Origin of the sequence: Pseudomonas sp. PDM21 (assembly GCF_014852505.2) — a bacterium.
Lineage (GTDB): Bacteria > Pseudomonadota > Gammaproteobacteria > Pseudomonadales > Pseudomonadaceae > Pseudomonas.
In genome coordinates this window covers 5,896,389-5,953,153 of the sequence record NZ_CM181223.1, presented here as the reverse complement: position 1 = coordinate 5,953,153, position 56,765 = coordinate 5,896,389, and the positions used below count along the sequence as shown (strand labels likewise).

51 protein-coding genes, 2 tRNA genes and 1 pseudogene (2 of these 54 cut by a window edge) are annotated in these 56,765 nt (G+C 65.3%); 42 read left to right on the top strand and 12 right to left on the bottom strand.

The features are described 5' to 3' along the window. A protein-coding gene (locus tag IB275_RS27545; protein ID WP_225601724.1) for an HDOD domain-containing protein crosses the window boundary here: on the bottom strand, positions 1-422 show its start. The gene continues 1,102 nt to the left of window position 1, outside the view; only the first 422 of its 1,524 coding nucleotides appear in the window; the start codon lies at positions 420-422; the stop codon falls past the left edge of the window. A gap of 121 nt (positions 423-543) precedes the next feature. Between IB275_RS27545 and motA the strand changes: the two genes are divergently transcribed. Both motA and motB read left to right on the top strand, forming a co-directional pair. Further along, entirely contained in the window at positions 544-1,395 is an 852-nt protein-coding gene (gene motA, locus IB275_RS27540; RefSeq protein ID WP_081515523.1) for a flagellar motor stator protein MotA, read from the top strand. 15 nt (positions 1,396-1,410) lie between these two features. Then, the gene (motB, locus tag IB275_RS27535) at positions 1,411-2,460 is read left to right on the top strand and encodes a flagellar motor protein MotB (protein WP_192292995.1); all 1,050 of its coding nucleotides are present in this window, start codon (positions 1,411-1,413) and stop codon (positions 2,458-2,460) included. Positions 2,461-2,557: 97 nt separating this feature from the next. Here the strand turns inward: motB and rsgA are convergent, their stop codons facing one another. Then, complete coding sequence (gene rsgA / locus IB275_RS27530; RefSeq protein WP_184595179.1) at positions 2,558-3,589, bottom strand: small ribosomal subunit biogenesis GTPase RsgA; 1,032 nt, start codon at positions 3,587-3,589, stop codon at positions 2,558-2,560. A gap of 89 nt (positions 3,590-3,678) precedes the next feature. On the opposite strand from rsgA, the gene orn reads away from it, so the two are divergent. Then, complete coding sequence (gene orn / locus IB275_RS27525) at positions 3,679-4,221, top strand: oligoribonuclease (protein WP_192292993.1); 543 nt, start codon at positions 3,679-3,681, stop codon at positions 4,219-4,221. A gap of 99 nt (positions 4,222-4,320) precedes the next feature. Here the strand turns inward: orn and queG are convergent, their stop codons facing one another. Next, positions 4,321-5,382, bottom strand: coding sequence for a tRNA epoxyqueuosine(34) reductase QueG (gene queG, locus IB275_RS27520; RefSeq protein ID WP_192292991.1), 1,062 nt, complete (start codon positions 5,380-5,382; stop codon positions 4,321-4,323). A gap of 104 nt (positions 5,383-5,486) precedes the next feature. Between queG and IB275_RS27515 the strand changes: the two genes are divergently transcribed. The 14 genes and pseudogenes from IB275_RS27515 to IB275_RS27450 all read left to right on the top strand — a co-directional run bounded on the left by IB275_RS27515 (position 5,487) and on the right by IB275_RS27450 (position 20,583). Further along, complete coding sequence (locus tag IB275_RS27515) at positions 5,487-6,983, top strand: NAD(P)H-hydrate dehydratase (RefSeq protein ID WP_192292989.1); 1,497 nt, start codon at positions 5,487-5,489, stop codon at positions 6,981-6,983. Further along, positions 6,971-7,438, top strand: a complete 468-nt coding sequence (tsaE, locus tag IB275_RS27510; protein WP_081515528.1) for a tRNA (adenosine(37)-N6)-threonylcarbamoyltransferase complex ATPase subunit type 1 TsaE — start codon at positions 6,971-6,973, stop codon at positions 7,436-7,438. Before IB275_RS27515 ends, tsaE begins: the two co-directional genes overlap by 13 nt. A 7-nt stretch (positions 7,439-7,445) precedes the next feature. Next, complete coding sequence (gene amiB / locus IB275_RS27505) at positions 7,446-8,876, top strand: N-acetylmuramoyl-L-alanine amidase AmiB (protein WP_081515529.1); 1,431 nt, start codon at positions 7,446-7,448, stop codon at positions 8,874-8,876. Further along, a complete protein-coding gene (gene mutL / locus IB275_RS27500) occupies positions 8,873-10,774 on the top strand; it encodes a DNA mismatch repair endonuclease MutL (RefSeq protein ID WP_192292987.1) in 1,902 nt (633 codons plus the stop codon). The genes amiB and mutL overlap by 4 nt, the downstream gene beginning before the upstream one ends. 95 nt (positions 10,775-10,869) lie before the next feature. Then, a complete protein-coding gene (miaA, locus tag IB275_RS27495) occupies positions 10,870-11,832 on the top strand; it encodes a tRNA (adenosine(37)-N6)-dimethylallyltransferase MiaA (RefSeq protein ID WP_192292985.1) in 963 nt (320 codons plus the stop codon). Positions 11,833-11,938: 106 nt separating this feature from the next. After that, a complete protein-coding gene (gene hfq / locus IB275_RS27490) occupies positions 11,939-12,187 on the top strand; it encodes an RNA chaperone Hfq (protein ID WP_017520393.1) in 249 nt (82 codons plus the stop codon). A gap of 12 nt (positions 12,188-12,199) precedes the next feature. Continuing rightward, a complete protein-coding gene (gene hflX, locus IB275_RS27485) occupies positions 12,200-13,501 on the top strand; it encodes a ribosome rescue GTPase HflX (protein ID WP_081515532.1) in 1,302 nt (433 codons plus the stop codon). A gap of 95 nt (positions 13,502-13,596) precedes the next feature. Beyond that, entirely contained in the window at positions 13,597-14,769 is a 1,173-nt protein-coding gene (gene hflK, locus IB275_RS27480) for an FtsH protease activity modulator HflK (protein ID WP_192292983.1), read from the top strand. After that, positions 14,769-15,638: a protease modulator HflC gene (gene hflC / locus IB275_RS27475; RefSeq protein ID WP_081515534.1), complete on the top strand. Its 870-nt coding sequence runs from the start codon at positions 14,769-14,771 to the stop codon at positions 15,636-15,638. Before hflK ends, hflC begins: the two co-directional genes overlap by 1 nt. A gap of 107 nt (positions 15,639-15,745) precedes the next feature. Continuing rightward, complete coding sequence (locus IB275_RS27470; RefSeq protein WP_037012084.1) at positions 15,746-15,931, top strand: DUF2065 domain-containing protein; 186 nt, start codon at positions 15,746-15,748, stop codon at positions 15,929-15,931. 34 nt (positions 15,932-15,965) lie between these two features. After that, positions 15,966-17,144: an ATP phosphoribosyltransferase regulatory subunit gene (locus tag IB275_RS27465; protein ID WP_138214041.1), complete on the top strand. Its 1,179-nt coding sequence runs from the start codon at positions 15,966-15,968 to the stop codon at positions 17,142-17,144. 63 nt (positions 17,145-17,207) lie between these two features. Next, entirely contained in the window at positions 17,208-18,503 is a 1,296-nt protein-coding gene (locus IB275_RS27460; protein ID WP_138214042.1) for an adenylosuccinate synthase, read from the top strand. 517 nt (positions 18,504-19,020) lie between these two features. Next, a pseudogene (locus IB275_RS27455) lies at positions 19,021-19,677 on the top strand (methyl-accepting chemotaxis protein); the annotation flags it as partial. Positions 19,678-19,698: 21 nt separating this feature from the next. Then, entirely contained in the window at positions 19,699-20,583 is an 885-nt protein-coding gene (locus tag IB275_RS27450) for a methyl-accepting chemotaxis protein (protein ID WP_405307448.1), read from the top strand. 98 nt (positions 20,584-20,681) lie between these two features. Here the strand turns inward: IB275_RS27450 and IB275_RS27445 are convergent. After that, positions 20,682-20,768, bottom strand: a tRNA-Leu gene (locus tag IB275_RS27445). A gap of 146 nt (positions 20,769-20,914) precedes the next feature. Further along, positions 20,915-21,001: transfer RNA gene (locus tag IB275_RS27440), tRNA-Leu, on the bottom strand. A gap of 205 nt (positions 21,002-21,206) precedes the next feature. On the opposite strand from IB275_RS27440, the gene rnr reads away from it, so the two are divergent. From rnr to alr, 8 genes are all read left to right on the top strand, one after another. Then, on the top strand, positions 21,207-23,936 hold the full coding sequence (gene rnr / locus IB275_RS27435) for a ribonuclease R (protein WP_192292979.1): 2,730 nt from the start codon (positions 21,207-21,209) through the stop codon (positions 23,934-23,936). After that, on the top strand, positions 23,933-24,685 hold the full coding sequence (gene rlmB, locus IB275_RS27430) for a 23S rRNA (guanosine(2251)-2'-O)-methyltransferase RlmB (protein ID WP_192292977.1): 753 nt from the start codon (positions 23,933-23,935) through the stop codon (positions 24,683-24,685). The genes rnr and rlmB overlap by 4 nt, the downstream gene beginning before the upstream one ends. A gap of 203 nt (positions 24,686-24,888) precedes the next feature. After that, a complete protein-coding gene (rpsF, locus tag IB275_RS27425) occupies positions 24,889-25,305 on the top strand; it encodes a 30S ribosomal protein S6 (protein ID WP_015479136.1) in 417 nt (138 codons plus the stop codon). Between the two features lie 29 nt (positions 25,306-25,334). Beyond that, the gene (gene rpsR, locus IB275_RS27420) at positions 25,335-25,565 is read left to right on the top strand and encodes a 30S ribosomal protein S18 (RefSeq protein WP_003095634.1); all 231 of its coding nucleotides are present in this window, start codon (positions 25,335-25,337) and stop codon (positions 25,563-25,565) included. 34 nt (positions 25,566-25,599) lie between these two features. Further along, positions 25,600-26,469: a hypothetical protein gene (locus tag IB275_RS27415; protein ID WP_192292975.1), complete on the top strand. Its 870-nt coding sequence runs from the start codon at positions 25,600-25,602 to the stop codon at positions 26,467-26,469. A gap of 21 nt (positions 26,470-26,490) precedes the next feature. Continuing rightward, positions 26,491-26,937 (top strand): 50S ribosomal protein L9, encoded by a 447-nt coding sequence (rplI, locus tag IB275_RS27410; RefSeq protein WP_015479134.1) that lies wholly within the window; start codon positions 26,491-26,493, stop codon positions 26,935-26,937. Between the two features lie 126 nt (positions 26,938-27,063). Continuing rightward, the gene (gene dnaB, locus IB275_RS27405; protein ID WP_081515541.1) at positions 27,064-28,458 is read left to right on the top strand and encodes a replicative DNA helicase; all 1,395 of its coding nucleotides are present in this window, start codon (positions 27,064-27,066) and stop codon (positions 28,456-28,458) included. Positions 28,459-28,526: 68 nt separating this feature from the next. Further along, positions 28,527-29,603 carry an alanine racemase gene (gene alr / locus IB275_RS27400; protein ID WP_192292973.1) on the top strand — a complete coding sequence of 359 codons (1,077 nt, stop codon included), beginning with the start codon at positions 28,527-28,529 and terminating at the stop codon, positions 29,601-29,603. Here the strand turns inward: alr and IB275_RS27395 are convergent, their stop codons facing one another. Next, on the bottom strand, positions 29,604-31,481 hold the full coding sequence (locus IB275_RS27395; protein ID WP_192292971.1) for a diguanylate cyclase domain-containing protein: 1,878 nt from the start codon (positions 31,479-31,481) through the stop codon (positions 29,604-29,606). It lies immediately after the preceding gene. A gap of 210 nt (positions 31,482-31,691) precedes the next feature. Here IB275_RS27395 and IB275_RS27390 point away from each other — a divergent pair, with 210 nt between their 5' ends. Then, positions 31,692-33,941 carry a YgiQ family radical SAM protein gene (locus tag IB275_RS27390; RefSeq protein ID WP_192292961.1) on the top strand — a complete coding sequence of 750 codons (2,250 nt, stop codon included), beginning with the start codon at positions 31,692-31,694 and terminating at the stop codon, positions 33,939-33,941. A 35-nt stretch (positions 33,942-33,976) separates the two neighbouring features. Here the strand turns inward: IB275_RS27390 and IB275_RS27385 are convergent, their stop codons facing one another. Next, positions 33,977-34,387 (bottom strand): bacteriohemerythrin, encoded by a 411-nt coding sequence (locus tag IB275_RS27385; protein WP_192292959.1) that lies wholly within the window; start codon positions 34,385-34,387, stop codon positions 33,977-33,979. A gap of 177 nt (positions 34,388-34,564) precedes the next feature. Between IB275_RS27385 and IB275_RS27380 the strand changes: the two genes are divergently transcribed. The 8 genes from IB275_RS27380 to IB275_RS27345 all read left to right on the top strand — a co-directional run bounded on the left by IB275_RS27380 (position 34,565) and on the right by IB275_RS27345 (position 43,683). Continuing rightward, a complete protein-coding gene (locus IB275_RS27380) occupies positions 34,565-35,812 on the top strand; it encodes a parallel beta-helix domain-containing protein (RefSeq protein WP_192292957.1) in 1,248 nt (415 codons plus the stop codon). Next, positions 35,809-36,933, top strand: a complete 1,125-nt coding sequence (locus IB275_RS27375) for an SO2930 family diheme c-type cytochrome (protein WP_412548190.1) — start codon at positions 35,809-35,811, stop codon at positions 36,931-36,933. The genes IB275_RS27380 and IB275_RS27375 overlap by 4 nt, the downstream gene beginning before the upstream one ends. 110 nt (positions 36,934-37,043) lie before the next feature. Next, a complete protein-coding gene (locus IB275_RS27370; RefSeq protein ID WP_081515548.1) occupies positions 37,044-37,895 on the top strand; it encodes a mechanosensitive ion channel family protein in 852 nt (283 codons plus the stop codon). Positions 37,896-38,145: 250 nt separating this feature from the next. Then, positions 38,146-38,619: a type IV pilus modification protein PilV gene (pilV, locus tag IB275_RS27365; protein ID WP_192292955.1), complete on the top strand. Its 474-nt coding sequence runs from the start codon at positions 38,146-38,148 to the stop codon at positions 38,617-38,619. A gap of 1 nt (position 38,620) precedes the next feature. Further along, entirely contained in the window at positions 38,621-39,559 is a 939-nt protein-coding gene (locus IB275_RS27360) for a PilW family protein (RefSeq protein ID WP_192292953.1), read from the top strand. Positions 39,560-39,573: 14 nt separating this feature from the next. Then, complete coding sequence (locus tag IB275_RS27355; protein ID WP_192292951.1) at positions 39,574-40,029, top strand: pilus assembly PilX family protein; 456 nt, start codon at positions 39,574-39,576, stop codon at positions 40,027-40,029. Positions 40,030-40,076: 47 nt separating this feature from the next. After that, entirely contained in the window at positions 40,077-43,280 is a 3,204-nt protein-coding gene (locus IB275_RS27350; protein WP_192292949.1) for a pilus assembly protein, read from the top strand. Position 43,281: 1 nt separating this feature from the next. Continuing rightward, positions 43,282-43,683 carry a type IV pilin protein gene (locus tag IB275_RS27345; protein ID WP_192292947.1) on the top strand — a complete coding sequence of 134 codons (402 nt, stop codon included), beginning with the start codon at positions 43,282-43,284 and terminating at the stop codon, positions 43,681-43,683. Between the two features lie 7 nt (positions 43,684-43,690). On the opposite strand, the gene IB275_RS27340 is transcribed toward IB275_RS27345, so the two are convergent. After that, positions 43,691-44,278, bottom strand: coding sequence for a cytokinin riboside 5'-monophosphate phosphoribohydrolase (locus tag IB275_RS27340; RefSeq protein ID WP_192292945.1), 588 nt, complete (start codon positions 44,276-44,278; stop codon positions 43,691-43,693). A 381-nt stretch (positions 44,279-44,659) separates the two neighbouring features. Between IB275_RS27340 and azu the strand changes: the two genes are divergently transcribed. Beyond that, positions 44,660-45,106 (top strand): azurin, encoded by a 447-nt coding sequence (gene azu / locus IB275_RS27335; RefSeq protein ID WP_081515554.1) that lies wholly within the window; start codon positions 44,660-44,662, stop codon positions 45,104-45,106. 113 nt (positions 45,107-45,219) lie between these two features. Then, positions 45,220-45,846, top strand: a complete 627-nt coding sequence (gene trhA / locus IB275_RS27330) for a PAQR family membrane homeostasis protein TrhA (protein WP_192292943.1) — start codon at positions 45,220-45,222, stop codon at positions 45,844-45,846. 53 nt (positions 45,847-45,899) lie between these two features. Here trhA and nadE read toward each other — a convergent pair whose 3' ends face one another. From nadE to IB275_RS27315, 3 genes are read right to left on the bottom strand one after another with little or no spacing between them, the layout of a single operon-like run. Continuing rightward, positions 45,900-46,727 (bottom strand): NAD(+) synthase, encoded by an 828-nt coding sequence (gene nadE / locus IB275_RS27325; protein ID WP_192292941.1) that lies wholly within the window; start codon positions 46,725-46,727, stop codon positions 45,900-45,902. A 32-nt stretch (positions 46,728-46,759) separates the two neighbouring features. Beyond that, positions 46,760-47,959: a nicotinate phosphoribosyltransferase gene (gene pncB / locus IB275_RS27320; protein ID WP_192292931.1), complete on the bottom strand. Its 1,200-nt coding sequence runs from the start codon at positions 47,957-47,959 to the stop codon at positions 46,760-46,762. 2 nt (positions 47,960-47,961) lie between these two features. Continuing rightward, a complete protein-coding gene (locus IB275_RS27315) occupies positions 47,962-48,609 on the bottom strand; it encodes a nicotinamidase (RefSeq protein ID WP_192292929.1) in 648 nt (215 codons plus the stop codon). 169 nt (positions 48,610-48,778) lie between these two features. Between IB275_RS27315 and IB275_RS27310 the strand changes: the two genes are divergently transcribed. Next, complete coding sequence (locus IB275_RS27310) at positions 48,779-49,471, top strand: NUDIX hydrolase (RefSeq protein WP_192292926.1); 693 nt, start codon at positions 48,779-48,781, stop codon at positions 49,469-49,471. A 155-nt stretch (positions 49,472-49,626) separates the two neighbouring features. Here the strand turns inward: IB275_RS27310 and IB275_RS27305 are convergent, their stop codons facing one another. Next, entirely contained in the window at positions 49,627-50,520 is an 894-nt protein-coding gene (locus tag IB275_RS27305; protein ID WP_192292924.1) for a LysR family transcriptional regulator, read from the bottom strand. Between the two features lie 120 nt (positions 50,521-50,640). Between IB275_RS27305 and amaB the strand changes: the two genes are divergently transcribed. From amaB to livM, 5 genes are all read left to right on the top strand, one after another. Beyond that, a complete protein-coding gene (gene amaB, locus IB275_RS27300) occupies positions 50,641-52,131 on the top strand; it encodes an L-piperidine-6-carboxylate dehydrogenase (protein WP_285887129.1) in 1,491 nt (496 codons plus the stop codon). Positions 52,132-52,293: 162 nt separating this feature from the next. Next, positions 52,294-53,577, top strand: coding sequence for an L-pipecolate oxidase (gene amaA / locus IB275_RS27295; RefSeq protein WP_192292920.1), 1,284 nt, complete (start codon positions 52,294-52,296; stop codon positions 53,575-53,577). A gap of 419 nt (positions 53,578-53,996) precedes the next feature. Further along, positions 53,997-55,130, top strand: coding sequence for a branched-chain amino acid ABC transporter substrate-binding protein (locus tag IB275_RS27290; RefSeq protein WP_192292918.1), 1,134 nt, complete (start codon positions 53,997-53,999; stop codon positions 55,128-55,130). Positions 55,131-55,350: 220 nt separating this feature from the next. Continuing rightward, positions 55,351-56,265, top strand: coding sequence for an ABC transporter permease subunit (locus IB275_RS27285; protein ID WP_081515564.1), 915 nt, complete (start codon positions 55,351-55,353; stop codon positions 56,263-56,265). Positions 56,266-56,267: 2 nt separating this feature from the next. Then, positions 56,268-56,765, top strand: partial view of a high-affinity branched-chain amino acid ABC transporter permease LivM gene (gene livM / locus IB275_RS27280; protein ID WP_405307243.1) — the 5' portion only. 807 nt of this gene lie beyond the right edge of the window; the window shows 498 of its 1,305 coding nt (coding positions 1-498); its start codon is at positions 56,268-56,270; the stop codon falls past the right edge of the window.

The following is a 56,765-nucleotide window of genomic DNA, read 5'->3' as shown; positions in this document are numbered from 1 at the left end:
CAGTGGATTTCCTGCCAGAGCCGCGCCAGGCGGTTGGCGAACAGGCCGCTGGCCTGCTGCATGGCGTGGCGGCTGATCAGCAGCAACTGGTTCAGCGCACGCGGCATCTGCGCCTCGGGCACTGCGGGCAGGCTGTCGAGCAACTGGCTGGCGCGACTCAGGCCCAGGCGGTTGAGCGCGACCTCCAGGCTTTCCGCCGGATTGTCCCGGGCACTCTGCGCGCGGTTGGCTTCGCGCAGGATGGCGAAAGCCAGTGTCGGCGCGTCCTGCAGCAGGTCGGCGATGTCACGGATCGAGCGCCGGCTATCGTTCAACGCACGGCGAATATCGTCGCGCTGCTCCAGCGGAACTGGCAAAGGCAGGTCTTCCAGCTGCGTGAGCCAGGCCTTGAGACGCTCTGGATGAAGCATTTGCTTGGGCATGCGTGAGGCGCCGAACTGGTTTTTAGTGTTTTCGGCCTATAGTCTTGCCCGAAATCTCCGATAACAACAGGGAGGCGGGAAACTTGCCTCCCTTTCTGTTCACCGTTTCAGTCCGGTCCCCATGGCAAAAATCATCGGCATCATCGTTCTCATGGCCAGCGTGCTCGGCGGCTACATGCTCTCCGGCGGCAAGATCGCGGCCATCATCCAGCCGTTCGAGGTGCTGATCATCGGCGGCGCCGCGCTGGGCGCGTTTCTCCAGGCCAACCCTGGCAGCACCTTCATGACCGTGCTGAAGAAGGCGCCGAAGATGTTCGGCAACCGCTTCACCCACACCTTCTACCTGGAAGTGCTGGGCATGCTCTACGAAGTGCTCAACAAGAGCCGTCGCGAAGGCATGATGGCCATTGAGGCCGACGTCGAGGACCCCGCCGCCAGCCCGATCTTCAGCAAGTACCCGGCGGTGCTCAAGGACGAACGCATGACCGCGTACGTCTGCGACTACCTGCGCATCATGTCCTCCGGCAACATGGCCCCCCACGAGCTGGAAGGCCTGTTCGACATGGAACTGGGCAGCCTCAAGGAAGACCTCGAACACCCGGCCCATGCGGTGACCCGCGTGGCCGACGCCCTGCCGGGCTTCGGTATCGTCGCGGCGGTACTGGGCATCGTGATCACCATGGCCTTGCTCGGCCAGGGCAGCCAGGCCGAGATCGGCCACCACGTCGCCGCGGCGCTGGTGGGTACCTTCCTCGGTATTCTCGCCGCCTACGGCTTCGTCGGCCCGCTGGCCAACGCCCTGGAGCACGATGCCAAGGAAGAGCTGAACCTCTACGAATCGATCAAGGCCTGCCTGGTGGCTTCCGCCTCCGGCATGCCGCCGTCGCTGGCCGTCGAATTCGGCCGCAAGGTGCTGCTGCCGGCGCATCGTCCGAGCTTCAGCGAGCTGGAGCAGGCCGTTCGCGGTCGCTGATAGGTCGTCTGACGCATGGATAACAACCAGCCGATCATCGTCAAGCGCATCAAGCGCTACGCCGCCGGCCATCATGGCGGTGGCTGGAAGATCGCCTTCGCCGACTTCGCCACCGCCATGATGGCGTTCTTCCTCGTACTCTGGCTGCTGTCCTCGGCCACGCCGGAGCAGAAGAAGGCCATCTCCGGCTATTTCCAGGACCCCATCGGTTTCACCGAGAGCGCCAGTCCCTACGTCATCGACCTGGGCGGCACGCCGACGCCGGCGCCGGACAAGACCCTGAACCCGCAGATCCAGGCTCAGCCGGACGCCGACGAGACGCGGATCAACCCGGACGAGAACGCCAAGGTCACTGAGCAACAGGCCCAGGACGTCGCCGAGCAGGTCGAGAAGGAGCGCCTGGAGTTGCTGCTGCAGGAGCTGCAGAACAAGGTCGACGAGAACCCGACGCTAAAGCGCTTCAAGGACCAGATCCTCTTCGAAATCACCCAGGACGGCCTGCGCATCCAGATCGTCGACTCGGACAACCGGCCGATGTTCGACCTGGGTAGCGCGCGCCTGCAGCCGTACTTCGAGGACATCCTGCTGGCGCTGGCCGAGACCATCAGGCAGGTGCCGAACAAGATCAGCATCAGCGGCCACACCGACGCCAAGCCTTACGCGGGCAATGGCGATTTCGGCAACTGGGAACTCTCGGCCAATCGCGCCAACGCCGCGCGCCGTGCGCTGGAAGCCGGCGGCTACCCGGAAGACCAGATCGCCCGCGTGGTCGGTTATGCCTCCTCGGCGCTGTTCGATCGCGACAAACCGCTCAACCCGGTGAACCGCCGCATCGACATCATCGTCCTGACCAAGAAGGCCCAGCGTGCCATCGAAGGCCAGGATGGTGGGGCCGACAAGCCTGCCGAGGGCGCCGCTCCGGGTGCGCCGGCACCCAACGGAGCGCCGGCCAAGCCGGCGGCCGGGCAGGGGGATCCGTTGCCGCCGGACCAGCTCAAGCAGAAGCTCAACCTGTTCGACGACGGCGGAACGCTGAAACTCGACGAGCTGAACAAGCAGCAGTGAGAAACCAGAAGGCCAGCTGAAAAGCTGGCCTTCTTCGTTGTGGCTGGATTACGGAGATGCTTGCGCCTGCAGGACAGGGCAAGGGGTTATCCGCCGATCAATACTCGTCTTCCGGCAGGCTCGCGAGGATGTGCCGGTAGCTGGCCATCCGCTGCGGCGAGATGCGCCCGTCTTCCAGCGCCTTGAGCAGCGCGCAGCCCGGTTCGCGGTCGTGCTTGCAGTCGCGGAAGCGGCAGTGGCCGAGCAGGTCGTGGAACTCGATGAAGCCCGCTTCCACATCGTCGCGGCTGACATGGCCGAGGCCGAATTCTCGGATGCCGGGGGAGTCGATCAGGTCGCCGCCGGCGGGGAAGTGGAACAGCCGTGCGGTGGTAGTGGTATGGGTGCCCTTGCCGGTGACTTCCGAGAGGTCGCCGACGCGGGTGTCGACGCCCGGCAGCAGTGCATTCACCAGCGACGACTTGCCCACGCCGGACTGCCCGACGAACACGCTGACGTGTTCGTTCAGCGCGGCGCGCAGGGCGTCCAGCGCCAGGCCATTGGCGGCCGAGACCTCCAGCAGCGGGTAGCCCAGCTCGCGGTAGGTGCCCAGCAGCGAGTCGAGGAAGGGTGCATTTTCCTCGTCGATCAGGTCAGCCTTGTTCAGCAGCAGCAATGGCTTGATGCCCGCGTGCTCGGCAGCCACCAGGTAGCGGTCGATCAGGTTGGCGTGGGGCTCGGGGCGCGGCGCGAAGACAATGACGATGCGATCGACGTTGGCCGCGACTGGCTTGAGCACGCCGCGCATGTCCGGGCGGCGCAGCTCGGAGGTGCGCGGCAGCTGCGCGACGATCACGCCGATGCCCTGATTGCCCGGGCGCCAGACCACCTGGTCGCCTGTCACCAGCGGCGGCAGGTTGGCGCGCAGGTGGCAGCGGAACACCTGGCCGGCGGCGTCGCCGTCCTGGGCCTCGACTTCCACCTGCACACCGAAGTGGGCGATCACCTGGCCGGTCTGTTCCGGGCCGAGGTCGCCGCCTTCCAGTTCTTCCAGGGCGCGCGACTCGCGCTTCGCCGCGCGCGCGGCGCGTTCTTCCTGGACTTTTTCGATCCGCCAGCTCTGCCGGCGGGTGAGGTGACGCTTGGCCATAGGGTATCCACAGGGAAAATCGCGGCGGAGTTTAGCATGCGGCGGCGTGCTTCCCGCTAAACTAGAGGGCTGAGCTGAGGAGCCCCATCATGCAGAACCCGCAGAACCTGATCTGGATCGACCTGGAAATGACCGGGCTGGACCCGGACAAGGACGTCATCATCGAGATGGCGACCATCGTCACCGACAGCGACCTGAACATCCTCGAGGAAGGCCCGGTGATCGCCGTGCACCAGAGCGAGGAGCTGCTCGCCGGCATGGATGAGTGGAACACCCGCCAGCACGGCCAGTCCGGCCTGACCCAGCGCGTGCGCGAAAGCACCATCTCGGCTGCCGAAGCCGAGGCGATGACCATCACCTTCCTGGAAAAGTGGGTGCCCAAGCGCAGCTCGCCGATCTGCGGCAACAGCATCTGCCAGGACCGCCGCTTCCTCTATCGCCACATGCCGAAGCTGGAAGGCTACTTCCACTACCGCAACCTGGACGTCTCCACCCTCAAGGAACTGGCTGCGCGCTGGGCGCCGTCGGTGCGTGACGGTTTCAAGAAAGGCAACACCCACCTGGCCCTGGACGACATCCGCGAGTCCATCGCCGAGCTGCGCTACTACCGCGAGCACTTCATCAAGGTCTGACTGGCGCGAATCTGCTCGTGCAGGAGCGCGCTTGCTCGCGAACAACCTCCGCTGCGGGGCTGCTCGCGAGCAAGCGCGCTCCCGCGAAAGGCCTTCGCGTCAAACGTTGTGCCGGCGCAGCGCCCACTTCACATGCTCGCGCACCAGTTCCGACGGGAACTCCCGCCGCGTGCGCAGCGCTTCGATCACCGGGATGGTCGACGGCGCATTGCCCAGCCCCACGGCCAGGTTGCGCAGCCAGCGCTCGTAACCGGCGCGGCGGAGTGGCGAGCCCTCGGTGCGGCTGAGGAATTCCTCTTCCGTCCACAGGAACAGCTCCGCCAGCGCGGCGTTGTCCAGGCTGTGGCGCGGCTGGAAGTCGCCCTGGTCGGTGGCGCGGGCGAAACGGTTCCACGGGCAGACCATCTGGCAGTCGTCGCAACCGAACACGCGGTTACCGATCAGCGGGCGCAGGTCTTCGGGAATCGGGCCCTTCAATTCGATGGTCAGGTAGGAAATGCAGCGCCGCGCATCCAGCACATAGGGCGCCACGAAGGCGGCGGTGGGGCAGATGTCCATGCAGGCCGAGCAGCGCCCGCAGTGCTCCGTGCCGTGAGGCTGGTCCACCGGCAGCGGAAGGTCGGTGAACAGCTCGCCGAGAAAGAAGTAGCTGCCGGCCTTGCGGTTGAGCACCAGGGTGTTCTTGCCGATCCAGCCCAGGCCCGATTGCTCGGCGATGGCCTTCTCCAGCACAGGCGCGCTGTCGACGAAGGCGCGGAAACCGAACGGCCCGACCCGTTGCTGGATGCGTTCGGCCAGTTGCTGCAGGCGCTTGCGGATCAGCTTGTGGTAGTCGCGGCCCAGCGCGTAGCGCGAGACATAGGCCTTCTGCGGATCACCCAGAACCTGCGCCATGCGTGTGTCGCCGGGCAGATAGTCCATGCGCAGCGACACCACCCGCAGGGTGCCGGGCACCAGTTCGTCGGGCCGCCAGCGCTTGCTGCCGTGGGCGCCCATGTAGTCCATTTCGCCGTGGTAACCCGCCTCCAGCCAGCGCTGCAGGTGTTCGCCGTGGGCCTCGAGATCGAGCCCGCTGATGCCAACCTGCTGGAAGCCGAGTTCGCGCCCCCAGTCCTTGATGGAGAGGGCGAGGTCGGCATAGTCGAGTGTCGAATCGTGCATGGAAGGCGAGAAAGGGAAGTCCGGGTGCGTATAATTCTGCCAGACCTTGCCGGCGTCGGCCCGTCCGTACGCCAAGGCGACACATTCTGCCGCCCGGAACAGCGATGACTGCCCACGACGATCTGCCCCTGAATCTGTACAGCGCCCAGCAGGTGCGTGACCTCGACGCACGCCTGATCGCCGCCGGCACGCCCGGCTTCGAGCTGATGCGTCGCGCCGCCCATGCCGCCTGGCGCGCCCTGCGTCGCCAGTGGCCGGAGGCCGGCGAGATCACCGTGCTGGCCGGCCATGGCAACAACGCCGGCGATGGCTACCTGATCGCCGCACTGGCCCTGCGCGCCGGCTGGCGCGTGCGCGTGCTGGCGGTGGGCGATGCTTCCCGCCTGTCAGGCGATGCCGCCTCGGCCCATGGCGAAGCGCGTTCGGTCGGCGTGGATATCGAAGCCTGGACCGGCCATGCCGAGCTGCGCGGTGTGCTGGTGGACGCGCTGCTGGGCACCGGCCTGGGTGGCGAGGTGCGCGAGCCTTATGCCTCGGCCATCGCTGCGATCAACGCCAGCGGCCTGCCGGTGCTGGCTGTGGACATTCCTTCCGGTCTGAGCGCCGACACCGGGCAAGTGCTGGGTTGTGCGGTGCATGCTGGCCTGACCGTGACATTCATCGGCCTCAAGCTCGGCCTGTTTACCGGCAATGGCCCCGATCAATGCGGTGAACTGGTGTTCGACGGGCTCGATGCCGATCCTGCGCTGATTTCTGCGGATGGCGTGGCACGCCGTCTTGCTCCGGCATCGCTGGCTAGCCTGGCCGCGCGCCCGAAGGCCGCGCACAAGGGCCTGTTCGGCCATGCGCTGGTGGTCGGTGGCGATACCGGCATGGGCGGCGCCGTGCTGCTGGCCGCCGAGAGTGCGCTGCGCTGTGGCGCCGGACTGGTGTCCCTGGCGACCCGTGCCGCCCATGTGTCTGCTGTGCTGGCTCGCCGGCCTGAGCTGATGGCGCGCGGTATCTCTTCTTCTGCCGAACTGCTGCGCCTCGCCGAGCGCGCCGATGTCCTGGTGGTCGGTCCCGGCGTCGGTCGCGAAGCCTGGGGGCGTGTGCTGGTCAGCGCTGCGGCGAGCCTGGAGCGCCGGCAAGTGTGGGACGCCGATGCGCTCAATCTGCTGGCTGAAGGCCTGGTCGCACGGCCGTCCGGCGATTGGGTGATTACGCCTCATCCGGCCGAGGCGGCACGTCTGCTGGGCATTTCCACTGCCGAGGTCCAGGCTGACCGACCAAAAGCCGCGCACGCGCTGGCGCAGCGTTATCAGGCTGTGGTCGTGCTCAAGGGCGTCGGCAGTCTGGTCGCTTCCCCGGATGGCCGACTGGTGCTGTGCAATCACGGGCATCCCGCCATGGCAGGTGCCGGGCTAGGTGATGTGCTGTCCGGCATCCTCGGTGCGCTGCTGGCGCAGGGGCTGCCTGCGTTCGATGCCGCCAGCCTGGCGGTCTGGCTACATGCGCGCGCCGGCGAGTCGCTTGGCGCGCAAGGGCGCGGTCTGGCTGCCGCTGATCTGATTCCTGCCGTTCGTCAGTTGCTCGAGGAGCTGTCCCCATGCCTGAACTGAATCTGTTCGCCGACGGCGAAGAGGCCATGGTCGATCTCGGTCGCCGGATTGCCGAAGCGACCGGCGGGCACGGGGTGATCTACCTGCATGGCGACCTGGGGGCGGGCAAGACCACGCTGTCTCGCGGCATCCTGCGGGGATTGGGCCATGGCGGATCGGTAAAAAGTCCAACCTTTACCCTGGTCGAACCCTACGAAATCGGCGACTTGCGCGCCTTCCACTTCGACCTCTACCGCCTTGCCGACCCGGAGGAACTGGAGTTCCTCGGCATCCGCGACTACTTCGAAGGCGATGCCTTGTGCCTGATCGAATGGGCGGAGCGTGGCAAAGGCATTTTGCCAAAGGCCGACATGGACATTACCATTGTTCCGCATGCGGGCGGACGCATGCTGCGCCTCGACCCGCACGGAACACGGGGCGAAGCCTGGTGTGCCGCCCTGGCCACGGGAGCATAGAAAAAAGATGGGTTGGGGGTTGCGCCTTCGGGCGTTGTTTATCGGGGTGTCCGTTCTGCTGGCATTCTTTGCCGGCGAGGTTTCTGCCGCCACGCAAATCAAGAGCGTGCGCATCTGGCGCGCGCCGGACAACACACGTCTGGTGTTCGATCTGTCCGGCCCCGTGCAGCACAGTCTGTTCACCCTGAGTGCGCCCAACCGCATCGTCGTCGACATCAACGGCGCGCAGATGTCCGCCGCCCTCGACAAGCTCAAGCTGAACAACACGCCGATCACCGCGATGCGCTCTGCCCAGCGCTCGCCCACCGACCTGCGCCTGGTGCTGGACCTGAAAAATGCGGTCACGCCCAAGAGCTTCGTGTTGCCGCCGAACCAGCAGTACGGCAATCGCCTGGTCGTCGACCTGTATGACCAGGGCGCCGATATCGCCCCGGACGTCCCTGCGACCCCGACGCCCAGTGTGCCCGCCACGCCGGTCAGCCCGGCGCAGTCGGTGGCGAAGATCCCCGCGCCCAGCAGCGGCGGCAAGCGCGACGTGGTGATTGCCATCGACGCCGGCCACGGCGGCGAAGACCCCGGCGCTCTCGGCCCGAACGGCCTGCACGAGAAGAACATCACCCTGTCGATCGCCCGCGAACTGCAGCGGCAGATCAACCAGATGAAAGGCTTCCGCGCCGAACTGACGCGGACCGGCGACTACTTCATCCCGCTGCGCAATCGCACCGTGATCGCCCGCAAAAAGGGCGCGGACCTGTTCGTTTCCATCCACGCCGACGCCGCGCCCAGCCGCAGTGCCTTCGGGGCCTCGGTGTTCGCCCTGTCCGACCGAGGCGCCACCTCCGAGACCGCGCGCTGGCTGGCCGACACGGAAAACCGTTCCGACCTCATCGGCGGCGACGGCGGCGTGAACCTCGACGACAAGGACAAGATGCTCGCCGGCGTGCTGCTCGACCTGTCGATGACCGCCACCATGTCCTCCAGCCTGGATGTCGGCCATAAGGTGCTGACCAGCGTCGGTCGTGTCACTCCGCTGCACAAGCGCCGGGTGGAGCAGGCCGGCTTCATGGTGCTGAAGTCCCCGGATATCCCGTCGATCCTGGTGGAAACCGGCTTCATCTCCAACCCGAACGAATCCGCCAAGCTGGCCAGTGGTTCGCACCAGCAGGCGCTGGCGCGCTCCATCGCCGCCGGCGTGCGCCAGTACTTCGTGCAGACCCCGCCGCCGGGCACCTACATCGCCTCGCTGCGTGACGGCGGCCAGCTGGCTTCCGGCCCGCGTGAATACGTGGTGCGCAGTGGCGACAGCCTGGCGATGGTTGCCAGCCGCTTTGACGTCAGTACCGCCTCGATCCGCAGCGCCAACTCGCTCAAGAGCGACGAGCTGAAGATTGGCCAGGTGCTGAAGATTCCGGGCACCTCCCTGGCGTCGCAGCAATGAGTGACGTGCGCCGAATCCAGCTGCTCACCCCGCGGCTGGCGAACCAGATTGCTGCCGGCGAAGTGGTCGAGCGCCCCGCGTCGGTCATCAAGGAACTGCTGGAAAACTGCCTGGACGCCGGTGCCAGGCGCATCGATGTCGAGGTCGAGCAGGGTGGCGTCAAGCTGCTGCGCGTGCGCGACGATGGCAGCGGTATTCCCGCAGATGACCTGCCGTTGGCCCTGGCGCGCCACGCCACCAGCAAGATCCGTGATCTGGAAGACCTGGAGCGGGTGATGAGCCTGGGCTTCCGGGGCGAAGCGCTGGCCTCGATCAGCTCCGTCTCGCGCCTGACCCTGACTTCACGCACCGCCGATGCCGAGCAGGCCTGGCAGGTGGAGGTCGAGGGCCGCGACATGGAATCCACCGTGAAGCCGGCGGCTCACCCGGTGGGCACCAGCATCGAAGTGCGCGACCTGTTCTTCAACACCCCGGCGCGACGCAAGTTCCTGCGCGCCGAGAAGACCGAATTCGATCACCTGCAGGAAGTCATCAAGCGCCTGGCCCTCGCGCGCTTCGACGTGGCTTTCCATTTGCGCCACAACGGCAAGACCATCCTTTCTCTGCACGAGGCCAAGGACGAAGCGTCCCGCGCCCGCCGCGTGGGTGCCGTTTGTAGCACCGGGTTCCTCGAGCAGGCACTGCCTATCGAAGTGGAGCGCAACGGCCTGCACCTGTGGGGCTGGGTCGGCCTGCCGACCTTCTCCCGCAGCCAGCCGGACCTGCAGTACTTCTACGTGAACGGTCGCATGGTGCGCGACAAGCTGGTTGCCCACGCTGTGCGCCAGGCTTACCGCGACGTGCTGTACAACGGCCGTCATCCGACCTTCGTGCTGTTCTTCGAGGTCGACCCGTCGGTGGTGGACGTCAACGTCCACCCGACCAAGCATGAAGTGCGTTTCCGCGACAGCCGCATGGTTCACGACTTCCTCTACGGCACCCTGCATCGGGCGCTGGCGGAAGTGCGTCCGGACGACCAGCTGGCACCACCGGGAGCGACCACCCTGACCGTGCCGCGCCCGACCGGCGCGGAAGCCGGCGAATTCGGCCCGCAGGGTGAGATGCGCCTGTCCGAGACCGTTCTGGAGGCCCCGGCCGCCGCGCGTACTTGGCAGCCGAGCCCGGCTTCCGGCGGTTCCAGTGGAGGTGGCTACAGTTACCAGCCGAATCGCCCGGAAATGCCACCAATTCAGGAGGCGCAGGGCGCCTACAAGGCCTATTTCGCCCCGCTGCCCGACCAGACGCCACAGGCTCTGCCGGAAAGCAGCCAGGACGTGCCTCCGCTGGGTTATGCCCTGGCGCAGCTCAAGGGCATCTACATCCTCTCGGAGAACGCCCACGGCCTGGTTCTGGTGGATATGCACGCCGCCCACGAGCGCATCATGTACGAGCGCCTGAAGACCGCCATGGCCAGCGAAGGCTTGCGTGGCCAGCCGCTGCTGGTGCCCGAATCCATCGCTGTCAGCGAGCGCGAGGCGGATTGCGCGGAAGAACACGGGGCCTGGTTCTCCAGGCTCGGCTTCGAACTGCAGCGCCTTGGCCCGGAAACCCTGGCGATCCGTCAGATTCCGGCGCTGCTCAAGCAGGCCGAGGCCACCCAGCTGGTGCGCGACGTGCTCGCCGACCTGCTGGAGTACGGCACCAGCGACCGCATCCAGGCGCACCTCAACGAGCTACTCGGCACCATGGCCTGCCACGGCGCCGTGCGCGCCAACCGCCGGTTGACTCTGCCGGAGATGAACGGCCTCCTGCGCGACATGGAAGTGACGGAGCGCAGCGGTCAGTGCAACCACGGCCGACCGACCTGGACTCAGCTGGGACTCGACGAACTGGACAAGCTGTTCCTGCGGGGACGTTGATTTTCGTAAGCTTGCGTTCAGGAAAGTGCAGTAAACTGCACGCCAATCGATTCAGCAGCTCGCAATAATCCGCAGTCCGTATTAACGAGTCCCCGATGTCCCTGCCTCCCGCGATATTCCTCATGGGCCCCACCGCCGCCGGCAAGACCGATCTGGCACTGGAGCTGGCGCGTCTGCTGCCGGTGGAACTGGTCAGCGTGGATTCCGCGCTGATCTATCGCGGCATGAATATCGGCACCGCCAAGCCGCCGCGCGAGGTGCTGGAGGAATTCCCGCACCGCCTGATCGACATCCGTGACCCCAGCGAGGCCTATTCGGCGGCGGAATTCCGTGCCGATGCGCTGGCGGCCATGGCCGAGATCACCGCGGCCGGGAAGATCCCACTGCTGGTCGGCGGCACCATGTTGTATTTCAAGGCGTTGCTGGAAGGCCTGGCCGATATGCCCGGCGCCGACGCTGCCGTGCGTGCCGAACTGGAAACCTGGGCCGCCGCCGAAGGCTGGGGCGCCCTGCATGAAGAGCTGGTGCGCATTGACCCGGAGTCGGCTGCGCGCATCCACCCCAATGACCCTCAACGGCTTGTCCGGGCCCTCGAGGTGTACCGCGTGAGCGGTATGTCCATGACTGCACACCGCCTTCGCCAAGCGAGTGAAAATGCGGGTCTTGGCGCGCAAGGCGGTGGACAATTACCGTATACTGTGGCTCATCTGGCGATCGCGCCTCTGCAGCGCCAGGTGTTGCACGAGCGTATTGCGCAACGTTTTGACCAGATGCTGGAACAGGGCTTCATCGCCGAGGTCGAACGCCTTCGCGCAAGGAATGACTTGCACGTGGGGCTGCCGTCCATAAGAGCGGTGGGTTACCGACAGGTATGGGATTACCTCGAGGGCAAACTGTCCTACGCTGAGATGGTGGAGCGCGGCGTCATCGCCACGCGGCAGCTGGCCAAGCGCCAGTTCACCTGGCTCCGCAGCTGGAGCGATCTACACTGGTTGGACAGTCAGGCAAGCGACAATTTGCCGCGTGCCTTGAAATACTTTGAGGCGGTCTCCATATAGGTTCGAGACCTTAATTCCGGCCGTCTATCCTTGGGGTTCAGGACGGCGTTAAGCCAAATTCGACTACTACTAAATCAGTTTTTTACCCTTACAAGGAGTGCGGCATATGTCAAAAGGGCATTCGCTACAAGACCCTTACCTCAATACCCTGCGCAAAGAACGCGTTCCGGTTTCCATCTACCTCGTCAACGGCATCAAGCTGCAGGGTCAGATCGAATCCTTCGACCAGTTCGTCATCCTGCTGAAGAACACTGTCAGCCAGATGGTCTACAAGCACGCTATTTCCACCGTGGTCCCCAGCCGCCCCGTGCGCCTGCCCACCGGTGATCAACCGGCCGAGCCGGGCAACGTTTGACGGGAGTCCGCCTTGTTCTTTGAGCGCCCGGGTGGTGGGGAACGGGCCATTCTGGTCCATCTGGAAGGTCAGGACCCCGAGGCGCGCGAAGACCCGCAGGAATTCCAGGAGCTGGCCCGTTCGGCAGGCGCGGAAGCGGTTGCTTTCGTCAGCATTTCGCGCCATCAGCCCTCAGCCAAGTACCTGATCGGCAGCGGCAAGGTCGAAGAGTTGCACGACCTCGTCCATGCCGAGAAGGTCGAGCTGATCATCTTCAATCACACCCTCACGCCGAGCCAGGAGCGCAACCTCGAGCGAGCGCTCGAATGCCGCGTGCTCGACCGTACGGGTCTGATCCTCGATATCTTCGCCCAGCGCGCCCGTACCCACGAGGGCAAGCTGCAGGTGGAGCTTGCCCAGCTGGAACACATGAGCACGCGTCTGGTACGCGGCTGGACTCACCTTGAGCGCCAGAAAGGCGGTATCGGCCTGCGTGGCCCGGGTGAAACCCAGCTGGAAACCGACCGCCGCCTGCTGCGTGGGCGCATCCGCCAGATCAAGTCACGCCTGGAGAAGGTCCGCAGCCAGCGCGAGCAGGCTCGCCGTGGCCGTCGCCGCGCGGAGATTCCGGCGGTATCCCTGGTGGGCTACACCAACGCCGGCAAGTCCACGCTGTTCAATGCGCTGACCACTTCCGAGGTCTATGCGGCCGACCAGTTGTTCGCCACCCTCGACCCGACCCTGCGCCGCCTGGAGCTGGACGACGTCGGTCCGATCGTGCTGGCTGACACTGTGGGCTTCATTCGCCACCTGCCTCACAAGCTGGTGGAGGCGTTTCGGGCTACCTTGGAAGAATCCAGCAACTCCGATCTGCTGCTGCATGTGATCGACTCCCACGAGCCGGATCGCGATGCACAGATCGAACAGGTGCTGGCGGTGCTGAAGGAAATCGGCGCGAACGAGTTGCCGATGCTCGAGGTGTACAACAAGATCGACCTGCTGCCGGACTTGCAGCCGATGATCCAGCGCGACGAGCTGGGCAAGCCGGTCCGCGTCTGGCTGTCGGCGCGGGAATCGCGCGGGCTGGAGTTGCTGGAGCAGGCGATCTCCGAGCTGCTGGGGGAGGACATGTTCGTTGGAACGCTCTGCCTGCCACAGCGGCTGGGACGACTTCGGGCTCAGTTCTTCGAGCTGGGTGCGGTACAGTCGGAGAATCACGACGAACAAGGACGCGCCGTTTTGCAGGTCCGCCTGCCGCGTGTCGAGTTGAACCGCATGGTGAGCCGCGAAGGCTGGCAGCCGGCGGAGTTCATTGCGCAACACACTTTGCAATAAAGCCCGGCACACTGTTTTTGGCAGCGTAAGGGGCATTCGGTAGCATAGGTGGGCGCGCCGTAGGCGCGTTTTCGCGTTATCAGATGGAGAGCGCTATGGCTTGGAATGAGCCGGGTGACAACTCGAACAAGAACGACCAGGACCCCTGGGGTGGACGCCGTGGTGGTGGTCGCCAGGGCCCGCCTGATCTGGATGAGGCCTTCCGCAAGCTGCAAGACAGCCTGAACGGAATTTTCGGCAAACCCAAGCGCGGCAGTGGTTCGGGCGGTGGCGGCAGTGGCCGGGGCGGTAGCCTCGGTCTGTTCGGTATCGGCCTGGCGATCCTTGCGGTGCTGTGGCTGTACAACGCCATCTACGTCGTGGATGAGCAGGAGCAGGCGGTGATCCTGCGCTTCGGTCAGTACCACGAGACCGTGGGCCCCGGCCTGAATATCTACTTCCCGCCGATCGACAAGAAGTTCCAGGAGAACGTCACCCGCGAGCGTGCCTACAGCAAGCAGGGTCAGATGCTCACCGAGGACGAGAACATCGTCGAGGTTCCGCTGACCGTGCAGTACAAGGTCAGCAACCTGAAGGACTTCGTGCTCAACGTCGACCAGCCGGAAGTGAGCCTGCAGCACGCCACCGAAAGCGCCCTGCGCCACGTGGCCGGCTCCACGACCATGGACAAGATCCTCACCGAGGGCCGTGAACAGATGGCCACCGAGGTGCGTGATCGCCTGCAGCGTTTCCTCGATACCTACAAGACCGGTATCACGGTGACCCAGGTGAACATTCAGAGCGCCGCCGCGCCGCGTGAAGTACAGGAAGCGTTCGACGACGTGATCCGTGCCCGCGAGGACGAGCAGCGTGAGAAGAATCAGGCCGAAGCCTACGCCAACGGCGTGGTGCCTGAGGCCCGTGGCCAGGCCCAGCGCATCATCGAGGAAGCCAACGGCTACCGCGATGAAGTGGTCTCCCGCGCCCAGGGTGAGGCGGATCGCTTCGCCAAGCTGGCCGGCGAGTATCACAAGGCTCCGGACGTCACCCGTCAGCGCCTGTATCTGGACACCATGCAGGACGTCCTGAGTCAGACCAGCAAGGTGCTGGTGACCGGCCAGCAGGGTCAGAACAACCTGATCTACCTGCCGCTGGACAAGATGATGGATGGCCGTGGTTCGGCAGCTCCGAGCTCCACGCCGAGCACGAGCAGCAGCACGCCGGATATCGGTTCGCGGGTCGCCAACGATCTGCAGCAGCGTGACACGCGTACCCGGGAGAGCCGCTGATGAGTAACAAGTCCCTGATCGCCCTCATCGCGGGTGTGGTGGTTGCTGTTGCCGTCTGGAGCAGCGTCTACGTGGTGCAGCAGACCGAGCGCGCCGTCATGCTGCGTTTCGGTCGCGTGGTCGAGCCGGACGTGAAGCCCGGCCTGCACTTCAAGATTCCGTACGTCAACACGGTGCGCAAGTTCGACGGCCGCCTGCTGACCCTGGATTCGCCGACCCAGCGCTTCCTGACGCTGGAGAAGAAAGCGGTGATGGTCGACGCCTACGCCAAGTGGCGCGTCTCCGATGCCGAGCGCTTCTACACCGCGACTTCGGGTATGAAGCAGATCGCCGACGAGCGTCTGTCCCGTCGTCTGGAAGCCGGTCTGCGTGACCAGTTCGGCAAGCGCACCCTGCACGAAGTGGTATCGGGTGAGCGTGATGCGCTGATGGGCGATATCACGGCCTCGCTGAACCGCATGGCGCAGAAGGAGCTGGGCATCGAGGTGGTCGATGTTCGCGTCAAGGCCATCGACCTGCCCAAGGAAGTGAACCGCAGCGTGTTCGAGCGCATGAGCACCGAGCGTGAGCGCGAAGCCCGTGAGCACCGCGCCAAGGGTCGCGAGCTGGCCGAAGGTATCCGTGCGGATGCCGACCGTCAGCGTCGTGTGCTGCTGGCCGAGGCTTATCGCGAGTCGGAAGAGACCCGCGGCGACGGCGATGCGAAGGCAGCGGCGATCTATGCCAAGGCCTACACTGCCGATCCGGAGTTCTACGCCTTCACTCGCAGCCTCAAGGCTTACCGCGAGAGCTTTGCCGACAAGAAGGACGTGCTGGTGCTCGATCCGAGCAACGAGTTCTTCCGCTATCTGGAAAAAGCTAAACCGTAAGTCAAAGTCTCCGGCGGGCGGCAGCGCCCGCCGGAGAAATCGTGTTATCATGGGTCAGCCGGGAAATCCCGGCTTTTTTGCGTCCGCGAGAATGATGTACGAGAGCCATGTGGCAGGAATTCGGCAAGGCGTTCTGTCTGTTGCTGGTGCTGGAAGGCATCCTTCCATTCCTGTATCCGCGTGGTTGGCGCGACGCCGTGAGCGGGCTCGGGCGCCTTGGCGACCGCAGTCTGAGACTCATCGGGCTGGGCAGCATGCTGCTCGGCACCGTCCTTCTTTACTGCATTCATTGAAGTGCCGCCCGGCCTAAAAAAGGAGAGAGGCGACATGGCAACGGTAGACCGCTGGCTGCTGCCAGATGGAATCGAAGAAGTGCTGCCACCGGAGGCGGCCCGCGTTGAAGCAGCCCGCCGTCAGGTGCTGGACCTGTTCCAGCGCTGGGGTTACGAGTTCGTCGTCACTCCGCATATCGAATACCTGGAATCCCTGCTGACCGGTGCCGGCCAGGATCTGGACCTGCGTACCTTCAAGGTTACCGATCCGGCTTCCGGCCGCCTGATGGGCTTCCGTGCGGACATCACGCCGCAAGTGGCGCGCATGGACGCCCATAGTCTGCGTCGCGAAGGCCCGAACCGACTGTGCTACGCCGGCAGCGTGCTGCATGCCCGTCCGCGTGCGCTGGCCACTTCGCGCAGCCCGATCCAGCTGGGCGCCGAGCTTTACGGCAACACCGGCTCGGCCGGTGACGTCGAAGTCATCAGCCTGCTGCTCGACATGCTCGAGATGGCCCAGGTGCCGGACGTGCACATGGATCTCGGTCATGTCGGCATCTACCGCGGCCTGGCCCAGGCTGCCGGGTTGTCTGGCGAAGTCGAGCAGCTGCTGTTCGACGCCCTGCAGCGCAAGGCCGTGGACGAAGTCGCGGCGCTGACCGAAGGCCTGCCGAGCGAACTCGCCGGCATGCTCCGTGCGCTCGCCGAGCTGTGCGGCAGTCGTGAGGTGCTGGAGCAGGCGCGTGAAGTGCTCGCTGGTGCTCCGGCCAACGTCCAGGCGGCGCTGGCTGATCTCACCGCCATCGCCGACTCGCTGGCGGCGCGCTTCCCGCAACTGCCGTTGTACTTCGACCTCGGCGAGCTGCGTGGCTATCACTATCACACGGGCGTGGTGTTTGCCGCGTTCGTGCCTGGGGTTGGCGAGTCCATCGCCCAAGGCGGCCGTTACGACGACATTGGTGCCGATTTCGGCCGTGCGCGTCCGGCCACCGGTTTCTCTACCGACCTCAAGACCCTGGTCACTCTCGGCCGCGCCCAGCTCGACGAGCCGCGCACCGGAGTCTGGGCGCCGGCCGATGGGGCTGGCTTGTGGCAGGCGGTGCAGCAGTTGCGCCGTCAGGGCGTGCGCGTGGTACAGGCGCTGCCCGGGCAGGATGCGGCTTCGGCTTCCGAAGCGGGCTGCGACCAGCAACTGCTGGTTCGCGATGGCAATTGGCAGGTGGCCGCGCTCTGAGGCGCGCCACTTCGAGTTTCCGCCGGCCGCGGCCGGCACCGAACTTCCAAGGGGACAAGAGTTATGGGTAAGAATGTCGTAGTCCTGGGCACCCAGTGGGGTGATGAGGGCAAAGGCAAGATCGTCGACCTGCTGACCGACCAGGCTGCTGCCGTGGTGCGTTACCAGGGCGGCCACAACGCTGGTCATACCCTGGTGGTCGCTGGCGAGAAGACCGTACTGCACCTGATTCCGTCGGGCATCCTGCGCGAAGGCGTGCAGTGCCTGATCGGTAATGGCGTGGTGCTGGCACCCGACGCGCTGATGCGCGAGATCGCCAAGCTGGAAGAAAAGGGCGTACCGGTGCGCGAGCGCCTGCGCATCAGCCCGTCCTGCCCGCTGATCCTGTCCTTCCACGTGGCCCTGGACCAGGCTCGCGAGAAGGCCCGTGGCGACGCGAAGATCGGCACCACCGGTCGCGGCATCGGCCCGGCTTACGAAGACAAAGTGGCCCGTCGCGGCCTGCGCGTGGGCGACCTGTTCCACCGCGAGCGTTTCGCTGCCAAGCTGGGTGAGGTTCTGGACTACCACAACTTCGTCCTGCAGCACTATTACAAGGAGCCGGCCGTCGACTTCCAGAAGACTCTGGACGAGTGCATGGCCTACGCCGAAGAGCTGAAGCCGCTGATGGCCGACGTGACCTCGACCCTGCACGACCTGCGCCGCGCCAACGAGAACATCATGTTCGAAGGCGCCCAGGGCTCGCTGCTGGACATCGACCACGGCACCTACCCCTTCGTCACCAGTTCCAACACCACCGCTGGCGGCACCGCCACCGGTTCGGGCTTCGGTCCGCTGTACCTGGACTACATCCTGGGTATCACCAAGGCCTACACCACCCGTGTGGGTTCCGGCCCATTCCCGACCGAGCTGTTCGATGACATTGGCGCGCGCCTGGCCAAGGTCGGTCACGAGTTCGGTGCCACCACCGGCCGTGCCCGTCGTTGCGGCTGGTTCGATGCCGTCATCCTGCGTCGCGCCATCGAGATCAACAGCCTGTCCGGCCTGTGCCTGACCAAGCTGGACGTCCTCGACGGCCTGGAAACAGTGCGCATCTGCACCGGCTACAAGAACGCCGCCGGCGAGCTGCTGACCGACGCGCCGACCGACGCCGACAGCTACATCGGCCTGCAGCCGATCTACGAAGACCTGCCGGGCTGGAGCGAATCCACCGTGGGTGTTCAGACCCTGGAAGGCCTGCCGGCCAATGCGCGTGCTTACATCAAGCGCATCGAGGAGCTGGTCGGTGCGCCCATCGACATCATCTCCACCGGCCCGGACCGCGCCGAGACTATCGTCCTGCGCCATCCGTTCGGCTGATCCCCAGCTGCACACTGCAACGGGTCGCTCATGCGGCCCGTTGTCGTTTCCGGGGTTTGGTTTTTCGCAGCGGCACGCGCTTTGCTGGTGAAACGGATTGGCGCCTTTCGCGCCAGACATCCGTTACGTCCGGAGGAAGTCCGCCGTGTCCGCCGTCCTGTCTTTATTGCGCAGCCGCCTGCTGCGCCCCGCTTTCATCGCCCTGGGAGTCGCGCTGCTGGTGCAGCTGGCGATTGCCCTCTGGCTTACCCGTAGCACCGTCGATGGTCTGGTCAGCGGCCTGGGGGCGCACCTGGGTAACGAATCGCAACGCCTGGCCGGCGAGCTGGAGCAGGCCGGCAAGGAAGTGACTTCCGGGCTGAACGATCTTTCCGTGCGCACTCGCGAGCGTCTGGGCTCTGCGCTCTCGGCGCGGCTGGAGGAAGAACAGGGCCAGTTGCGTGAGGGGCTGGAGCAGAACCTGCGCCAGTCCGCCACGGAATTGGCGCAGCTGCTCGCCGCCGTGGCGCCCAAGGCCATGTGGGACAACGACGTGCCGGTGCTCTCCGACTATGCTCGGCGCGCCCAGGCCAACCCCAATGTGCTCTTTGTGGTCTACGACGATCCGCAGGGCCAGCACCTGACCCGCTACCTCAATCGAGAGGATGCGCGGGTGCAGGCGCTGCTGGAGAAGGGCAAGGGCGAGCGCGCCCTGGACAAGGTGCTGGAGGCGGCGAGTCATGACAGCTCGGTGTTTCTCGTCGAGGCGCCGATCAGTCCCAATGGCGTAATTATCGGTACGGTGCGTCTGGGCGTTTCCACTGATGCCATCGAGAAGCAGATCGCCGCACTGGACCAGCGCTTCTCCGCCCTGGTCGCCAGTGGCGATCAGCTCGTGGGCGACAGCCTTGCAGGTGCTGCGGCGGACAGCGCCAGTGCACTTACCGCACGCCTGCAATCGGCGAAGCAGGCGGCGGACGGCATGAGTCAGGGGGCGAAGGCTTCCATCGAAGAGGCGGCGGGAACGCTGCGCTGGCGCATCGGTATGGGGCTGCTGCTGGTAGGGCTTGGTGTATTGCTCTGCCTGGCTGTCGTGCTCGGTCGGCGTGTGGTGAATCGCCTGCGCCTGCTGATCGATGCGCTGAATGATCTGGCGGCCGGGGAGGGCGACCTGACTCGGCGCGTGCGCCTGGATAGCCGTGATGAGCTGGGTGAGATGGCGACGGCGGTGAACCGCTTCGTCGACAAGCTCCAGCCCATCGTGCGCGAGGCGGGGCAGGTTGCGCAGCAGACCGGCAGTGAAATCGCCGCGCTGGCCAGTCGCAGCGCCAGTGCCGAGGCGGCGGCGGACCGGCAGCGCAATGAGGTGGCCGGTAGCCTGGAGGCGCTCTCGGGCATGGCGGCGGAGGCGGAAATGGAGAGCCGCTCCATGCAGGCGGCGTTGGCGCGGATCGGCGAGATCCGCAAGGCGGCGCAGGACAATGCGGCCATCGCCCGTAAAGTGGGGGGGCTGATCGAGACCCTGGAATCCCGCGTGCAGAATGGCGCCGGCGTAATCGAGCGCCTGGCGCGGCAGAGCGAGCAGATCGAAGTAGTGCTCTCGGTAATCCATGGCATCGCCGAGCAGACGAATCTTTTGGCGCTGAACGCGGCCATCGAGGCGGCGCGCGCGGGTGAGAGTGGTCGCGGGTTCGCCGTGGTGGCGGACGAGGTGCGTGCGCTGGCGAGCAAGACCCAGCAATCCACGGGTGATATCCAGTCGCACATTGGAGCGTTGCAGGAGGGTGCGCGCGAGGCGGTGTCCGCTATCGGGCAGGCCCGCGAGCAGGCGGTGCAGGGTTTGGCCGCGCTGCAGGATAGCGAACGCCTGCAGCGCGAAGTGCAGAGCGCGGTGGAGGAGGTGCACGGCGCCATCGAGGCCGCGACCCATTCGGCGCAACAGCAGGCGGCCGGCGCCGCGGCGGTGCGTGGGCGGGTCGAGGTGATCCATGCTGAAGCGAGTCGCGCGGCGGAAGCGGTGAGTGCGACGGCCAGCAGTGGGCGAGTGCTCGATGGGCTGGCGGGTCAGTTGCGTGCCAGTCTGGGGCAGTTCAAGGCTTGAGGTCGGTAGACCTCGCCGGGCGTTCGCGCCTGGCGAGGTAAAAGACGGAAAGCCGAAAACAAAAAAGCCGAGCTATGCTCGGCTTTTTTGTTTGAAGATGGTGCCCAGGAGAAGACTCGAACTTCCACGGTGTTGCCACCGCTAGGACCTGAACCTAGTGCGTCTACCAATTCCGCCACCTGGGCATGCTTTTCAGCATGGGGTGCGATGATCGCTCATCGTCTTGCGGTGATGCAACCCTTGGTTGCATCTGGCGGTCTATTGTTCGGTTATCAGGGTTCCGAACCCGCCTGATAAAGCCTGTCAGAGACTGACTTTATCCTTGAATAAGTGGTGCCCAGGAGAAGACTCGAACTTCCACGGTGTTGCCACCGCTAGGACCTGAACCTAGTGCGTCTACCAATTCCGCCACCTGGGCACTGGAGTCGATGATTACTCATCGTTTCCGTGTTACAACATCTGTCTGACGCTGTGGGCGCGAACTATACGGAGAGCGTTTTCGCTTGTAAACCCCTGATGCGATAAAAAATTTATTCTTGCCCGAAGCTGACCGACGGGCGGGTTTCGCGCTTCAATAAGCACATGGCGATCCATATCCCTATATATAAGGTGACCGCACTTTAATGGCCGATTGGCAAAACCTCGATCCCGAGGCCGCCCGCGAGGCGGAAAAATACGACAACCCCATCCCCAGCCGTGAACTCATCCTGGCGCACCTCGCCGAGCGCGGCGCCCCCGCGACGCGGTCCCAGTTGATGGACGAGCTCGGCCTCTCCGGCGAAGAGCCCGAAGAAGCACTGCGCCGCCGGTTGCGCGCCATGGAGCGCGACGGCCAGCTTATCTATACCCGCCGTGGCGCCTATGCCCCGGTGGACAAGCTCGACCTGATCCTTGGCCGCATCGCCGGCCACCGCGACGGCTTCGGCTTCCTGATCCCCGATGACGGCAGCGACGACCTGTTCCTCAGCCCGACGCAGATGCGCCTGGTGTTCGACGGCGACCGCGCCCTGGCGCGCGTGTCGGGCTTCGACCGCCGTGGTCGCCGCGAAGGCGCGATAGTAGAAGTGGTCGAGCGCGCCCACGAGACCATCGTTGGTCGCTACTTCGACGAGAGCGGCATCGGCACGGTCGTGGCGGACAACCCGAAGATCCAGCAGGAAGTGCTGATCCCGCCGGGCAAGGCTGGCAAGGCCAAGCACAACCAGTTCGTCCAGGTGCGCATCGACGTGTGGCCGAGCGTGCATCGCCAGGCCCAGGGTGAAGTGGTGGAAGTGCTCGGCGACTACATGGCGCCGGGCATGGAAATCGAAGTCGCCCTGCGCAGCTACGACATTCCCCATACCTGGCCCGAGGCCGTGGAGAAGGAAGCCGCCAAGCTCAAGCCCGAAGTGCTGGAGAAGGACAAGGAAAAGCGCGTCGACCTGCGCGCCCTGCCTTTCGTCACCATCGACGGCGAGGACGCCCGCGACTTCGACGACGCGGTCTACGCCGAGAAGCGCAAGGGTGGCGGCTGGAAGCTGTTCGTCGCCATCGCCGACGTCTCTCATTATGTGAAGGTCGGTTCGGCCCTGGATGAAGAGGCGGCCAAGCGCGGCAACTCGGTGTACTTCCCCGAGCGCGTGATCCCGATGCTGCCGGAGATTCTTTCCAACGGCCTGTGCTCCCTGAATCCGCTGGTCGATCGCCTGGCCATGGTCTGCGAGATGAACCTCTCCAAGGCCGGCAAGATGACCGATTACCAGTTCTACGAGGCGGTCATCCATTCCCATGCGCGCCTGACCTACACCAAGGTCAGCCAGTACCTGGAAACTCCCGACAGCCCCGAAGGCCAGCGCCTGAAGGAACAGCTGCCGGCGGTGGTGCCACACCTCAATACCCTTTATGACCTGTACAAGGTCCTCGTCGGCGCGCGCCACGTGCGTGGCGCGATCGATTTCGAGACCCAGGAAACCCGCATCGTCTTCGGCGCGGACCGCAAGATCTCGGAAATCCGCCCGACCCAGCGCAACGATGCGCACAAGCTGATCGAGGAATGCATGCTGGCGGCCAACGTCGCCACCGCCAAGTTCCTCGAGAAGCACGCCATCCCGGCGCTGTACCGCGTTCACGACGGCCCGCCGCAGGAAAAGCTGAACAACCTGCGCCAGTTCCTCGGCGAACTGGGCCTGACGCTCTATCGCGGCAAGGGCGACCCGACCCCGGCGGACTACCAGAAGCTGCTGGAGTCCATCCAGGGCCGCCCGGACCTGCAACTGATCCAGACCGTGATGCTGCGCTCCCTGAGCCAGGCGGTGTACAGCCCCGAGAACGCCGGCCACTTCGGCCTGAACTACGAGGCCTACACCCACTTCACCTCGCCGATCCGCCGTTACCCGGACCTGCTGACCCACCGCGCCATCCGTGGCCTGATCCGCTCCAAGGCGGCATCCGAGCACGTGCAGCGCGTTGGCGCTGCCAGCATGCCGAAAGCGCGCATCTATCCGTACGACGAAGCCCGTCTGGCCCAGTTGGGCGAGCAGTGTTCGTTGACCGAGCGCCGCGCCGACGAGGCGACCCGTGACGTCACCAACTGGCTGAAGTGCGAGTTCATGCGCGAGCGCGTGGGCGAGACCTTCCCCGGCGTGATCACTGCGGTGACTGGCTTCGGCATCTTCGTCGAGCTGAGCGACATCTATGTGGAAGGCCTGGTGCATGTCACTGCACTGCCCGGCGACTACTACCACTTCGATGCCGTGCATCATCGCCTGAGTGGCGAGCGCACCGGCCGCAGCTTCCGTCTTGGCGATACCGTCGAGGTAGTCGTAGCGCGCGTCGACCTGGACGAGCGCAAGATCGACTTCGAACTCTCCGACAACGTGCTCAGCGCACCCATCGGCCGCAAGAAGCGTGACGAGAAGGCCGAACCGGCCGCCAAGGGTAAAGCGGCCAAGGGCCGGGCGCCCAAGGCTGTGGCGGCGAAAGACAAACCGGCGCGGGCTCCGCGTGCGGTGGCGGACGATCCGTACCTCGCGCCGGATGTTGCCGTGCAGCCGCGCAAGCGCAAGGTCGGCGTGGTCCAGGCGCTGCCGTCGGTAGCCCCTGAAATGCTCGCCAAGGCCGACGAAATGCTCGGCAATACCGATGTGCGCAAGAGTCGCGAAGTGAAGAAGGCGCTGCTCGAAGAGGCCAAGGTTGGCGGCAACAAGCCGGCGGCCGGTAAAGGCAAGGGTGCCCCCGCTGCGGGCAAGCCGCGCAATCCTTCGAAACAGAAAGCCCGGTCCGCCAAGTCCTCCAAGCACCGCAAGGGCTCTGCTGCGCCCAAGGCGGGAGCCACTGGCGGCGCGCCGGCCAGCAAGCGTAAGGCGAAGAAATGAGTCAATGGGAACAGGTCTACGGAGTCCATGCCGTAGAAGCGCTGCTGCGCCATCATCCGAAACGGGTCAAGCAGCTGTGGCTGGCCGAAGGCCGTCAGGACCCACGCGTCCAGGCGCTGGTCGAGCTGGCCGGGCAGGCGCGCGTGCCGGTGGGCACGCGCGACCGCAAGGAGCTGGATGAGTGGGCTGAGGGCGTGCACCAGGGCGTGGTCGCCGAGGTCAGCCCGAGCCAGGTGTGGGGCGAGAACATGCTGGAGGAGCTGCTGGAGCGCTCCGCCGGCCCGGCGCTGCTACTGGTGCTGGATGGCGTGACCGATCCGCACAACCTTGGCGCCTGCCTGCGCACCGCCGATGCGGCGGGTGCGCTGGCGGTGATCGTGCCGAAGGACAAGTCCGCCACCCTCAACGCCACCGTGCGTAAAGTGGCCTGCGGCGCCGCCGAAGTCATCCCGCTGGTGGCCGTGACCAACCTCGCGCGCACCCTGGAGAAGCTCCAGCAGCGTGGCCTGTGGATCGTCGGCACTGCCGGCGAGGCGACCCAGATGCTCTATGAACTCGACCTCACCGGGCCGACCGTGCTGGTGGTGGGCGCCGAGGGCAAGGGCATGCGCCGTCTGACCCGCGATCACTGTGACTACCTGGCCAAGCTGCCGATGCAGGGCAGCGTCAGCAGCCTGAACGTCTCGGTGGCTACCGGTGTGTGCCTGTTCGAGATCGTCCGCCAGCGCCAGCTCAAGACAGGCGCCTGACGTCCCCACGCGAGGCGGCCCCTGCCGCCTCGCGCTGTTCAAAGTTTCACCAGTTTTCCTTGCGCCCCCCGGCGCGCTTCTCTAGAATGTCGGCCCTTGTCGTCCGGGCAGGCGTTCGCGCGTGCTTCCGAGCGACAAGGAAAAAATCATTCACTCCTTGTCTGACCGCTTTGTCGGCAGGCTGCAATCCGTAAGGAGCATTTATGCGTCATTACGAAATCGTGTTCCTGGTTCACCCGGACCAGAGCGAACAAGTCGGTGGCATGGTCGAGCGTTACACCAAAGCCATCGAAGAAGACGGCGGCAAAGTCCACCGTCTGGAAGACTGGGGCCGTCGTCAGCTGGCTTACGCCATCAACAACGTGCACAAGGCTCACTACGTTCTGATGAACGTCGAGTGCACCGCCAAGGCCCTGGCAGAAATGGAAGACAACTTCCGTTACAACGACGCCGTGATCCGTAACATGGTCATCCGTCGCGACGAAGCCGTTACCGGCCAGTCCGAAATGCTGAAGGCCGAAGAGAGCCGCAACGAGCGCCGCGAGCGCCGTGAGCGTCCCGAATCGAACGAGGGCGAGTCCGCTGACGGCGAAGATAGCCGCGACAGCGCTGACGAGTAATCCCGGACCAGTATTGAGGAGCCACACACATGGCACGTTTCTTCCGTCGTCGTAAGTTCTGCCGTTTCACCGCTGAAGGCGTGAAAGAGATCGATTACAAGGATCTCAACACCCTGAAGGCCTACGTTTCCGAAACCGGCAAGATCGTTCCGAGCCGTATCACCGGCACCAAGGCCAAGTACCAGCGTCAGCTGGCGACCGCTATCAAGCGCGCCCGCTACCTGGCCCTGCTTCCCTACACCGACAGCCACGGCCGTTGATCGGGCAGTCGACTGGAATTGATGGATAGATCGCATGCGCGCATTGGCTGAATTTGTCATGCGAGGCCGCATGCAGGCGACCCTGGTGGTCGTCGCAGCCGCGGTACTGCAGCCTTTGTTCTGGCTCGGTGCCGCAGCAGGCAGTCTGGTGCTGTTGCGCCGTGGTCCCAGCGATGCCTTTGGCATCCTGGCCTGGGCGCTGCTTCCGGCACTGGCCTGGTGGTACCTGGGTGACCCCAGCGTGAGTCTGGTTCTGGTGGGTAGTGCCGTGCTGGCGCAGGTTCTGCGCAGCAAGGTGTCCTGGAATCAGGTGATGCTGGCGAGCGTTGTGCTCGGTGCGGTGTTCGTGCTGCTGCTCAGCACGGTGTCGGCCGGGTTGGTCGAAGGTCTGGCCGATGCATTCGGCAAGGCCCTGCCGCAGGTTCTGGCCGAAGCCAAGCTTTCGCCGGAACAGATGGCCGCCCTGCAGGCGGAGATGGTCCCGACCATCACCGGCCTGATGGCAGCCTCGCTGCAGACGATCAGCCTGTTGTGCCTGATGCTGGCGCGTTATTGGCAAGCAGTACTGTTCAACCCGGAAGGGTTTGGCCGCGAGTTCCGCGCACTGCGCTTGTCGCCGGGCACGGCTTTGGCGCTGCTGGTCGGCGTTGTGGCTCTGCCCTTCGCAGGTCCCGCGGCCACCATGCTGGCGCCGCTGTGCATGATCCCGCTGCTGTTCGCCGGGATCGCACTGGGGCACGGCCTGGCCGCGCTGAAGAAGCTTCCGGGCTTCTGGCTGGCACCGCTGTACCTGCTGGTATTCGTACTGGGCAATGTGATCTGTCTTGTCGCCGTAGTCGACAGTCTGTTTGATTTTCGCGGTCGCCTGGCCAAGCGCCAGAAAGCTGCGAACGGTGAAGGTTAAAAGTTAAGAGGTAAGACTCAAATGGAAGTCATCCTGCTGGAAAAGATCGCCAAACTGGGCAACCTGGGCGACAAGCTGAACGTAAAGGGCGGTTACGCTCGTAACTACCTGCTGCCGCAGGGCAAAGCCACCGCTGCCACCGCTGCCAACGTCGCTGCTTTCGAAGAGCGCCGTGCAGAGCTGGAAAAAGCCGCTGCTGAGAAAAAAGCTGCTGCTGAAGCTCGTGCTGCCCAACTGGCCGAACTGATCGTGACCATCGGCGCCCACGCTGGCGACGAAGGCAAGCTGTTCGGTTCGATCGGCACCCGCGACATCGCCGACGCCGTTTCGGCTGCCGGCTACCCGCTGGAAAAGAGCGAAGTTCGCCTGCCCGACGGCGCCCTGCGCGCTGTAGGCGAATACAACATCGAAGTGCAACTGCACATGGATGTTGATGCAACCCTGCACGTGGTTGTAGTCGCCGAGTAAGCGATCCGTCGCTAGGACGATTCACACGGCTTGCCTGGGTGAATCAGTCCAATAACAATGGGCACGGTACCGATCCTCGGTCCGTGCCCTTTGTTTTTCCGCCGTTTCACACAACACGAAGAGCCCATGAACGACATCACCATCCCCGAGCAATACGACCTGCAGACCGCTTCCCTCAAGGTGCCGCCGCACTCGATCGAAGCCGAACAGGCGGTGCTGGGTGGCCTGATGCTCGACAACAATGCATGGGAGCGCGTCTCCGACGCCGTGTCCGATGGCGACTTCTACCGCCATGACCATCGCCTGATCTTCCGCGCCGTCTACAAGCTCGCCGAAGCCAACCAGCCGATCGACGTGGTGACCCTGTCCGAGATGCTCGAGCGCGAAGGGCAGCTGTCCCAGGTGGGCGGCCTCGCGTACCTCGCCGAGCTTGCGAAGAACACGCCCTCGGTAGCGAACATCAAGGCCTACGCGAACATCATCCGCGAGCGCGCCACGTTGCGGCAGCTGATCGGCATCAGCAGCGATATCGCCGACAGTGCCTTCAACCCCGAGGGGCGCAGCGCCAACGAAGTGCTCGACGAAGCCGAGCGGCGGATCTTCGAGATCGCCGAAGCGCGCCCCAAGACCGGCGGCCCGGTGGGCATCGGCGACATCCTGGTCAAGACCATCGACCGCATCGACCACCTGTTCAACACCTCGGATGCGCTGACCGGCATCACCACCGGCTTCACCGACCTCGACGAGAAGACCAGCGGCCTGCAGCCGTCCGACCTGATCATCGTTGCCGGCCGTCCGTCGATGGGCAAGACCACCTTCGCCATGAACCTGGTGGAGAACGCCCTGATGCGCAGCGACAAGGCGATCCTGGTGTACTCCCTGGAGATGCCCTCCGATTCCATCGTGATGCGTATGCTCGCCTCGCTCGGCCGCATCGACCAGACCAAGGTGCGTACCGGCAAGCTGGACGACGAGGATTGGCCGCGCCTGACCTCGGCGGTGAACCTGCTCAGCGACCGCAAGCTGTTCATCGATGACACCGCCGGCATCTCGCCCTCGGAAATGCGTGCGCGTACCCGCCGCCTCTCCCGCGAGCACGGCGAGATCGGCATGATCATGGTCGACTACCTGCAGTTGATGCAGATCCCCGGTTCCGCCGGCGACAACCGGACCAACGAGATCTCCGAGATTTCCCGCTCGCTCAAGGCACTGGCAAAGGAATTCAACTGCCCCGTGGTGGCACTTTCCCAGCTCAACCGCTCGCTGGAACAGCGCCCCAACAAACGTCCGGTGAACTCCGACCTGCGTGAATCCGGAGCGATCGAGCAGGACGCCGACGTGATCATGTTCGTCTACCGCGACGAGGTGTATCACCCCGAGACCGAGTTCAAGGGCGTCGCCGAGATCATCCTCGGCAAGCAGCGTAACGGCCCCATCGGCACCGTGCGGGTGGCCTTCCTCGGCCGCTATAGCCGCTTCGAGAACCTCGCCCCCGGCATGTACAACTTCGAAGACGAGTAACGATGCCGCATTCCGCGTGACCGACGGGCGCCTTAAGATAGGCGCCCGTTTTCATTGCAGAGACAGCCATGCGCCCGCTCGTCGCCCACGTCGATCTAGCCGCCATTCGCCACAACTACGCCGTCGCCAAGCGCTGCGCGCCTGGGCGTGAAGCCTTCGCGGTGGTCAAGGCGAACGCATACGGGCATGGCGCACGGGAGGTGGTGAGCGTGCTGCACGATGAGGCTGACGGTTTTGCGGTGGCCTGCCTGGAGGAGGCTGCAGAGGTGCGCGCGCTGCACGCCGGCGCCCGCATCCTGTTGCTGGAGGGCTGCTTCGAGCCGTCGGAATACCTGATCGCCGCCCAGCTACGCCTGGACGTCGCGGTGCAAGGCCCCGAGCAGGCCCAGGCGCTGCTCGCTGCGCAGTTGCCCAGCGCGCTGAATGTGTGGATGAAGCTGGATACCGGCATGCACCGCCTGGGCTTCTCGCCCGAAGCGCTGCGTGACTGGCAGCCGCGCCTGCGCCAGGCGCCGCAGGTGGCCGAGCTGAACCTGATGAGCCACTTCGCCAACGCCGACCTGCGCGGCGACGAGCTGACCGAAGACCAGGTGGCCTGCTTCCTCAGTGTGCTGGACCTGGATTTCGACCTGCGCTCGCTGGCCAACTCCGCCGCGGTGCTGACCATTCCCGCCGCGCACATGGATTGGATTCGCCCCGGCATCATGCTCTACGGTGCCACGCCCTTTGCCGATATCGGCGCTGCCGAGCTGGGCCTGCGCCCGGCCATGAGTCTCGAAGCGCAGCTGATTGCGGTGCGCGAGGTAGCGGTCGGTGAGAGTGTTGGTTACGGAGCGACCTGGGTGGCCGAGCGGCCTTCGCGCATCGGCACCGTGAGCTGCGGGTATGCCGATGGTTATCCGCGCCACGCGCCGAGTGGCACGCCGGTGCTGGTGGATGGCCAGCGCACGGTACTGGCTGGGCGCGTGTCCATGGACATGCTGGCGGTGGACCTGACCGACCTGCCCAATGCCGCCGTGGGCGATCGCGTCGAGCTGTGGGGCGCCAACCTGCCTGTGGATGAAGTGGCGGCCCATGCCGGGACCATCGGTTACGAGCTGCTGACCAAGGTCACTGCTCGCGTGCCGCGCCGCTACCGCAACTGATCAGGCGCGGTCTTCGCTCTCCAGCCATTCTTTTTCCGGCCAGAGCTCGTTGGTCTCGCCGGCGGCTTCGCAGGCCATGGCGTAGGCTGCCCGGCCATTGCCCTTCACTTCGTAGAGTGCCTGGTCGGCGGCCTTGTAGAGCTTGCTGAATTGCATCGCATGGCTGGGGTAGATGGCCACGCCGATGCTCGGCGTGACGCGCAATTCCAGCGTTTCGAACCTCACCGGGCGTGACAGTTCGTTGAGGATGCGGCAGGCGATCTCCTTGGCGTGGCCCTCGGCATCCGGGCCGGAGATCAGCGCTGCGAACTCGTCACCGCCCAGGCGCGCCACGCAGTCGCTGCCGCGCACACATTGACGAAGGCGATTGCCGACGTTCTGCAGCATGAAGTCGCCGGCGTCGTGGCCGTGACTGTCGTTGATCGGCTTGAAGTGGTCGAGGTCGATCAGCATCAGCGCCAGCGTCTCGCCGTTCTGTTGCGCATTGGCCAGAGCGTGCTCGGCGTGTTCCACCAGGTAGCGGCGGTTCGGCAGGCCGGTCAGCGGGTCGTAGTGCGCGGCGTGCTGCAGCTGCACTTCACGCTCGCGCAGTAACTGGTTGCTCTGGGTGAGTTCGGCGGTGCGCTCGGCCACGGCGGTCGCCAGGTCCTGCTGGGCGCTCTGCATCAGCGTCAGGCGCGCGCTTTTCTCGCGGTCGGCCTGTTCCAGGGCCTGGGCGCGCTCGCGCTTGAGACCCTGGATGCGCGAGGTGAGGGCGAAGGAGAACAGCACCGACTCCATGGCCACGGCAATGGGGAAGATGTACGAGGTCAGCGGCGAGGGCTGCACCACGCCGGTGGCGCGCATCACCGAAATGCTCACGCTGGTCAGCACCAGGCCGAAGCCCAGCAGGTAGAGAAAGGCTGGGAACGACCCCTGGCGCCAGCGCACCAGAGCGCCGCCGAGCGCCGCCGGTACGCCGATCAGGGTGATCGCCACCAGCATCCAGCCCGCCACGCCACGCAGGTGCAGCGCGCCGAGGACGATGGTCAGCACATACAGCGCGCAGTTCAGGTTCAGCAGCCAGTGCGACCAGAGCACATGGCGGCGGGTCTGCAGCAGGGTGATGGTGAAGCGATGCACGCACAGGCCCCAGAGCGAGGGCAGGGTGATGCGGTCCAGCCACCAGGGCACCGGATGGTCCGGCCAGAAGTACTCGAAGCCGTGGCCGCTCATCCCCAGGCTGAACAGCAGTGCGCTGGCGGTGGTCAGCACATACCAGAAGTACGCCGGGTCGCGCAGGGTCAGCAGGATGAACAGGTTGTACAGCAGCAGCGCGGCGATCAGGCCATAGATGAAGCCGAGGAACAGGCTGGTATCGGCGCGATGGTCCTGCAGGTCGTCCAGCGACCAGATGCGCAGCGGAAAGGAGTTGCCGGCCGGGTCGTAGACGCGGGCATAGATGCGCACCGGGCCGCTACCTTCGGGCAGGTGGAAGACCGGGCGGCGGTAGTCGCGGTCGCGTCCCTGGGCGAAGGGCACGGCCTCGCCGGACAGCGTTTCCCGGTAGACACCCCGTTCGTCGGGTACGTAGAGACGAAAATCCTTGAGGTTGACCGCGTCCACTTCCAGCCACCAGCCACCCTGCGGGGTGGTGCGGCGGTCGAGGTCCAGGCGCAGCCACCAGCCGTCGGGGCTCTGGCCGACACTGGTGCGGCCGTTGGCAGGCACGAAGTCGCGGCTGGCCTGCACGGCTTCCAGCGACAGCGGGCCTTCACGCTCCTGCAGCAGTTCGAGATGATCGTTGAGCCAGGCGCCGCTGGCCTTGTCGTCCAGTTCGAAGGCTAGCGCCGTGTGGCAGAACAGCAGGGTAAGCAACAGCACGAAGGCACGACGCACGACAGGTACTCCCTGGCCTGGGAGGGGTGGCCAGGCTGACTGCGGATAGTGGCTGGAGTATAGCCAGATGATGGCACTTGCAATCTACCGTGCGCCGGCTAAATCCCAGTTAAATCTGAGCTCACTGGTCGGGTGTTGTACACTTTTTGTGCTATATTCCGCGCCCGCGTTTTTCCGCGATACCTACTTAGAGATACCCCGGTGCCCGTGATGCAAGCCGCCAAGCCGTTGTTCGACTATCCCAAGTTCTGGGCCGAGTGTTTCGGCCCGGCGCCGTTCCTGCCCATGAGCAAGGAAGAGATGGATCAGCTGGGTTGGGATTCCTGCGACATCATCATCGTCACCGGGGATGCCTACGTTGACCATCCGTCGTTCGGCATGGCCATCATCGGCCGCCTGCTGGAAGCCCAGGGCTTCCGCGTGGGCATCATTGCCCAGCCGGACTGGCGCTCGAAAGACGACTTCATGAAGCTCGGCCAGCCGAACCTGTTCTTCGGCGTGGCGGCGGGCAACATGGACTCGATGATCAACCGCTACACCGCGGACAAGAAGATCCGCAGCGATGACGCCTATACGCCGGGCGGCCTGGCCGGCAAGCGCCCGGATCGCGCCAGCCTGGTCTACAGCCAGCGCTGCAAGGAAGCTTACAGCCAGACCCCGGTGATCCTCGGCGGCATCGAGGCTTCGCTGCGCCGCATCGCCCACTACGACTACTGGCAGGACAAGGTGCGCCGCTCCATCCTGATGGACGCTACCGCCGACATCCTGCTGTACGGCAACGCCGAACGCGCCGTGGTGGAGATCGCCCAGCGCCTGGCTGCCGGCCAACTGGTCGAGCAGATCACCGACGTGCGCGGCACCGCCTTCGTGCGTCGCGACACTCCCGAAGGCTGGTTCGAGGTGGACTCCACCCGCATCGATCGTCCGGGCAAGGTCGACAAGATCATCAACCCGTACGTGAACACCCAGGACACCGCCGCCTGCGCCATCGAGCAGGAAAAGGGCGAGCAGGAAGACCCGAACGAAGCCAAGGTCGTGCAGTTGCTAGCACACCCGCGCCTGGAGCGCGATCGCACGGTGATCCGCCTGCCGTCGTTCGAGAAGGTGCGCAGCGACGCGGTGCTCTACGCCCACGCCAACCGCGTGCTGCACCTGGAGACCAACCCGGGCAACGCCCGCGCCCTGGTGCAGAAGCATGGCGAGGTGGACGTGTGGTTCAACCCGCCGCCCATTCCGATGAGCACCGAGGAAATGGACTACGTGTTCGGCATGCCCTACGCGCGCGTGCCGCACCCGCTGTACGGCAAGGAGAAGATCCCTGCCTACGAGATGATCCGTTTCTCGGTGAACATCATGCGTGGCTGCTTCGGTGGCTGCACCTTCTGCTCGATCACCGAGCACGAGGGGCGGATCATCCAGAACCGTTCCCACGAGTCGATCCTCGCCGAGATCGAGGAGATGCGTAAGGTGCCGGGCTTCACCGGTGTGGTCTCCGACCTCGGCGGCCCGACCGCCAACATGTACCGCATCGCCTGCAAGGACCCGGAGATCGAGCGTCACTGCCGCAAGCCGTCCTGCGTGTGGCCGGGCATCTGCGAGAACCTCAACACCGACCACTCCTCGCTCATCGAGCTGTACCGCAAGGCCCGCGCCCTGCCGGGCGTGAAGAAGATCCTGATCGCCTCCGGCCTGCGCTACGACCTCGCCGTGCAGTCGCCCGAGTACGTCAAGGAACTGGTGACGCACCACGTCGGCGGCTACCTGAAGATCGCCCCGGAGCACACCGAGGAAGGCCCGCTGTCGAAGATGATGAAGCCGGGCATCGGCACCTACGACACCTTCAAGCGCATGTTCGAGAAGTTCTCCAAGGAGGCGGGCAAGGAGCAGTACCTGATCCCTTACTTCATCGCGGCGCATCCGGGCACCACCGACGAGGACATGATGAACCTCGCCCTGTGGCTCAAGCGCAACGGCTTCCGCGCGGACCAGGTGCAGGCGTTCTATCCCTCACCCATGGCCAGCGCGACCGCCATGTACCACTCGGGTAAGAACCCGCTGCGCAAGGTCACCTACAAGAGCGACAGCGTGACCATCGTCAAGAGCGACCAGCAGCGCCGCCTGCACAAGGCCTTCCTGCGCTACCACGACCCGAAGGGCTGGCCGATGCTGCGCGAAGCGCTGGAGCGCATGGGCCGCGCGGACCTGATCGGCAACGGCAAGCACCACCTGATCCCGACCTACCAGCCGCAGACCGACGAGTACCAGAGTGCGCGCCGCAAGAACTCCACCCCGGCCGGCAGCAAGAAGGCCGGCCAGCCGCTGCTGACCCAGCACACCGGCCTGCCGCCGCGCGCCAGCAATGGCTCCAAGCCGTGGAACAAGGCCGAGGAAGGCAAGGCCACCGGCTACGCCAAGGGCAAGAAACGCACCACCAAGCGGCAGCCGAATATCCCGCGCTGATCCGTCTGCCCGTGCTGTGAAAAAAGGCGTGCCCGCTATGCGGTCACGCCTTTTTGCATGAAGAAGCTCACGTAAGCCTTGTCCACCTTCAGGATATGGTGGATCAGCCAGGCCTTGAGCAGCTCCAGCGCCTCGACCGAGACCACCTCGCCATCCTCATGGCGGTACAGCAGGTCGATGATCTGCCGGTTGAAGCGGTCGTGCTCGGCGCGGTGCGCTTCCTCCTCGGGGTAGCCCAGGCGCTGGAACAACACCTCCTCGACGATGAAGTGATTCATCGTGTACTCCACCAGTTGCTCCAGCAGGTCGCCGATGGGCTGGCCCTCGCCATCCGGGCCATTGAGGCTGTCGTACAGCGCGTTGGTGAGGTCGACCAGCCAACGGTGCTGTTCATCGATCCGCTCGATACCGATCACGAACTCTTCGTTCCAGGGCATGAAGCTCATCCGTGTACTCCTTGGGGTGGACGCGCAGATCATCCCGATCCGCCACCGCGAAGCAGTGACGCCAATCAATCAAAGTGCGATGTGTCCGAAGGGCTGGCGTGGCGCGGGATGTAGGAGTATTCTCGGCTTTAGTTGGTACGATAGTTCCATATCATAAGAACAAGACCGGAGCCCGCCATGCGTCTCGCCACCCTTTCCCTTCTCGCATTTTCCATTGCCCTGGCCGCCTGCGGCGAAGGCGACAAGCCCACCGCCGCCGTCAGCAGCGACTTCCAGAAGGACCTGCAGGCCCGCCTGATCAAGGCCAAGGCCGGCGATGTCATCGACATTCCCGCCGGCACCTACCACCTGGACCGCAGCCTCAGCCTCAAGGTGGACGGCGTGACCATCCGCGGCGCCGGGATGGACAAGACTATCCTCAACTTCAAGAACCAGAAGGCCGGCGCCGAAGGGCTGTTCGTCGACGCCTCCGACTTCACCCTGGAGAACCTCGCCATCGAGGACACCAAGGGCGACGGCCTGAAGGTCATCGGCGGCAAGAACATCGTCATCCGCAACATCCGCACCGAGTGGACCAACGGCGCCTCCACCGAGAACGGCGGCTACGGCATCTACCCGGTGCAGACCGAGAACACTCTGCTCGAAGGCAACGTCGCCATCGGCGCCTCTGACTCGGGCATCTACGTCGGCCAGTCGCGCAACGTGGTGGTGCGCAACAACCGCGCCGAGCGCAACGTCGCCGGCATCGAGATCGAGAACACCATCGGCGCCGACGTCTACAACAACGTCGCCACCGACAACACCGGCGGCATCCTCGTCTTCAACATGCCCAACCTGCAGCAACCGGGGCGCGGCACCCGCGTCTTCGACAACGACGTGCAGGGCAACAACCACGAGAACTTCGGCCACAAGGGCACGCCGGTGGCCAGCGTGCCGGCGGGCTCGGGCGTGGTGGTGAACTCCAACGACGATGTGGAGATCTTCAACAACAAGATCGGCAACCACAAAACCGCCAACGTCATCATCAGCAGCTACTTCAGCACCAACTATTCGGAGAAGGCCACGCAGCCCAACTTCGACCCCTATCCCGAAGGCATCTTCATCCACGGCAACACCTTCGGCCCCGGTGGCGACAGCCCCGACCACCTGGAGCTGAAAGCACTCAAGGTCGCCAAGTTCGGCCTCACCGGGCGCCTGCCGGACATCCTCTGGGACGGCTACTTCAACGAGAAGAAACTGGTCGACGGCAAGCTGCCTGAAGCCCTGGCCATCTGCATCGACAACGGCAGCGCCGGCATCGTCAACGTCGACGGCCCCAATGGCTACAAGAACATCAGCACCGACATCAGCTCGCACCAGTGCAAGCTCAAGCCGCTGCCGAAGATCGAGCAGGCCGGTCTGGGTGAAAAGGGCAACAAGGCATGATGAAACCCGCTTCGTTCCTGTTGTCGCTCGCCCTGGTCACCTTGGTGGCCGGGTGCGGGCAGGAGAGCAAGCCGCGTTATCAGCCAGAGGGTGACGACTATCCGGAAAAGCTCAGTGGCTGGGGCATGCTGCACCTGGCGGACGGCCACCTGGCGCCGGCCGCCGAGGTGCTGCCCTATGACCTGAACACCTCGCTGTTCACCGACTACGCACACAAACTGCGCACCGTATGGATGCCTGAAGGAGAGTCGGCGCAGTACGCCGAGGACCGCTTCGACTACCCCGTCGGCACGGTCCTGACCAAGACCTTCTATTACCCGAAGGACGCACAGGGCAACCTGCTGCAGAACAGCCAGGATGACCGTGATCCGAAGGCCGGACTCGACATGGCCAGGGTTCATCTGGTGGAAACCCGCGTGCTGGTGCGGCAGAAGGACGGCTGGGCGGCGCTGCCCTATGTGTGGAATGCCGACCAGAGCGAAGCGACCCTGGAGGTTGCTGGTGACAGCCCGGCGCTGGAGCTGACCGGCGAGGACGGCAAGAAGACCGCCTTCACCTACATGGTGCCGGACGCCAACCAGTGCTCCGAATGCCACGCCGAGCAGAAGGGCGGCGGCATCGCGCCGCTGGGGCCCAAGGCGCGGCACCTGAACAAGGACTTCGGCTACGCCGAAGGTAGCGACAACCAGTTGCAGCACTGGCAGGCGCGCGGCTTCCTCAAGGGACTGCCGGCGCTGGCACAGGTGCCGCAGAACGCGCTGTGGGGGCATCCGCGTCCCGGCGAAGACCTGGAGAAACAGGCCCGCAGCTACCTCGACGCCAACTGCTCGCACTGCCATAACCCCAAGGGCGCGGCGCGCACGTCGGGCCTCTATCTCGACCCACACACGCCGGTCTCCATCGCCTACGGCATCTGCAAACCGCCGGTGGCAGCGGGCGGCGGCACCGGCGGGAGGCTGGAGGACATCCACCCCGGCAGCCCGGAGAAGTCCGTGCTCAGCTACCGGGTCGGCAGCGACAAGCCGGGCGACATGATGCCCGAGCTGGGTCGCACCCTGGTGCACCGCGAGGGGCTGGAAATGCTCAATCGCTGGATCACCTCGCTGCCCGGCGACTGCTAGTGCAATAGCGCCCGGAGCCCGCCAGGGCTCTGGGCTGCGCGCTGCGACGAGCAAACGGCTGGGGCCGTGCTAGCGTTCATCTGGTCCCTTTCTCTCGCAGGTGCGCTTCCATGGAAGATACGAACATCATCAATGTGGGTACGGAGAAGATCAACGCACTGTGGGCGACGGTTTCGCAGTACGCGCTCGCATTCGGTGTGAAGATCATCGTCGCCATCCTCTTCTGGGTACTCGGCCGCTGGCTGATCGGCTTCGCCGTCGGGTTGGTGGAGAAGGCCCTGGCCAGGCAGAGCGTCGATCCGACGGTGCTGCGCTACGTCGGCTCCTTCATCACCGTCACCCTGAACATCCTCCTGGTCGTCGGCATCCTTGGCTACTTCGGCGTGCAGACCACCAGCCTCGCCGCACTGATCGCCGCGATCGGCCTGGCCATCGGCATGGCCTGGTCGGGCCTGCTGGCGAACCTCGCGGCCGGTGGCTTCATCATTGTGCTGCGGCCGTTCAAGGTCGGCGACTTCGTCTCCGCCGGCGGCGTGACCGGCACCGTGAAGGAGATCGGCCTGTTCGCCACCGCCATCAACACCCCGGACAACGTCCTGACCCTGGTGGGCAACAACAAGATCTTCAGCGACACCATCCAGAACTTCAGCCATAACACCTTCCGCCGCGTGGAGCTCAAGGCGCAGCTCTCCGGCGCCGCCGACTACGCAGCTGCTGTCGCGGTGCTCAAACAGCGCATCGCGGCGATCCCCAATGTGCTGACCGACCCGCCGGTGGATGTGGAAATCCTCGAGTTCAACCTCGTCGGCCCGGTGCTGGCAGTGCGTCCGTACTGCCACAACGACAACTACTGGCAGGTCTACTTCGACACCAATCGCACCATCAAGGAGGCCCTGGGCACCGACTTCCCGGCACCGATGCCGGCACAGACGGTGATCGTCCAGCAGTCGGCGAACAGCTGACGGCTCCCGCTCCAGCAAGGGCCACCGCAAGGTGGCCTTTTCTTTTTCCGAGCGCGAACAGCCTCGCCGGGACCGATGGTGCCCCGGCGCGGATGAGTGGCGCGGTACTTCGGACGCCTTCCTAGCTGCACGCCTGATCCTCTCCGGCTGGCGGACTTTTCCCTTCGATCTCCCAGCAAATGTCTGGCTGACCGCCCCGCGCTGCGCCTTGCACCCTTGAAGCTCATTCTTCAGCGGCAAGGCGATCAACATGGCTGGTGGCAAGCTCAGCGAAGGATTCACCCTGGTGGAAGTACTGGTCTCGGTGCTGATCCTCGGCGTTGGCCTGCTGGGGTTGGCCGGACTGCAGAACGTCGGTATCAGCGCCGGCTACAGCGCGCTGCAGCGCTCCCAGGCGTCCTGGCTGGCCAGCGAGATGGCTGACCTGCTGCGCGCGAATCCCGATGCGGCCCGCGCTGGCGCCTACGACACGAACTTCCTCGACGTGGCCGCCGGATGCCCGAAAAGCGCTGGCTCGACGCGGGCGCAACTCGATCTCGGCCAGTGGCAGGCTGATGTCTGCGAGACGCTCGGTGGAACGGGGAGCGGCTTGGTGCAGGTGGCCCACAGTGGCGGCCAGTACAGCGCGCTGATTGTCGTGCGCTGGAGTGATCGACGGGCTCGCGAGCGCCTGGGGGAGGTCGGCAATGCCTGGGAAACCTTCACCTACCGGGCGGGCCTCTGATATGCACCAGCGCGGTCTTTCGCTGGTCGAGTTGCTGGTGGCCATGGCTCTCGGCTTGCTCCTGCTGACGGGTGTCATTCAGGTCGTTCTCGGCAGCAAACGCAGCTATCAGAACAGCGTCGCGCTGGCCGAGTTGCAGGAGAGCGGTCGCTTCGCGCTGGAGGCCATGGCTCGGGACCTGCGAAACGCCGGGTTCACAGGCGCCTGTACCCGTGGAATGGTCAATGCCAGTGGCATCAATGACGCGCAGTACGCCCTGGAGCGCTCGCCCATCGAAGGGTATGGCTCGGGCATGTCGGCGTCCGCCTGGGTGCCTTCCGGGCGTCTGGCGAACACCGACGCCGTGCTGCTGCGCTTTGCGTCCGACCCCGCTCTCGAGGCACGTTCGATCAGCGCAAACCGAGTGCTGCTCACCTCATCGAGTGCGGTTGCCGGGGCCTTCTATCTGCTCAGTGATCAGCAGTCCTGCCTGCTGCTGCGCAATGCCGGGAGCGCGGTGAGCCTGCTGACGGGGCGTTCGCTGGAGTACTTCCTGGCTGCCGCGACGCGGGTTTACCCGTACCGCTACGCGATTTACTGGATCGGTCGTGGTGTCGACGGAACGCCGGGGCTTTTCGTGACGGACAACAGCCAGACCTCCTTCAAGCCGAACACCGAAGAGCTGGTGAATGGCGTTGCTGGCATAAGCCTGCGCTATGGCATAGCAGGGGCGGGCAGTGAGGCGGTGGCGGCCTACAAGGCAGCGCGGGACATGACCGCCAGCGACTGGCGTCGGGTGCGCACGGTGCGCGTCAGCCTGTTGCTGCAGAGCCAGACTCGCGAGGTCGACCAGGCGCCGACGGCGCTGCAGTTTGACGGCCGTACCCTCCCGCCGAGCGCGGAGCGAAGGCTGCGTCTGGTGATGAGCAGCACCATTGCACTACGCAATCCCTCGCCATGAGCGGGAGCTCGCTGATGCGCCATGAGTTCGAGCGCGGGGCGGTGCTGCTGGTCTCGCTGGTCATGCTGTTGCTGCTCACCCTCATCGGCCTGGCGAGCATGCGCATGGTGCAGCTGGAAGAACGCATGGCGGGCAACCTGCGTGACCGGCAGATGGCCTTCCAGGCAGCAGAAGCGGCGCTGCGCGCAGGCGAAGCGGCTGCACTGGAGCGTTATCGGCACGACGGCCCCATAGCCTCTGTCGATGCTGCCGAAGGAGTGGCTGGCGGTTTTTCCGGCAGTGCGGTGCAGCCGGTTTATCGGCTGCGCTTCCTGCGCTGGCTGGCCAGCGAGGGGCTGGAAGTCGGCAAGGGCGGCGCGGCCAGTGGTGTAGCCATCGAGGTGTGCGCCGAAGGCTTTGGTGCGCGTCGCCAGCCTTCGGGGGCGCCGGTTTCCAGCGTCCGGCTGAACAGCATCTTTTTCATCCGTTAGCGCGCAGCAAGGAGGTGCTAGTGAGGCTCGGAAGACTCTGTTCCCTGATGCTGGGCGTCATGCTGGCGGGCGCGCTGTCGGCCGCTCCGGTCAGCCAGGTGCCGCTGCAGGTTGCCAGCGGTGCACCGGGCAATATCCTGTTGTTGCCATCTTCGGCCCACGGGGCGACGGCGGCGGCAGCCAATCCGAGCCCGGTCTACGTCACCGGCGAGCAGTACTTCGGTTACTTCGACCCGGACAAGTGCTACGCCTACCGTGCTGACGAAGCCGAGACGGAGCGCTATTTCCAGCCCGTCGGCCCGGCGCTGGCCCATGTCTGCCGGCAGGTCTGGAGCGGCAACTTCCTCAACTGGGCTACGGCACAGGCCATCGATGTGTATCGCGCCGTGCTGACCGGCGGCGACCGTTTTATCGACGGTGCCGCACTGACGGTGCTGCAGAAGGGGCGGAATCTGCAACGGGGCAGCGCCTTCCCGGATCGCCTGCTGCCTTTCGGCACCGTGGCGGGTGCCACGCCATTCTCTGGCGTAACGCTGTACTTGCGTGTTGCGGGAGGGGAGCGCGACCTTTTGCTGAGTCGTAGCCCGGACTTTCCCGGCGAGCCGCAGGAGCTGCCGCCCGCAGAGCCGCTATTGCCTGCGACGACCTACCGGATCGCGGTGCGCGTACAGGTCTGCGTTGCCGGCCAGTTGGAGCGTAATTGCCAGCGTTATGGCGAACACTCCAAGCCCGAGGGCGTACTGCAGGAATATGCCGGTCGCCTGCGCTTCAGCCTCTTCGGCCGGTCTGATCGCGAAACGGGAGTGGTGCTGCGCGCGCCGCAGAAATTCGTCGGGCCGTGGCTGGATGATGGACGGGATAACCCGCTGAAAGAGTGGTCGGCGCAGTCCGGAGTCTTCATCGACCGGCCGGCTGGAGTGATCGCCGCTCTCAACCGTTTCGACGAGTCCTCGTCGTTCCTGCCATTCGATGACCTGGGCGAGCTGCTCCATGCCGCCACCGGCTACCTGCGCCATCAGCGAGATCATGCGGACCCGCTCACCTACGCCTGCCAGCGCAACGTCCTGCTCGGGATTGGCGGCGCGGGTGAGGGCGAGGCCGGCGTGAGTTTACTGCGTCTTGGTGATCCAGCGGCCGTTCAGGCGACGCAGCAGGTGACGGCCATACAGGGCGGCGCAGGCTCCGCCGCTTCGCTTGCATTGGCAGGCCTGGCCTATGACGCCCATGTGCGCGATTTGCGCCCGGACCTGCCCGGCCGGCAGAGCGCCGCCACCTACTGGCTGGCGTCTTCCCGTGAGGTGGACGGGCCGGGCAACGCCCTGTGGTTGGCGACCCAGTACGGCGGCTTTGCCATCCCGCGCGGCTATTCCTTTGTGCGCGCATCACCGCTGCCGGCAAGCGCGTGGCAGGGCATGGATGGCTGGCCGCTCAACCTGCTGAAACTCGCCGACCCTGACCCGCTGCGCGATGAACTGAAACAGGCGTTCGCCCAGGCAGCCGACGATGAGCCGAGGAGCACCGGCAATTTCAGCGCCGGCCCGAACCCCGGCGAGTGGTTCAGTACGCTGCTGGCCGGGCGGCGCTGGAGCGGCGACCTGCAGCTATGGCGCGAAGGCGAGTGGCTGCCGCAGTGGTCGGCCGCCCGGAAGCTCGACGAGCAGAGCGAAGCGCAAGTGGCCGGACGGAACATTCTCACTGTACGGCCCGCCGGGGCTGAGGCAGACGGATCGCTGATCGCGCGCACAGGCACGCCCTTCGCCTGGAGTGCCCTGGATGACGAACAGCGCCGCAGGTTAGGACCCGAGCAGGGTGAGTCGCTGGTTGACTACCTGCGCGGATCGCGTCTGCAGGAGCGGCGTGAGCCCGGCAGTGCGTTGCCGTTCCGCCTGCGTGACAGCCGGCTGGGCGATATCGTTGGCTCGCGCCCGGTCTATTCCTGGCACGACCCGCAGCCGTACGGCGAGCTGCCCAGGCCGGCGGGTACTGGCTACCGGGAGTTCCTTGCCAGCGAGCAATACCAGCAGCGTGCGCCGCTGGTAGCGGTGGGCGCCAATGACGGCATGCTGCATGGCTTCGATGCGCGCGATGGGCGCGAGTTGTTCGCCTATGTGCCGGCGGCGGTGCTGGGCCAGCTTCGTGAGTTGGCCGACCCCGGCTATGTCCATCGCTTTTACGTCGATGGGTCGCCCGTGGTGGGGAATGCCTGGGTCGGCGGAGAGTGGCGAACCCTGTTGGTGGGCAGCACCGGAGCGGGGGGCAACAGCCTGTTCGCGCTGGACGTGACCGACCCAGAACACGTCCAGTCGAGCAGCGTGCTCTGGGAGTTCAGCCACCCCGACCTCGGCTACACGCTGGGGCGGCCAGCCCTCATGGCCCTCGGGGCGGGAAGGTTCGTCGTGGCGGTTTCCTCCGGCGCCAGGGACCCGGAAAACCGTGGCGGGGACATCTGGCTACTCGATGCGGAGGATGGTCGTGTACTCAAGCGCATCCATTTGCCCGAGGCCGGCGACCTGGGGCCGGTCACGGCGATCAGCAGCATGGGCGATGTAACCGCCAATCGCCTCTATGTGGGCGACAGCCTCGGGAATCTCTGGCGTGTGGATCTGGCGGGCGATGCGGGTGGCGACTCGGCGATTCCACCGTCGCTGGCCGGCAAACCGTTGTTCCGGACGCGGGCGCCGGACGGGAATTCGCAGGCAATCACTGCGCCGGTGGCGGCAGCCCTGGACCGCAGTGGGCAGGTGCGAGTGTTGTTCGGCACCGGGCGCTTCTACCGTGTGGGTGACGACGAGCCCACGGCGAGGACTGAAAGCCTCTATGGCGTGCTCGACGACGGGCGGGCCTTGGTTGGGCGGTCAGAACTTCTGCCGGTACCCGGAGGGGACGGTGGTCGTGGCTGGTATCTCGACCTGTCGGCCGATGGCTGGCGCGTGGTGGAGCAGCCGCAGGTTCGTGACGGCAGGCTGGTGTTGTTCAACCTGATCGCACCGGGAGAGGACCCCTGCAGCGATCCGCTGGCTCACGCTTGGGTCGTGCTGGATACCGGCAGCGGCGAGCGGCTGGCGGGAGGTCTGCCGAGCGCTGTGATGGCAGGCAGCGACGCAGTGCAGCAGTCCAGCGGCGCGCTGCTGCAATCCGACCCGGCCGGTGCTCTGCGCATCCTGGGGGTGGATCGCGATGGCCGTCCGCAGGAGCAGGCGGTCGATCTGCCTCGCGATTCCGGGCGCAAGGCATGGTGGGAGTCGCGTTGAAATGACATCGCCGAACGAACGTGCCGGCGGTTTCACGCTGGTAGAGTTACTGGTCTGCCTGACACTGATCGGCATCCTGTTGGGTATCGCCCTGCCGGCGTACCAGGAGCACATCCAGCGGGTGCGCCGGGTGGACGCGCAGAAATCGCTGGTGGAGTTGGCGCAATCGCTGGAGCGCTTTTATACCAGCCATGGCACCTACGTTGGCGCAACGCTGCCATTCGACCAGTCGCCACGTGATGCAGGGAAGGCCTTCTACCGCCTCGGGTTCGCCAGTGGCCCGGACGAGTCGGGCTATGTCCTGCAGGCCGAGCCGGTCGGGGCGATGGCGAGGGATGCCTGCGGGGTACTGACGCTGGCCAGCAGCGGGCTCCGTGGCGCGGCCACGGAGCGCTGCTGGTAGGCGTGTGTCAGGTCGGCGTACGGTCGACCCACTTGGGCGCGGCCAGGGGCTTCCAGGCGGCCAGGGCGCTGACCAGTTCGGCAGGCGAGGCGGCGCGTTGCAGCATGTCGCGGTGCGGCTGGCGCACGAAGCGCTCCTGCACCAGATGGTCGAGGAAGGTCAGCAGCGGGTCGAAGAAGCCGTTCACTTCCAGCAGGCCCAGCGGCTTGGCGTGATAGCCCAACTGGCCCCAGGTCCAGACCTCGAACAGCTCTTCCAGGGTACCCAGGCCGCCCGGCAGGGCGATGAAGGCGTCGCTCAGCTCGGCCATGCGGGCCTTGCGTGCGTGCATGCCGTCTACCACTTCCAGACGGGTCAGGCCGCTGTGTCCGACTTCGGCGTCCTTCAGGCTCTGCGGGATGATGCCGATGACTTCGCCGCCCGCGGCCAGCGCGGCATTGGCGACCATGCCCATCAGGCCCACGGCGCCGCCGCCATAGACCAACTGGATACCGTTTTCAGCGAGGTGTCGGCCGAGGGTTTCGGCGGCTTCCTGGTAGATCGGGGTGGCGCCGGGGCTGGCGCCGCAGAATACGCAGATGGAACGCAAGGTCATGGAGCTGTCCTCGTTTTGCTGGCCTGGTCTTGCAGGCCGTCAGGTTACCGACTGCGAGGAAAGCGACCAAGCCGAATTCAGTTGTCCTGGCAGCCGCCGGCGGATGCGCCGAGTGCGTAGCAGGCGAGCAGCTGCTGTAGCAGCGGGCTTTGTAACAACGCGAGACGGTGCATGGCGCGAACTCCTGTGGTGCCGGGGGATGGCGTCTATGCTAGGCGGGGTGCGCTGATCTGCCTCGTTGATCCTGCTGATCGACCTGATAGACAGTTCGAAGCTTGGCTCGTGGCCGATGGCCATTGATGCAGATCAGGGGAACCCCGATAGCGTTCGGGCAGTCTTCCCCTTCAGGATTCTCCGCCCAACCTGCCTAGGAGGCATGTCATGTTCCGTAAACTCGCCGCTGTATCCCTGCTTGGCCTGTTCAGTGCCCCGCTGCTGGCCGCCGAATGCTCCGTGGACATCCAGGGCAACGACCAGATGCAGTTCAGCACCAACGCCATCAGCGTCGACAAGAGCTGCAAGACCTTCACCGTGAACCTGTCCCACCCGGGCAGCCTGCCGAAGAACGTGATGGGCCATAACTGGGTCCTGACCACCGCCGCCGACATGCAGGGCGTAGTGACCGACGGCATGGCCGCCGGTCTGGACAAGAACTACGTCAAGGACGGCGACACCCGCGTGATCGCCCACACCAAGATTATCGGCTCCGGTGAGAAGGACTCGGTGACCTTCGACGTCTCCAAGCTGAAGGCTGGCGATGAATACGCCTTCTTCTGCTCTTTCCCGGGCCACTCGGCCATGATGAAGGGCACCCTGGCGGTGAAGTGATCCCGCTTTCGCTCGAAAGCGTGTGATCCGGAAAGCCCGACCCATGGTCGGGCTTTTTATTTCACACAAGCAGGGTAGGGTGTGGGCGTGGTTGAAATCGCAACGAGGGACTCATGTACCACGGTGAACGCTTCAACGCCTGGACTCACTTGATTGGCGCGGTGTTGGCGCTGGTGGGCGGCATCTGGCTGCTGGTGGCCACCAGCCTGGTGGGCGAGCCGCTGCGCATCGTCAGCGTGGCGGTGTACGGCACGACGCTGACCCTGCTCTACAGCATCTCGACGCTCTACCACAGCGTGCGGGGGCGGGCGAAGGTCATCCTGCGCAAGCTCGATCACCTGTCGATCTACCTGCTGATCGCCGGGAGCTACACGCCGTTCTGCCTGGTGACCTTGAAGGGGCCCTGGGGCTGGACACTGTTCGGCATTGTCTGGTCGATGGCAGTGATCGGCATGCTGCAGGAGATCAAGCCACGCTCTGAGGCGCGGGTGCTGTCGATCATCATCTACGCAGTGATGGGCTGGATCGTGCTGATCGCGGTCGGTCCGCTGTACCGCGCATTGGGTGGCGCGGGTTTTGCCTGGCTGGTCGGCGGCGGGGCCTTCTACACCATCGGCATCATCTTCTTCGCCTACGACAGCCGCTTCCGCCACTGGCATGGCATCTGGCACCTGTTCGTGATCGCCGGCAGCCTGCTGCACTTCATCGCCATTTGGCGCTACGTCATTCCCCAGCACTGAACCCTTGAACTGGTTGGCGCGGGACTTCTCCCGCGCCAACAGCGGCCGTTCGCTTACGGCGCGGTGGGCAGTGCGCGCTTGTGACGGGTCTTCTCGAAGGTGCGGACGATGATGTCGAAGGCCTCCTGGCCGACATCCAGGCCGTGCAGGAAGGCATCGATCTCCTTGTAGGTCACGCCGTGGGCGTGCTCGTCCGGCTTGCCGGGAGCGAGGTCTTCGAGATCGGCGGTCGGCACCTTCTCCACCAGATGTTCCGGCGCGCCGAGGCTGCGGGCGATGCTGCGCACCTGGTTCTTCACCAGACCGGTGAGCGGGGCGAGGTCGCAGGCGCCGTCACCGAACTTGGTGAAGAAGCCCATCACCGCCTCGGCGGCGTGGTCGGTGCCGACCACCAGGCCAGCGCGGGCGTTGGCGATGGTGTACTGGGCGACCATGCGGATGCGTGCCTTGGTGTTGCCCAGGGCGAAGTCGCGGGTGGCCGGTGCCAGGCCTTCCAGTGCCTGGGTCTCGGCGGCCAGCGCCTGCACGGACGGGCCGATGTTCACGGTATGGCGCTCGTCGGGGGAGATGACGTCCACCGAATCCTGGGCATCCTGCTCGTCGCCCTGCACGTTGTATGGCAGGCGCACGGCGAGGAAGCGGTAGTCCTGGTTGCCGGTCTCGGCGCGCAGGCCCTCCACGGCGCGCTGGCAGAGCATGCCGGCAGTGAGCGAGTCGACGCCGCCGCTGATGCCCAGCACCAGGGTCTTCATCCCCGAACCCTGCAGGCAGTCCTGGATGAAGCGCACGCGCCGCTGGATCTCGGCCTGCAGCTCGGCGTCGGACTGGAAGGGCGGCTGCACGTTGAGTTCTCTGGCGATGGCGGCCTGTCTGTCTTTCATCTGGAGGGCTCCTGTGGAAAGCGGAAAATGGGTTACACCGGCACCTTGAACACGTGGCGCAGGTAGGCGACGAAGTTCTCGTCGCGGCATTGGGTCTTGCCCGGGGTGTCGGAAATCTTCGCCACGGGGTGGCCATTGCAGGCCGTCATCTTGATCACGATGTTCATCGGTTCCACCCCGGGGATGTCGCAGGTCAGGTTGGTACCGATGCCGAAACTGACGTTGATCTTGCCACGCAATGCACGGAAGAGCTGCAACGCCTTGGGCATGTCGAGGCCGTCGGAGAACACCAGGGTCTTGGTCATCGGGTCGATTCCCAGCCGGCGGTAGTGGGCAATGGCCTTCTCGGCCCAGACCAGCGGGTCGCCCGAGTCGTGGCGCAGGCCATCGAAGAGCTTGGCGAAGTACAGGTCGAAGTCGCCCAGGAAGGCGTCCATGGTAATGCAGTCGGTCAGCGCGATGCCCAGCTGGCCGCGGTATTCACGCACCCAGCAGTCCAGCGCGGCGATCTGGCTGTCGATCAGCCGCGGGCCCAACTGCTGGTGCGCCATCAGCCATTCGTGGGCCATGGTGCCGATGGGCTTGACGTCGAATTCGCGGGCCAGGTGCACGTTGCTGGTACCGACGAAGCGGCCGGGGAAGTCGCGCTTCAGGATGTGCACGACTTCTTCCTGGGTGCGGTAGGAGAAGCGCCGGCGGGTACCGAAGTCGGCCACCTGGAATTCCTTCAGTTCCTCCGCGCTGGCGTTGCCGGCGAGCCAGTCGAGCTTGCGGTAGAGCTGCTCGCCGACCTGTTCCAGCACGACTTCGCGGTAGCGATAGCGGTTGCGCACTTCGCTGACAATGGCCAGCAGCGGCACCTCGAAGAGGATCACGTGAAGCCACGGCCCGCGCAGGCGGATGGCCAACTGGCCGTCCTCGATGCTGGTGTGCACATAGCGCAGGTTGAAGCGGAACAGGCTGAGGAAGCGGATGAAGTCCGGCTTGATGAACGGGATGCGTTCGAGGAAGGCGAGCTGGTCCGGCGTGGTTTCCAGCTCGGCCAGGCGCTCGATCTGGTAGCGGATTTCCGCGAGGTACGGGCGCAGGTCCTCGGCGTTGCGGCAGCGGAACTCCCACTCCACCTCGGCGTTGGGGTAGTTGTGCAGCACCGCCTGCATCATCGTCAGCTTGTAGAAGTCGGTGTCCAGCAGGTTCTGCACGATGCTGTCGGCAAACACGCTCTCGGCCATGATCAATTCTCCCTGATGCCCATGAGGGCCTCGTCCAGTTCGTTCGCGTCCGCGCAGAGCAGAACCCCGGCGCTGCGCATCTCGGCGCAGGCGACCTTCGCGGTTTCCTCCGCGATGGCGCGGCAAGCCGGCAGGTACAGCAGCACCTGGAAGCCGGCGCGGCGCAGTTGCAGCGCGGTGGTCTTCACGCAGTAGTCCAGCGCCAGGCCGCCCACCAGCACGTGGCTGACCGCGTTCTGCCGCAGGTATTCGATCACCCCGGTGCTGCGCCGTTCCGCCAGGTCGTGGTAGCACGCACCGTAGGGGTGCAGGTCCGGCTCCACGCCCTTCCAGATGAAGAAGTCGTAGTCCATCGGCCTGGGCAGCTCGTCCAGCAGCTCGAAGCCCGGCGTGCCCGGCACGCAGTGGCTGACCCAGGTGAGGTCGGCATTGGGCAGGGCGAGCGGCTGCAGCATCTGTGCCGGCTCGCTCACCACCCAGGGCGCTTGCGGGCTGTGGGCGTCCTTGCTGCCCAGGCGCAGGCTGGCGCGTTCGGCCATCAGGTTGAGGGCGCCGCCGATGGCGTCACCGCCGGGCACCGGCAGTTCATTAGGGCAGAGCGGGGTGAAGCTCTTCTGGGCGTCTACATCGAAGCTGGCGATCAGGTTCATGGAAGCCTCCGCTTGACCGTTGGTGGTCTGTCGTGGCTACATAATTCACGACATGAAATAAGTCGTCAAGCAGAAAGATGGAAAATCATGAGAGGTGGAAGATGCTTTCTGTACATGGTGAAATAAGTCACAGGGCTTCTTCCGGCGAGGAAGCATTCGAGGAGCATCGATGAGTACCGCTGAAGTGCTGGCCACCGTGGATATCGTGGCGCTGCGCCTGAACGCTGAGCGCGGGCTGGAACTGCTGCTGATCCGTCGCGCCCAGGCGCCGTTCGAGGGGCAGTGGGCGCTGCCCGGCGTGCTGATCAATGGCCGCTGCGCCGACCATGGCCTGGATGATGCCGCCTTGCGTGCGCTGCGCGAGAAGGCGCGGGTGAAGCCGGCGTACATGGAGCAGGTGGCGACCGTGGGCAATGCGGTGCGTGACCCGCGCGGCTGGTCCCTGAGCGTGTTCTACCTCGTGCTGGTGGCGCCAGATACTGGACTGGCCGCCGACGACCTGGATTTCGTGCCGCTGGATGCCGTGCGCGGCGAGCGCTTCGCCTTGCCCTTCGACCACACCCAACTGGTGCAGCAGGCCTGCGAGCGGCTGGCGGGTAAGTCGGTGTACAGCGCATTGCCGCTGCACCTGCTGCCGGAGCGCTTCACCGTGGCGGAGGCGCTGAAGGCCTTCGAGTGGTCCATTGGCGAGGAAGTCCAGCATTCCAGCCTGCGCGGCCGACTGGAGCGGATGAAGGCGGCGGGCTGGGTGGAAGACACCGGCGAACGCCACCAGCCGCCGATGGGCCGGCCGCAGCATGTCCTGCGCTTCACGCCCCAGGGGGATGGGGCGTTTGTGTTTGATCGGAGTTTGTTGGTCTGAAATTCCGGCGCGGGGGCCTCCCCTCACCCTAACCCTCTCCCGGAGGGAGAGGGGACTGATCGGAGCAGGATCACTCCACGTCATCCGCCGGCACGGGCGGCTCCCTCTCCCCATGGGAGAGGGCTGGGGTGAGGGGCTCTTACGAGCGCAGATACTTACCCTTCCATCCGCTCCCCAATCCACTCCACGAACGCCCTGACCTTGGGCACTGCCGCCGCATGCTCGGGGTACGCCAGGTAGTAGCCGCTGCGGCTCTGCAGGCCGTGCTGCCAAGCGATCACCAGCTTGCCTTCGCTCAGCTCCTCTTCCACCAGGAACCTCGGCAGCAGCGCCACGCCGCAGCCGGCTTGCGCTGCGCGGATGCACATGTAGAAGGTGTCGAAGCGCGGTCCGTGGTAGCTGTGCTCGCTGTGCTGGCCGAGGCTGAGGAACCACTCGTGCCAGGCTTCCTGGCGCGTGGCGTTCTGCAGCAGGACCAGGTCCGCCAACTGGGTCGGGTCGCTCAGCGGTTGCGCCGGCAGGATCTCCGGTGAGCACACCGGCACCATCTCCTCGCCGAACAGCGCCACGCACTCGGCGCCGGGCAGAGTGGCGGCGCCGAAGAAGAACGCGATATCGCAGCGCGATTGCAGGAGGTCGCCGGGCTCCAGTTCCTGGCGCAGGTCCAGGTGGATGTTCGGGTGGCGATGGCGCCAGCCGTTCAGCCGCGGGATCAGCCAGCGTGCGCCGAAGGTCGGCGGCGTCGCCACGCGCAGCACTTCGGTCTCGCCGCCGTAGGACAGCAGGTAGTGGGTGGACATCTCCACCTGCGTGAGGATCTTGCGCACCTCCACCAGGTACAGGTCGCCCGCCGGGGTCAGTTGCAGCCGGCGGCGTACGCGGCGGAACAGCAGGTGCTGGAGCATTTCCTCCAGCTGCGCCACCTGCTTGCTGACCGCGCTCTGGGTCAGGTTCAGCTCCTCGGAGGCGCGGGTGAAACTCAGGTGCCGCGCCACCGCTTCGAAGCATTGCAGGGCGGTCATGGACGGCAGGTGGCGTTTGCTCAGCATGGCGGGCAGTTCATGAATTTACGGAATGATGTGCATAGGAAACGTCGTTTGTTGTGCCTCGGCAAGCCGTTTATTACTGCTGGCATTCCGTCAGGTCATCTGAAAAGAACTGGAGTCCGCATGATTTCCGCACTGCTCGAATCCCTCGGCGTCGACGCCCGCCTGGTCACCGGTGGCGATCAGGTCATCCACTCTCCCATCGACGGCCGCCGCCTGGGCGCGGTGCGCCTGGAAAGCGCCGCCGAGGTGGAGCAGAAGATCGGCCGCGCCGCCCATGCCTTCGACGCCTGGCGCAAGGTGCCGGCGCCGCGCCGTGGCGAACTGGTGCGCCTGTTCGGCGAGGAACTGCGGGCGAGCAAGGCGGCGCTGGGCGAACTGGTGTCCTGGGAGGCCGGCAAGATCACCCAGGAAGGCCTGGGCGAAGTGCAGGAGATGATCGATATCTGCGACTTCGCCGTCGGCCTGTCGCGCCAGCTCTACGGCCTGACCATCGCCTCCGAGCGCCCCGGCCACCACATGCGCGAGACCTGGCATCCACTGGGCGTGGTCGGGGTGATCAGCGCCTTCAACTTCCCGGTCGCCGTGTGGTCGTGGAACACCGCGCTGGCGCTGGTCTGTGGTAACTCGGTTGTGTGGAAGCCATCGGAGAAGACCCCGCTCACCGCGCTGGCCTGCCAGGCGCTGTTCGAGCGCGCACTGAGCAAGTTCGGTGACGCCCCAGCGCACCTGAGTCAGGTGGTGATCGGTGATCGCAGCGCCGGCGAAGCGCTGGTGGACGACGTGCGCGTCGCCCTGGTCAGCGCCACGGGCAGCACCCGTATGGGCCGCGAAGTCGGCCCGCGCGTGGCGGCCCGTTTCGGCCGCAGCATCCTCGAGCTGGGTGGCAACAACGCGATGATCCTGGCGCCCAGCGCCGACCTCGATATGGCCGTGCGCGCCGTGCTGTTCAGCGCTGTCGGCACCGCCGGGCAGCGCTGCACCACGCTGCGCCGGCTGATTGCCCACGAGTCGGTGAAGGACGAGTTCGTCAGCCGCCTGAAGACTGCCTACGCCAAGGTGCGCATCGGCCATCCGCTGGAAGGCAACCTGGTCGGCCCGCTGATCGACGAGCGCAGCTTCCTCGCCATGCAGGGCGCGCTGGAGCAGGCGCGTGGTGAGGGCGGCGTGGTGTTCGGCGGCGAGCGTCAGCTGGCCGACAAATTCCCCGGGGCCTACTACGTGTCGCCGGCCATCGTCGAGATGCCCGAGCAGAGCGATGTGGTGCGCAGCGAGACTTTCGCGCCGATCCTCTACGTGGTGCCCTACCAGGACTTCAACGATGCGGTGGCGCTGAACAACGGCGTGCCCCAGGGCCTGTCGTCTTGCATCTTCACCACGGACCTGCGCGAGGCGGAAGCCTTCATCTCGGCGGTGGGCAGCGACTGCGGCATCGCCAACGTCAACATCGGCCCCAGCGGCGCGGAGATCGGCGGCGCTTTCGGCGGCGAGAAGGAAACCGGCGGCGGTCGCGAGTCCGGCTCCGACGCCTGGAAGGGCTACATGCGCCGGCAGACCAACACCGTGAACTACTCGCGGGAACTGCCGCTGGCCCAGGGCATAGTCTTCGACTGAGGCCGAGTTTCCGCGCGCTCAACGTAGGGCGAATTATCGCTTGCGGTGATCCGCCGGCTTTCAGCGCCGGGGCGAGGCGGATAACGCTTTCCGTGTTATGCGCCCGACGAAAAACACGCAGTACAGAGTCATTCACAAAGGTTCGCGTAGAAGGATCGCTGGATGTCGCTTCGCCAAGAGTGTCTGTGGGAACACCTGACTCCCGACCGTCCGGAAGCCCCGGAGCTGCGAGGGGATCGCAAGGTCGACGTGTGTGTCATCGGCGCGGGCTTCACCGGCCTGTCCGCCGCGCTGCATCTGCTGGAGCGCGGCCAGAAGGTCTGCGTGCTGGAAGCCCACACCACCGGGCATGGTGGCTCGGGGCGCAACGTCGGGCTGGTCAACGCCGGCCTGTGGATTCCCCCGGACGAGATCGAAGCCGGCATGGGCGCGGAGATCGGGCAGCGGGTCAACCGCATGCTCGGCAACGCGCCCTCGCTGGTGTTCTCGCTGATCGACAAGTACGCCATCGATTGCCAGGCGCGCCGCGAAGGCACGCTGCACATGGCGCACAACGCCCGTGGCCTGGCGGATCTGCGCAGCCGCTGCGAACAATGGGGCCGCCGCGGGGCGCCGGTGGAACTGCTCACCGGCGCCGACTGCGAACAGGCTTGCGGCACCGACAAGATTGCTGGCGCACTGCTGGACCGCCGCGCCGGCACGCTCAATCCCATGGGCTACGTCAGCGGCTTGGCCCGCGCGGTGGTCGGCCTGGGGGGCGAGTTGTACCACCATTCCCCGGTGGTCGGCCTGGTGCGTGTGGGCAGCGCGTGGAACGTGATCACTGCTGGCGGCGTGGTCACCGCCGACAAGGTGGTGATCGCCTCCAGCGCCTACACCGAAGGCGAGTGGACGCAGCTGCGCCGCACGTTCTTCCCCGGTTACTACTACCAGGTTGCCTCGCGCCCGCTGGAGGGCGCAGAAGCCGCGCGCATCTTGCCGGGCGGGCAGGGCTCCTGGGATACCCGCCAGGTGCTCAGCAGCATCCGCCGCGATGCAGACGGGCGCCTGCTGCTCGGCAGCCTCGGCAAGGGCACCGGCAAGCCGGCGTGGTTCCTCAAGAGTTGGGCCGACCGCATCCAGCAGCACTACTTCCCCAGGCTGGGCAAGGTGGACTGGGAGTTCACCTGGACCGGCTGCATCGACTTCACCCCCGACCACCTCATGCGCCTGTTCGAGCCGGCGCCGGGGCTGGTCGCCATGAGCGGCTACAACGGCCGTGGCGTCACCACCGGCACGGTGGTGGGCAAGGCCTTCGCCGACTTCCTGCTGGACGGTGACGCCAGCGCCTTGCCGATGCCGCTCAGGCCCATGGAGGAAATCTCCGCGGTGGGCCTGCGCAGCTGTCTGTACGAAGCCGGCTTCTCCCTCTACCACGCCGGGCAATGCCTGCGGGTGGTGATCTGACGCTGCTCAAGGCGGGGCGAGGGCCGCCCCGGTTTGACCCGCCAACGCTCGCTGCACTTTGGTCTAGCCTCTTATGGTGCGTTACCCCGACGGGTCTGCACCGCGGATGTGCAGTTCGGTGACAGCGATGGTTACGGTTGGGGTTGCGCCTGTGGTGGCTGGAAAAAGCCAGCTCACGGGAAGTCGGGTTGCACCCTTTTGCCTGCCGGGTTGCACCTTATGCTTTCAATGGGTTGCACGTGTCTAGCACTTGATGTCTGCCAGCTCGGGCTGTTTTCGCTGTAGGACTTGGTTAATAACAAAAACGAATGGCACGCCGCTTGCTGTTGATTGATCGCTAAGTCGCTGAATCGCTACACGAGAAATCGCCAACAAGAAATACAACGCGCCATTACAAAAACCCTCAGGAGCAAAACTCCATGTCGCAGAAGATTTTCAGAAAAGGCTTTCTGGCTCTGGCGGTAACCACCGCACTGGGCGTGTCTTCCGTAGTACAGGCCGATGTCGTTATCGGGGTCGCGGGTCCGCATACCGGGGCGAACGCCTCGTTCGGTGAACAGTACTGGCGCGGCGCCAATATGGCCGCCGACGCAATCAACGCCGCCGGTGGCGTCAACGGGGAAAAGATCAAGCTGGTGAAGGCCGACGACGCCTGTGAGCCGAAGCAGGCCGTGGCCGTTGCCAACCGTCTGGTTGACCAGGACAAGGCCGTGGGTGTCGTCGGCCACTTCTGTTCCTCCAACACCATTCCCGCCTCCGAGGTCTATGACGAGGCCGGCCTCATCACCATCACCCCCGGCTCGACCAACCCGAAAGTCACCGAGCGTGGCCTTGCCGGCATGTTCCGCATGTGCGGACGCGACGATCAGCAGGGCGTGGTCGCCGGCAACTACATCGTCAACGTGCTGAAGGCCAAGAAAGTCGCGGTTATCCACGACAAGGACACCTATGGCCAGGGCCTTGCGGACGCGACCAAAGCGCAGCTGAACAAGCTGGGCGTCACCGAAGTGCTCTACGAGGGTCTGACCCGCGGTGAGAAGGACTTCAATGCCCTGGTCACCAAGATTCGTTCCTCGGGCGCGGAAGTGGTGTTCTTCGGCGGCCTGCACCCGGAGGCCGGTCCGCTGGTCCGGCAGATGCGCGAGCAGGGCCTGACCACCGTGTTCTTCTCCGACGACGGCATCGTCACCGACGAACTGGTCACCACCGCCGGCGGCCCGCAGTACACCAAGGGTGTGCTGATGACCTTCGGCGCCGACCCGCGCCTGATTCCCGAAGGCAAGGCCGTGGTGGACAAGTTCCGCGCCAGCGGCTTCGAGCCCGAAGGCTACACCCTGTACGCCTACGCCTCGGTTCAGGCACTGGCCGCCGCCTTCAACGGCGCTGGCAAGAACGATCCCCAGGCGGCCAGCAAATGGCTGCACACCCACCCGGTCGACACCGTCATGGGCAAGAAGGAGTGGGATGATAAGGGCGACCTGAAGGTCTCCGACTATGTCGTCTACCAGTGGGACGACAAGGGCAAGTACCACCAGTTGGAGAAACAGAAGTAAGGGGCCGGCTCCTGTCGAGGCTCCCGAGCTTCACCGGCCAGGCCCGCCTGGCCGGTGAAGCGGTGCCCCGCGCAGCGATTGCGCACCCCGTGCGATCTGCCGGCGCCGCCACGAGCGGTGCCGGTATCCCCGCAGGTCGGCGCTTGCCCGGCGACGGTCACGAGCCGTTCAGCCCGCTTGCCGCCAGCCTTCCCTGCCCTGTCTGTGTGAGTACCCAATCGTGGACGGTATTTTCCTCCAGCAAATGATCAACGGGCTGACCCTGGGGTCGGTCTACGGCCTGATCGCCATCGGCTACACGATGGTCTACGGCATCATCGGCATGATCAACTTCGCCCATGGCGAGGTGTACATGATCTCCGCCTACCTCTCCGCTGTCGGCCTGGCACTGCTGGCCTTCTTCGGGTTGCAGTCGTTCCCGCTGCTGATCCTCGGCACGCTGGTCTTCACCATCTTCGTCACCGGCGTCTATGGCTGGGTGATCGAGCGCATCGCCTACAAGCCGCTGCGCAACTCCACGCGCCTGGCTCCGCTGATCTCCGCCATCGGCATGTCGCTGATCCTGCAGAACTACGTGCAACTGGCCCAGGGCCCGCGCCAGCAAGGCGTGCCGACCCTGCTCGACGGCGCCTTCAAGTTCCACATCGGCGAAGGCTTCGTGCAGCTGACCTACACCAAGGTGTTCATCCTCATCGCCGCCTTCGTCGGCATGGCGGTGCTGACCTACGTGATCCAGTACACCAAGCTCGGGCGCATGTGCCGCGCCACCCAGCAGGACCGCAAGATGGCCTCGATCCTGGGGATCAACACCGACCGGGTGATCTCCTACGTGTTCATCATCGGCGCCGCCATGGCCGCGCTGGCCGGCGTGCTGATCACCATGAACTACGGCACCTTCGACTTCTACGCGGGCTTCATCATCGGCATCAAGGCGTTCACCGCCGCCGTGCTCGGCGGCATCGGCTCGCTGCCCGGTGCGATGCTCGGCGGGCTGATCCTGGGCGTGGCCGAGGCGCAGTTCTCGGGCATGGTGAATACCGACTTCAAGGACGTGTTCGCCTTCGGCCTGCTGGTGACCATCCTGATCTTCCGGCCGCAAGGGCTCCTGGGTCGTCCCCAGGTGTCGAAGGTGTAAGCATGATGTCCGCCTCCCAGACTTCAGCCGCGCCCAAGACTGCGCGCATCGATATCAAGAAGAGCCTGGTCGACACCGTGCTCGCCGGTCTCATTGCCCTGATCGTCTTCGGCCCCATCGTCGGCATCGTGCTCGACGGCTACAGCTTCAAGCTCGAACCGGTGCGCCTCGCCTGGATGATCGGCGCGGTGATGCTCGGCCGCCTGCTGCTCAGCCTGTACCTGCAGACCCCGGCCGGCAGCCGCATCATGGACCGCTTCGAAAGCTCCGACTCGGGCATCAGCGTCCTGCCGCCGGGCTACAAGACGCGCCTGCGCTGGATAGTCCCGCTGGTGATCCTCGCCGCGGTGATCTTCCCGTTCTTCGCCAGCAAGTACCTGCTCACCGTGATCATCCTCGGGCTGATCTATGTGCTGCTGGGCCTGGGCCTGAACATCGTGGTCGGCCTCGCCGGCCTGCTCGACCTCGGCTACGTGGCCTTCTACGCCATCGGCGCCTAT

Excerpts from the sequence above, each read along its gene's own strand:
- motA (WP_081515523.1), top strand. The coding sequence starts at position 544 with ATGGCAAAAATCATCGGCATCATCGTTCTCATGGCCAGCGTGCTCGGC.
- motB (WP_192292995.1), top strand. The coding sequence starts at position 1,411 with ATGGATAACAACCAGCCGATCATCGTCAAGCGCATCAAGCGCTACGCC.
- rsgA (WP_184595179.1), bottom strand. The coding sequence starts at position 3,589 with ATGGCCAAGCGTCACCTCACCCGCCGGCAGAGCTGGCGGATCGAAAAA.
- orn (WP_192292993.1), top strand. The coding sequence starts at position 3,679 with ATGCAGAACCCGCAGAACCTGATCTGGATCGACCTGGAAATGACCGGG.
- queG (WP_192292991.1), bottom strand. The coding sequence starts at position 5,382 with ATGCACGATTCGACACTCGACTATGCCGACCTCGCCCTCTCCATCAAG.
- IB275_RS27515 (WP_192292989.1), top strand. The coding sequence starts at position 5,487 with ATGACTGCCCACGACGATCTGCCCCTGAATCTGTACAGCGCCCAGCAG.
- tsaE (WP_081515528.1), top strand. The coding sequence starts at position 6,971 with ATGCCTGAACTGAATCTGTTCGCCGACGGCGAAGAGGCCATGGTCGAT.
- amiB (WP_081515529.1), top strand. The coding sequence starts at position 7,446 with ATGGGTTGGGGGTTGCGCCTTCGGGCGTTGTTTATCGGGGTGTCCGTT.
- mutL (WP_192292987.1), top strand. The coding sequence starts at position 8,873 with ATGAGTGACGTGCGCCGAATCCAGCTGCTCACCCCGCGGCTGGCGAAC.
- miaA (WP_192292985.1), top strand. The coding sequence starts at position 10,870 with ATGTCCCTGCCTCCCGCGATATTCCTCATGGGCCCCACCGCCGCCGGC.
- hfq (WP_017520393.1), top strand. The coding sequence starts at position 11,939 with ATGTCAAAAGGGCATTCGCTACAAGACCCTTACCTCAATACCCTGCGC.
- hflK (WP_192292983.1), top strand. The coding sequence starts at position 13,597 with ATGGCTTGGAATGAGCCGGGTGACAACTCGAACAAGAACGACCAGGAC.
- hflC (WP_081515534.1), top strand. The coding sequence starts at position 14,769 with ATGAGTAACAAGTCCCTGATCGCCCTCATCGCGGGTGTGGTGGTTGCT.
- IB275_RS27470 (WP_037012084.1), top strand. The coding sequence starts at position 15,746 with ATGTGGCAGGAATTCGGCAAGGCGTTCTGTCTGTTGCTGGTGCTGGAA.
- IB275_RS27465 (WP_138214041.1), top strand. The coding sequence starts at position 15,966 with ATGGCAACGGTAGACCGCTGGCTGCTGCCAGATGGAATCGAAGAAGTG.
- IB275_RS27460 (WP_138214042.1), top strand. The coding sequence starts at position 17,208 with ATGGGTAAGAATGTCGTAGTCCTGGGCACCCAGTGGGGTGATGAGGGC.
- IB275_RS27450 (WP_405307448.1), top strand. The coding sequence starts at position 19,699 with ATGGCGACGGCGGTGAACCGCTTCGTCGACAAGCTCCAGCCCATCGTG.
- rnr (WP_192292979.1), top strand. The coding sequence starts at position 21,207 with ATGGCCGATTGGCAAAACCTCGATCCCGAGGCCGCCCGCGAGGCGGAA.
- rlmB (WP_192292977.1), top strand. The coding sequence starts at position 23,933 with ATGAGTCAATGGGAACAGGTCTACGGAGTCCATGCCGTAGAAGCGCTG.
- rpsF (WP_015479136.1), top strand. The coding sequence starts at position 24,889 with ATGCGTCATTACGAAATCGTGTTCCTGGTTCACCCGGACCAGAGCGAA.
- rpsR (WP_003095634.1), top strand. The coding sequence starts at position 25,335 with ATGGCACGTTTCTTCCGTCGTCGTAAGTTCTGCCGTTTCACCGCTGAA.
- IB275_RS27415 (WP_192292975.1), top strand. The coding sequence starts at position 25,600 with ATGCGCGCATTGGCTGAATTTGTCATGCGAGGCCGCATGCAGGCGACC.
- rplI (WP_015479134.1), top strand. The coding sequence starts at position 26,491 with ATGGAAGTCATCCTGCTGGAAAAGATCGCCAAACTGGGCAACCTGGGC.
- dnaB (WP_081515541.1), top strand. The coding sequence starts at position 27,064 with ATGAACGACATCACCATCCCCGAGCAATACGACCTGCAGACCGCTTCC.
- alr (WP_192292973.1), top strand. The coding sequence starts at position 28,527 with ATGCGCCCGCTCGTCGCCCACGTCGATCTAGCCGCCATTCGCCACAAC.
- IB275_RS27390 (WP_192292961.1), top strand. The coding sequence starts at position 31,692 with ATGCAAGCCGCCAAGCCGTTGTTCGACTATCCCAAGTTCTGGGCCGAG.
- IB275_RS27385 (WP_192292959.1), bottom strand. The coding sequence starts at position 34,387 with ATGAGCTTCATGCCCTGGAACGAAGAGTTCGTGATCGGTATCGAGCGG.
- IB275_RS27380 (WP_192292957.1), top strand. The coding sequence starts at position 34,565 with ATGCGTCTCGCCACCCTTTCCCTTCTCGCATTTTCCATTGCCCTGGCC.
- IB275_RS27375 (WP_412548190.1), top strand. The coding sequence starts at position 35,809 with ATGATGAAACCCGCTTCGTTCCTGTTGTCGCTCGCCCTGGTCACCTTG.
- IB275_RS27370 (WP_081515548.1), top strand. The coding sequence starts at position 37,044 with ATGGAAGATACGAACATCATCAATGTGGGTACGGAGAAGATCAACGCA.
- pilV (WP_192292955.1), top strand. The coding sequence starts at position 38,146 with ATGGCTGGTGGCAAGCTCAGCGAAGGATTCACCCTGGTGGAAGTACTG.
- IB275_RS27360 (WP_192292953.1), top strand. The coding sequence starts at position 38,621 with ATGCACCAGCGCGGTCTTTCGCTGGTCGAGTTGCTGGTGGCCATGGCT.
- IB275_RS27355 (WP_192292951.1), top strand. The coding sequence starts at position 39,574 with ATGCGCCATGAGTTCGAGCGCGGGGCGGTGCTGCTGGTCTCGCTGGTC.
- IB275_RS27350 (WP_192292949.1), top strand. The coding sequence starts at position 40,077 with ATGCTGGGCGTCATGCTGGCGGGCGCGCTGTCGGCCGCTCCGGTCAGC.
- IB275_RS27345 (WP_192292947.1), top strand. The coding sequence starts at position 43,282 with ATGACATCGCCGAACGAACGTGCCGGCGGTTTCACGCTGGTAGAGTTA.
- IB275_RS27340 (WP_192292945.1), bottom strand. The coding sequence starts at position 44,278 with ATGACCTTGCGTTCCATCTGCGTATTCTGCGGCGCCAGCCCCGGCGCC.
- azu (WP_081515554.1), top strand. The coding sequence starts at position 44,660 with ATGTTCCGTAAACTCGCCGCTGTATCCCTGCTTGGCCTGTTCAGTGCC.
- trhA (WP_192292943.1), top strand. The coding sequence starts at position 45,220 with ATGTACCACGGTGAACGCTTCAACGCCTGGACTCACTTGATTGGCGCG.
- nadE (WP_192292941.1), bottom strand. The coding sequence starts at position 46,727 with ATGAAAGACAGACAGGCCGCCATCGCCAGAGAACTCAACGTGCAGCCG.
- pncB (WP_192292931.1), bottom strand. The coding sequence starts at position 47,959 with ATGGCCGAGAGCGTGTTTGCCGACAGCATCGTGCAGAACCTGCTGGAC.
- IB275_RS27315 (WP_192292929.1), bottom strand. The coding sequence starts at position 48,609 with ATGAACCTGATCGCCAGCTTCGATGTAGACGCCCAGAAGAGCTTCACC.
- IB275_RS27310 (WP_192292926.1), top strand. The coding sequence starts at position 48,779 with ATGAGTACCGCTGAAGTGCTGGCCACCGTGGATATCGTGGCGCTGCGC.
- IB275_RS27305 (WP_192292924.1), bottom strand. The coding sequence starts at position 50,520 with ATGCTGAGCAAACGCCACCTGCCGTCCATGACCGCCCTGCAATGCTTC.
- amaB (WP_285887129.1), top strand. The coding sequence starts at position 50,641 with ATGATTTCCGCACTGCTCGAATCCCTCGGCGTCGACGCCCGCCTGGTC.
- amaA (WP_192292920.1), top strand. The coding sequence starts at position 52,294 with ATGTCGCTTCGCCAAGAGTGTCTGTGGGAACACCTGACTCCCGACCGT.
- IB275_RS27290 (WP_192292918.1), top strand. The coding sequence starts at position 53,997 with ATGTCGCAGAAGATTTTCAGAAAAGGCTTTCTGGCTCTGGCGGTAACC.